This window comes from Mycobacterium sp. GA-1841 (assembly GCF_001954135.1).
Classification (GTDB): domain Bacteria; phylum Actinomycetota; class Actinomycetes; order Mycobacteriales; family Mycobacteriaceae; genus Mycobacterium.
Map to the genome: position 1 here is coordinate 56338 of NZ_MBEQ01000024.1, position 56345 is coordinate 112682.

The following is a 56345-nucleotide window of genomic DNA, read 5'->3' on the forward strand; positions in this document are numbered from 1 at the left end:
GCCGCAGCCGCGACACCTCGGCGCGCACCGTGACGACATCGAGGTCTTTGTCATCGAGCAGCAGCGCCAGATGGTCGGCGCTCAAGCCCTCGGGATGCCGGATCAGCAACACCAGGATGTCGGCGTGACGGCCGGTCAGCACGCTGTCCTGAGGTCGGCCCTCGGCGTCGGGCACCCGCCAGCGGGGGCGGTCGGCGCCCAACACCCGCAGCCGCGCCCCCTCGTCCGTCGCGGGGACGACGGGTGTGGTGAGGCGCAGCAGGGCCAGCTGGTTCTCCACCGCCGCAGCGGTCGCCCGGACCAGCGCCAATGTCTGCGGCGATGCGACCTTGGAACCGCCGGTCAGATCGATGGCACCCAACAGCGCACCGGTGGCCGGGTCGTGCACCGGAACCGCGGTACAACTCCACGGATGCACGATCCGGGAGAAGTGCTCGGAGCCCAGGATCTGCAGTTCGCGGTCCAGCGCCAGCGCGGTGCCGGGCGCGTTCGTCCCGGCCGTGCGCTCGCTCCAGTCCGAGCCCGGCACGAAATTCATGGCCTCGGCCTTACGGCGCACACCATGGTCGCCCTCGACCCAGAGCAGCGTGCCGTCGGCCGCGGTGATCGCCACCAGCACTCCGGCGTCGACGGCGTCCTCGACCAGGAGCCGCCGGATCAACGGCAAGGTGGGTGCCAGGGGATGTCTCTCGCGCAGCTCGGTCAGCGCCGTCGCCGCAGCTGCCGCCCTGGCCCCGAGGTCAGGATCCACGCCGGTGGCCAGGCTGCGCTGCCAACTTTCGGCGATGATGCGGCGTACCGGCGCCGAATCCAGATAGTCGGCATCCACCCGACCCTCGATGAACAGGTCGTGGATGGCACGCACCTTCGCGGGCTGTGCCCGGGTCGACATCCGGCCTCCCGCGTTTCTCGATGCGGCCACCGCTATCACGCTCCCGGCATGGATATGGCATTGACGCGTGTCCGCCAGGATAGTTGACCTGCCGGTTGCGCGTACGCCACCGGCTGGTCACACGCCGGCGAATCGGTGAATCGCCCGACGGCCGGTATAGTGGGGTCACGGCGGCTTGCTCGTTCTGCCTTTGCCGCGATCTCGATCTCACCTTTCAGCGCCGCGGGAGTCACCCGCGCCGAGCAGAACGTCGCCTACTTTCTTCGGAGTTGTTTTTTGTCTGCCCAGACCACCTTTGCCGATCTCGGCCTGCCCGCCGAACTCGTGGCGGCGCTGGCCGCCGACGGCGTGACCACGCCGTTCCCCATCCAGGCCGCCACCCTGCCCGACTCGCTGACCGGCCGCGATGTGCTCGGCCGGGGCCGCACCGGCTCCGGTAAGACCTACGCATTCCTGCTTCCGCTGGTCGCCCGCCTGGCCACCAGCGACACCCGGCGGGCGCCGAAGCGGCCCCGCGCGCTGATCCTGGCGCCCACCCGCGAACTCGTCACCCAGATCGAGGCCTCGCTGGCCCCACTGGCGGCGGCAACCGGGCTGCGCTCGGTCAACATCTTCGGCGGTGTGGGACCCAACCCGCAGATCGCTGCCCTGCAGCGCGGGGTCGACATCGTGATCGCGTGCCCGGGGCGGCTCGAGGACCACATGCGCTCCGGCCACGTCGACCTGTCCGCGGTGGAGATCACCGTGCTCGACGAGGCCGACCACATGGCCGATCTCGGCTTCCTGCCCGGGGTGAAGCGACTGCTGGACCGCACGCCGAAGAACTGTCAGCGGCTGCTGTTCTCGGCCACCCTGGACGCCGGAGTGGATGTCCTGGTGGACCGCTACCTGCATGAGCCGGTGGTGCACAGCGTGGACTCCGCGCAGTCGCCGGTGACCGCGATGGTGCACCACGTGCTGCACGTGGACAATTCGACGCGGATCAACGTGGTCGCCGACCTGGCCGCCGCACCGGGACGCACCATCGTCTTCGCCCGCACCAAATACGGCGCGAAAAACCTCACCCGTCAACTCAATTCACGCGGTATCGCGGCAGTTGAGTTGCACGGCAACCTGTCCCAGAACGCGCGTACCCGCAACCTGACGGCGTTCTCCGACGGATCGGCGGCCGTGCTGGTCGCCACCGACATCGCCGCCCGCGGGATCCACGTCGACGATGTCAGCCTCGTCGTGCACGCCGACCCGCCGGTCGAGCACAAGGCCTATCTGCATCGGTCCGGCCGCACCGCCCGTGCGGGCAACGAGGGCACCGTGGTGACGATCATGCACGACGCCCAGGTCTCCGACGTGCGCAGCCTGACGCGCAAGGCCGGGGTCAAGCCCACCATCACCCGGGTGAAGGGCACCGACCATCCGGTGCTTCGTGAAATTGCGCCCGGGGAACGGGTTTTCGGTGATCCGATCCGCCCAGAACCGGCTGCGCAGCCCGCTCAGGCGCCGCGCCGCCAGGGCAACAAGTCCGGGCAGCCCGGCAAGTCCGGTCAGCAGCAGCGTCGCAACCGGCCCAGCGGCGGCAATCGCACCGGCGCCGCCCCGGCCCGCTCCGGCTCCGGCGGTCACCAGCGCGGCGGGCCACGACGCCCTCGCCGGGCCGGCGACGCCAGCTCAAGCCGCTAGAGCCAGAAAGTGTGCGGTCCCGCTCGCCTCTCCATGTCGAACGGGACCGCACCGGCTTCAGAGTCCCCAGGCGTTGGCCGCGCCGCGATCGGTGGCGGCCACGTCATCCGCACCGTCACGCACCGCATTGCCCAGGGCGAACAGGATCTCGTTGAGGGCGGCCGCGGCCTGGTTCCACCGGTCTTGTTCGACGGCATAGGCCTGTGCGGCCTCGCGCGTCCAGACCTGTTGCAGCGGCGCGATCTGCGCCCGCAGCTCGTCCAGGGCGGCGTTGAACCGGCTGGACGTGGTGTGGATTTCCTGGCGGACCGTGTACTCGATCTCGCCGAAGTCGTACGACAGTACGTTGCTCATCGCCAGATCCCCTCAGATACCGTCGCCGACGGCACCGAGCCACTGCGCGTGGGTGTCGGTGGCCGCGCGCAACGTGCGTTCGTTGGCGCGGATGGTCTCGGCGATCCGGCCCAACGTGGTGTGCAAGGTCAGTGATTCGCTGTTCCACCGATCGACCACATCCCGGAACCGAGTTGCCGCCACCCCACCCCACACTGACGGCGGCACACTGCTCATCCTCCCGATGAACGTCGCAAGCATGGCGCGGACATCGTCGTTGAGTACGTCGATCCGGCCGGCCACGCTCGTCATCACGTCGAAGTCGGTGCCCAACGGCCCGGTCAGTCCTGGTGGCATGTGTCCTGCCCTTCCGGTCTTGTCTTGCGGGATATAACAATTCGACGCAGCACAGCCCGGTTTGGTTCCATCTGATTTCTACCGCACCGCATGTGCCGACCGGGTGGCCGCCTCACACGCGGATCGGACCGCCGCACCGTCACCCGGCGGGCTCTGGCAGCCGACCGCGATCCGCACCGGACCGTCGACGAACACGGCCCATCGGATCTCCCGACCGGACCGAACTTCCCGATACCCCACCACCGGTCGTCCGGCGATGACCACCGTGGGATCGAAGTCGACGAAGACACCCGCGGGCTGGCCTTGCAGTGCCTCACGGAGAGTGTCCGCCACCGCGCCGTCACCGACCGCGGACTGGGTCAGATGGATCATCACCTCCGGATCGGCCGGCGAAATGACCTGCAGCCGAGCTGATCCCGGGCCGTCGACGATCCGCTGCACCGTCCATCCGGTCGGTACCTGGATCCCGACGCCGCCCTCGACCAGAAGCGTCATCGCCGGGCCGTGCCGGTCTTGAGCGGCCAAGGTGAGACCGCCGAGCACCACGGCCACCGCGACGGCCGCCATGATCGCCGGCCCAATTCGGGGCCTGCGCCCACCGACAGGTTCGCTTACCGGGGTGATCGCCGCGGTGAGCGCGCGGTGCCAGGTGCGCGTATCGGCGGACGTGACGACCATCCCTGCGGCACGCAGTGCAGCCGCCACGGCAGGACCCAGAACGTCGGCCGCGGCCACCTCCGGTGGTGCGTCGACGATCACCTGACCTGCGCCGCTTCCGACGGCCATCACCGCCCGCACAATTGCTTCCGGGGCGACGTCGCCACCACCGTCGATGTGGCGCGCCACGGTCAGCGGAACGACGTCGGCCTCGACACCCGAGACCACCACGAGTTCGTCGGCGATCTCCACCACCGGACAGCACGCGTCGGTCAGCGACCGCCGCAGGGCCTGAAACCGCTGTATGACAACCACTTCGGCGCCTGAGGTCTCGGCCACGGCGGCCACCCTCCGGCACTGGTCGACAGTCCACCAGGTCGGACAGACCAGCGTGACGTGCAGCGCTCCGCCGCCCACCGCATCGAGGATCTCGACCCACAACTGCGTCACCGCCACCGGCTCGTCATCGATCAGGACGGTGTCGTCGTCGATACCGGCCACCGCGGTTCTGGCGTGCACAGCCGATACCGGCCGCGGGCCGCGCACCGTCACCGGCCCCGCCTCGACGACCGTCGTCACCATGACTCGGCCCCGACGGGCATCGCAACCTGAACCAGTTGATCGGGTGCTCCACGGGTGATCAAGCAGCCGCGACCGGGGGGAAGGCGAACCGGGCGGGCCGATCCCCACAGCGCGCCCTCGTCGGGGCCGGCGCTCATCATCAGTCCCATCCCGCCGAGGTCTTTGACCGCCGCCAGGACCGGATCGAACATGGCCCGAGCCGCACCGCCCGAGCGACGGGCCACCATCAGGTGCACACCGAGATCGCGGGCGTACGGGAGAACACTCGTCAACGGCGACAGCGGATTCGCGGCGCCGGCGACCACCAGGTCGTAATCGTCGACCACGATGTAGAACTCGGGGCCGGTCCACCAGGATCGGTCGCGAAGCGCCCGCTGGGTCACGTCTGTCCCGGGCATCCGGCTGCGCACAATGTCGAGCACTGCCGGCAGCGCGGCGTCGAGCGCCCCGGCGGAGGCGGCGTATCCGGCCAGATGCCCCGATTCCACTGCACCGAGCAAGGCCCGGCGGAAGTCCACGATGAGCAGCTGCACGTCCGCCGGGTCGTTGGCGGACACCAGATCACTGCACAGGGCACGCAGCACCGTGGATTTGCCACAGCCGGTGTCGCCGAGGATCACCAGATCGGAGTGGGCCGCGAAATCGATCAGCACCGGGGCCAGTTCACGTTCACCCAGTCCCAGTAGCACCTCGGTCGCGGGGCGGCACCGGCGCACCGGCAGCAGTTCATCGGTGCGCACCCGCGGCGGCAGCAGCCGGATTCGCGGGGCGCGGGCATCCTCGTGCTGAGCAGACAGCGTGTCAGCGGCCCGGGTCAGCGCCGCGGTGATCCCGGTCGTGCTCGGGGTACCGTCCAGCCGGGGCAACGCGACGAGCAACTCCCTGCCATCTTGGGTGAGCCCGCGTCCCGGTCGGCTTCGGCCGAGCTCGCGGGCACGCTTGCGGTCCATCTCCGATTCAGCGGGATCACCGAGTCGCAGTTCGATCCGGGTACCCAGCTGATCCTTGAACGCCGGCCGGAAATCGGCCCACCGCGACGCGGTCACCACGATGTGCACCCCGAGCGAAAGGCCCTGTACCGCAAGGGCAGTGATCGCGGGCTCCAGTGAATCGAATTCACCGCGAAAGGTCGCCCAGCCGTCGATGAACAGGAAGACGTCACCGAACGGATCCTCGACATCGCCACTGGCGCGACGCGACCGGTACTCGGCCGGGGAACTGATGCCGAGTGCGGTGAAACGGTCCTCGCGGGCGCGGACCAGCGCCTGCAACTCGGCGACCGTGCGCCGAACCAGATTCGGATCTCCCCGGCCGGCGACCGCCCCGACGTGGGGCAGTGCCTGCAGCGCGGCGAGTGCTCCGCTGCCGAAGTCCAGCCCGTAGATCTGTACATCAGCCGGGGCGTGCGACGCCGCCAGGGCGAGCGCCACGGTCATTGCGGTGGTGGACTTTCCGGACTGGGGTCCTCCGACCACCGCCACATTGCCCTGGCCTGCACTCAATTCCAGAAGAAGCCGATCACGCCGTTGCTCGAAGGGACGGTCGACGAGCCCGATCGCCACGGTGAGCGGCTCCTGGTCAGTGAACAGCACGTCGCTCAGTGGGATGGCCGCCGGCAGCGGTGGCAACCACACCTGGTGTGCCGGTGCCCCGTGCCCGCTCAACCGATCGACGACGCGCTGCAGCACGGTCGTCGTCACCAGCGGCGTCGGCGGCTGGGCGGACACCGCCCAGGACACGCTGAAGCGCCGCGGCGCTGGGATGTCACTTTCTCCGGCCCGCCGGTCCACCCGCTGCCCGACCGAGTGTGCGGCCGAGGCGAATGCGGTCTGGAATCGGATGATCTCGCCTGACGGGGTCTTGAGGTAGGCCGCTCCCGGTGTGTTGGGCAGCTCGTAGGCATCGGAGATGCCGAGCACCGACCGCGACTCGTTGGGTGAGAACGTCTTGAGGCACACCCGGTAGGACAGGTGGCTTTCCAACCCGCGCAATCTGCCCTCGTCGAGCCGCTGACTGGCCAACAACAGATGGATGCCCAGCGATCGTCCGAGCCGGCCGATCGCCACGAACAACTCCGCGAAGTCCGGGTGCTGCTGCAGAAGTTCGGAGAACTCGTCGACCACGATCAACAGGGCCGGCAGGCCGGGTAGATCGGCGCGATTCCGGTACTCGTCGATGTTCGCGAGATTCCCCGCCATCCGTAGCAGTTCCTGCCGACGGGTCATCTCGCCGGCCAGGGCGTCGGCCATCCGCGCCACGAGATGGGCCTCCTCGGCCAGGTTCGTGATCAACGCGCTGACATGGCGGGTTCGATGTAGTCCGAGAAACGTTGCGCCGCCTTTGAAATCGACCAGAACCAGGTTGAGTGCCTCGGGCGGGTGGGTGGCGATCAATCCCAGCACGAGGGTGCGTAAGAATTCCGATTTGCCGGATCCGGTGGCACCGACGCACAGTCCGTGGGGTCCCATCCCGTCGTGCGCGGCCTCTTTCAGGTCGAGGTGTACCGCGGTGCCGTCCTGGTGACGGCCGATGGGTACCCGCAGGAACCGATGGGGAGGTGGCCGGTGGACCGGCGGCACCATCCGGTCCACATCGTCGATACCGATCAGCGTCGGCCAACCGGACGAGTCCGGCGCCGGTGCGGCGTGGTGGCGCGCCAGCCTACGGGCACACGTGAGGGCTTCCTTCAGCGTCAGCTGATCAGGGCGCACCGCCACCTCACCGCATCGCGGAACCTCCGCGTCGAGGTCCAGATGCAGATCGGCGCTGCCGGTTTCGGTGGCACTCCCCACCGTCAACAGGATGAGCGCACCGCCCGGGCCCGGATCGGTGACAACGGTGGAGGCGGAATCGACGATGACGATGGTGTGCACGGCCGGATCAGCGCAGGGCAGCTCGCTGAGCCGGCGGACACGCAGTGGGACAGACTCCCGATCGGCTCCGGAATGCCAATGGTGGGCAAGCCATTTCAACCAGTCCCAATACCCCGTCGCCGACGCGTCGAGAACCGCGGCGATCCGCACGTGTTGCGGGCTGTGGGCCGTCGCCAGCTGACAGATCACCGCACGCAGCAGAGCCCGAGCCGCGTCCACCGGGCCCGCCACGCCGAGATGTCCGAGCTCGCGTAGGTTCACCGTGACGGGTGCGCCTTCCACCGTCGACCGGCGTCGAAGCAGTTGCGCCAGAGCCGATGCCGTCACCGGATCCGCGTCGTGGCCCGACCGGTCATCGGCCACGACCAGACGTGTCCACAGCGGCCGCTGCCCCACCCCGATCCGCACCTCACAGAACTCCGGTGCCTCGGGGTGTCGACCCCATATCTGCTGGGCTGCAGCCAGTGTCCACAATCGGCGCGGATCGGGATGCTCCGCATGAGCTTGGAGCCACTGAACACGAGCCGTCTCGGCTGTCACGGTGTCGATCCCGTCGAGGTATCGGAAATACGCGCAACGATCCCGGTGCAGCTCGGCGGTTCCACCACCGCCCCGGAAGCTGAAGATGACGGTGCCGAGCGCCGACATCACCATCATGACCGGGAACATCATCGCGGTGGGTCCGCGCGTCGCCATGGCCCCCGAGGACACGTACACCGCGATCATGCCGGCCATCGCCACCACCATCACGATCGGGAACACCCTGGTCAACGGGTTGACCGGTGAACGACGAGGTAGCGTCGGCGGGGCATCGACCACCAGCTGAGCCGGCGGTCTGCACGTGGGTTCCATCGACGTTTGGACGCACGCCGGCCGTATTCGGTTCCCTTTTGCGGCCCGAAAAATTCGTGTGCGAGGGCGGGCGCCGGGTCGGATACCGTGACAGGTGTCGGCGTCAACCGGGGGGTGATGCGATGCCGGACTCGTTGTGTCACGTATCGATTCACTGCGGATCGTCGATCGGCTCGTCGGGCGCGGCCGATTCCGGGGACACCGTCGACCTGTCCCTGCCCAGGGGATTGACCGTCGGCGAGTTGCTGCCCTGGATTGTCGATATCGTCAACACAGGCGATCGCACGCCGAGACGATGGAGCCTGATGCTCGTGGGGGGATATCACCTGGATGAGTCGGCGACGCTGACGCAGAACGGGATTCACGATGGCGATCTGCTCGTCTTGGCGGGAGTCGATGAGCACCCGGCGCCGAATCGGACACTGGTCACGGCGCTGAGCACGCGCCCGCCCGAGGACGAAATCCCCACCACCGTTCGTATGATGGGTTGCCTCTGGGCCTGTGCGGTCGGCATCAGCGCGGCGCTGTGGGCCGGTGTCGACAGCCACGGCTGGGGCCGCGTCACCACCGCCGCGGTCATCGCTGTCGCCGTGGGTGCGGTGACCATGGCGGCGCACCGTTTCGGCCTCGATCGATCGCTGGTCACCGTGGTGGACGTCGTCGCCGTGGGTTCTGCCGCGATCCTGGGATTCCTCGTGGTTCCGGGCGGGCCCGCCGCGGCGAACATCTTTCTGGCTGCCATGGCCGCCGGTTCACTCGGCGCCGTCCTGCTCCGGTTGCCGGAGCGTGACAAGGAGATCCTGATCGCGGTGGTGACCGCCGCCGGGTTGATCGCCGTTGCGACTGCGGGCGCGGTGTTGTGGACCTTGACCACAACCGCATCGGGCGCGGTGCTCAGCGCACTCGGCATCGGCTTGTTACCACTGGCGCCGCGGCTGTCCATCGCACTTGCCGGTCTGACACCCGCGGTTCCTGATTCCGGACCAGAAGACCACGCTGTCACCAGTTTTGACGTCGATGCCCGGGCCCATGACGGACACCGCTACCTGGTCGGACTGATCCTCGGTTGTTCGACCACCGCCGCCCTGGGCACGGTCATCCTCGTGGTCGCCGGGTTACGGCAGGTGAGCGCAGTCGAGGTGGCCTTCGCCCTGTCTGTCGGCCTGGTCCTGCTGCTGCGTACGCGCACCTACGCATCCGGACGCTGCCGCACTGGATCCGTCTTCAGTGGATTCTGTTGTCTCAGCGCAGCTTTCACGCTAATGGTGGCCTGGCTGCCGGAGTATGGCGGTTGGGCCGGAGCGTTGGCCGTGGGCGCCGGACTCGCCGGGCTCTGGCCGCTCAGGTTCGGCACGCCGGTAGCCGCCCGGCTGGCCGATGCAGCGGAATACGGTGCGCTGGCCGCGGTCGTACCGCTGGCCTGCTGGCTCGCCGGGGCCTTCGATGCCATCCGTGACATGGGGTTGTGGTGAACAGCGCGGGCCGATTGATCGCCGCTCTGGTGGCCGGGGTTCCGCTGGCGACGATCACCCCGGCCTATGCAGTTGGGCCCACCGCTGTTGGGGCCGCAGCTGTCGGGCCCGCAACCGTCGTCCCACCGGCCGTCGATTCCACCTTGCTCCCCCGGCCCGCACCGCCGGGGCCCGCGCAGCGGACCGAACAACGCCGGCCGTGTTACCGATCCGACGCCGAGAACACCAAGTCCATCGGGACGCCGCTTGATCTGGACTCGGTGTGGCCGCTGTCGAGAGGTGAGGGTCAGACGATCGCCGTGATCGACACCGGCGTCGCCCGGCATCGACTTCTTCCGCACCTGGTCGGCGGTGGCGACTACGTGTCACGCGGCGACGGCACCTCTGATTGCGACGGCCATGGCACCATCGTCGCCGGAATCGCCGGTGCCGCAAAAGACAACGGCTTCAGTGGGGTGGCGCCCGAGGCGGTGATCCTGGCGATCCGCCAGTCGAGCAACAAGTTCACTCCGGCCGGCGGATCGACCGGGGTGGGCGACGTCGAGACCTTGGCGATGGCCGTGCGCACGGCCGCCGACCTCGGCGCCACCGTCATCAACATCTCGTCTCCGGCATGTGTCGCCGCCGATGCCGCACCCGATGACCGGGCACTCGGGGCGGCACTGGAATACGCCGTCGAGGAACGAAATGTCGTGGTGGTCACCGCCGCCGGAAACGTCGGAGCCGGCTGTACCCAGCAGGACACCCCAACCGGACCCAGCAGCCAGCCCGACTGGGACGGTGTGCGTTCGGTGTCGAGTCCAGGCTGGTACGACGATCTGGTGCTGTGCGTCGGATCGGTCGGAAGCGACGGCGCCGCTTCGGATTTCAGCCTGGCCGGCCCATGGGTCGATGTAGCCGCTCCGGGTGAGAACCTGATTTCCCTGCATCCCGACGGTGCGCACCTGATCGACACCATCGGTCGGCACTCGCCGATCTCGGGCACCAATTACGCCGCTCCGGTGGTGGCCGGGATCGTCGCACTGGTGCGCGCCCGCTTCCCTCGACTGAGCGCGCGGGAGGTGATGCGCCGCATCGAAGACACCGCCCGCACCCCGGCCGATGGCTGGAATCCGTTTGTCGGGCATGGTGTGGTCGACGCGTTGGCCGCGGTCAGCGGTGGTGGCGCATCGGGTCCGGCCGCACCACTGGCGCGGGTTTCGGTCGCCCCCGCCATCCCGGCCCCGATCGATTCCCGGGCGCGGCGTATCGCGTTCGGCGGCGGCGCGGTGTGTCTGGGCCTCACCGTCCTGACGGCACTGGCGTTCTCGGCCGGCCGGTTACGCCGGCGCCGCGGGTAGCCCGGACAGCGAATCCCGCACCAACGAGGCCGCTTCGCGGTTCAGTTCGGGCCCCCGCGGCAGCATCGCCACCATCGGCCAGGGCGCCGGTATCGGCGTAGTGCCTACGCCCAACACCTCGGCAGTTGCCCCGTCGCGGACTCCGAACAGCACGCCGAGGTCGTCGAGCAGATACAGCGGGCCAGTGAAGCCGCCCGCGCCGTCGTCTCCCGTGACACCGGTGGCCTGCAGCAGCACGCTGCGCCCGGCCGGGATATGGCTGCGGTCGATGTTCGGGCCGTCGCCGTCGGCCTGCGCCAGTTGAACGCTGCCCTCGGGCAGGGAATCTGCCACGGCCACCGCGGTATTCGTGTCCGGATCGGATCGTCGGGAATTCCAGCGGGCACAGATCACCGCTCGTGCACCCGGCAGCACCCGCTCCGGGAACCGGCCCACCGCCAGGCTGTCGGCGACCGGCACCGCGGCCACCACGTCGGCGGCGACGACCGGTGGTTCGGCATCGGGCTGCGCCACGCTGAATCGGATGACGTCGGCGGCCACCCGGCCGAGACGTTGCAGCCCGTCGGTGAGCACCACGTAGTACTCGGCCGGGCCGGCGCGCATCACGCGGATCACGGTGCCGACGGGCAGACTGCCCAGCGCAGCCGGCCCGGGTGTGCCCGCGCCGGGAATCGACGGTGCCCGCAGGGCCGGGACTTCGGGTGCCGAGTCCAGCAGGGCTTGCGAAATCGGTTGAGCCGTCACCTGTTCGAGGTGAAGTGCGCGCACCACCGCGATATCGCGCAGGTCGACCCGAGCCCGGCGACCATCGGCCAGCAGGTAGGTGGGCGCGCCCGGGGCACGTGCCGACACCAACAGCGCCTGACCCTCGGGCAGCGGTGCGATCTCCTGTCCGGCCAGCAGCACGGTCTCGGCGGACTTTCTGACATCGCAGATGGCCCACACTGATTCGTCGAGGCGCAGTGGCGGGCCGAGATGAGCGGGCGCACCGGGGATCCCGACCAGCGGACCACGGCGAAGCTTCGCCAGGGCGGAGTCGTCGACCACCACCGGGTCCGCCGGTGCGCCGACGACGAGCCGGGCCGAGGACAGGTTCAGCGCGGGATGTACGACGTCGTCGATCCGGACGTAAAGCGCCCCGGTCTCCCGCGCCATCAGGATCGGCGCATCGCGCGGCGCCGCACCCGGACGCACCACGGCAATCACCGCGCACACCGCGACCGCGACGGCCGCCAGCACGCAGCCGGTGCCATAGGCCACGGCCTGTGCGCGCAACGGATCGTCGAGCATCGCGGCGTCACCGCGCACCAGGGCATGCGCCAGGCGCCGCATGAGAAATCGATGCCCGCTGAGCTGTAACCGAGTGGCCGATCGCCGTGCCATATGTCCCCCGTGCGCAACCCTAACCCGGGGCGGGACACCACGATTGCGCCGATTTCGACGCTTGGTCAGTCGGTGCGTTGCCGTTGCCGGTAGGCCGCGACATGCTGCCGGTTACCGCAGTTCCCGGTGTCGCAGAAAATGCGGGACCGGTTGCGCGACAGATCGGTCAACACCGCCTCACAGTCGGGCGCGGCACAGATCTTGAGCCGACGGAGTTCACCACCGCGGATCAGATCGGCCAGCGCCATCGCCATCTCGGCGCCCATGCGCTGCGCCAGCGGGTCATCGGCCGAGGCCAGGTGCAGGTGCCATTCCGGCATCTCCTGGTGTCGGGTCAGCCAGGGCGCGGCCTTGGTGTCACTGAGCAAGGCGTTGACCCGACGGACCGTCTCCTCTTCGTCGTCGGCCACCGCCCAGATCTCCCCGATCCGGATGCGCAGCGCGCGCACGGCCGCCAACTCGGCCTCGTCGCGGTCGCGCCGCCCGGTCCACCCGAATTCATCGAGATAGGCGCTCAGCGCGGCCTGGTCGGTGAGCGTCTCGCCCGCCACCCGGTCGCTGTTGACCAGCACCATCGCCGCCCGGAGCGTGAGCTCGGTGTCATACGTGAAAAGCATTTGACTCGTGACTCTCTGTCGCCGTAGCGTCAACCCTACTGTCACTACCATAGCGACTTTTACTCATGACATGACCCCGGGGAGGTGTACCGATGACCGCCGAGATCCAGCTCGACCGCACGACTGCCGACAACCACTTCCGGCCGGGACTGATGTTCGCCGTCAGTTCCGCACTGGCATTCGCGGCATCGGGCCCGTTCGCCAAAGCCCTGATGGAGTCCGGCTGGAGCCCCACCGCAGCCGTCACGGCCCGGCTCGCCGGCGGCGCGCTGATGATGGCGGCCTTCGCGTGCCTCGTGCGGCCCGGTTGGCTCCGCGAGGTGCGTGTCCATGCCCGTACCGTCGTCGCCTACGGCGCCTTCCCCATCGCCGGCGCCCAACTCTGCTACTACAACGCCGTGGCCCACCTGTCGGTCGGCGTGGCACTGCTACTCGAATACACCGCGCCGGTCCTGGTCGTCGGCTGGATGTGGGCCACCACACGGCGCCGCCCGGGCGCGATGACCTTCGGCGGGGTGGCCCTGGCGATCACCGGAATCATCCTGGTGCTCGACGTGTTCAGCGGCGCCCACATCAACCTGATCGGGGTCGGCTGGGGCCTGGCCGCCGCGGTGTGCGCCGCCTGCTACTTCCTGATGTCCAACCGGGTCAGCACCGACGGCGACGGACTCAATCCGATCAGCCTGGCCGCCGGCGGCCTCATCGTCGGGACCGCGGCAGTGTCGCTGCTCGGCCTCAGCGGTGTGATGCCGCTGACCTTCACCGCCAACGCGGTGACGCTCGCCGGACACGCAACTGCCTGGCTCGTACCGGTGATCGCGCTCGGCCTGATTCCCACGGCGCTGGCCTACACCCTGGGGATTCTCGGTATCGCCCGACTCAAGCCGCGCTTCGCCTCACTGGTCGGGCTCTCGGAGGTACTGTTCGCGGTCCTGATCGCCTGGGTCATGCTCGGCGAGGCCATCTCGGTGCGTCAGGCGATCGGGGGTGCCGTGGTGCTGATCGGCCTCGCACTCGCCCGCCACGGCGACCGTGGTGAGGAAACGATTAGCCGTGGCTAACCATTCTGTGTGACTATGGCGGTCGTGACTTTTCTGTGGAAGCCGTTCCGGCTGGCCGCCATGGTCTCAGCCATCGTCTGCGCAGGTGCCCTGGCCACCGTCTCCTCCCCGAGCATCCCGACCGCCGCCGCTGAGCCCTGCTCCGATGTCGAGTTGATCTTCGGGCGTGGCACCAGCGAGCCGCCCGGGATCGGACGCGTGGGACAGGCCCTCGCCGACGCACTGCAGGCCCAGCTCGGCGGTCGCACCGTGAGCACCTACGGCGTCAACTACCCGGCCACCTACGACTTCATGGCCGCGGCCGACGGCGCCACCGACGCCACCAACCGCGTCGCCACCCTGGCCGAGCAGTGCCCCTCCACCCGCGTGGTGCTGGGCGGCTACTCGCAGGGCGCCGCGATCGTCGACATGCTGATCGGCGTACCGCCGCTGGGCAACAAGGTCGGCGAGGTCGGCTCGGCCCCGCCGCTGCCCGCGAACCTGAACAAGAACGTCGCCGCGGTCGCGGTGTTCGGGAACCCGTCGGCCAAGTTCGGCATCCCGGTGACCTCCAGCCAGTTCGGCGGCCGTGCGATCGACCTGTGCAGCGACGGTGATCCGATCTGTTCGGGCGGCCGGAACCCGTTCGCGCACACGCATTACGAGAGCTCGCCGTTCATTCAGCAGGCTGCCGGGTTCATCGCCGGATTGGTGTGACGGGCCGGCCTGAGCGGCAGACGTTACGATTCGGTGTGGCCATTGACCTTGTTCGTCGCTGCACCGGATTCCTGGCGGCGGCACTGACCGCCGCTGTTGCTGTCGTCGCGCCCGTGGTGATATCCGCGCCCACCGGGACTCTCGCGGTGGCGGCGGCGGACTGCCCCGACATCGAGGTGGTCTTCGCCCGCGGCACCAATGACACCCCCGGGCTCGGCCGGATCGGCAACGCGTTCGTCAGTTCGCTGCGCAACAAGGTCGGCGGTCGTTCGGTGGGCGCCTACGCGGTGAACTATCCGGCCAGCTTCGACTTCCTGGCTGCGGCGGGTGGCGCCAACGACGCCAGCGGCCACATCCAGTGGATGGTCGACAACTGCCCCGACACCCGACTGGTGCTGGGCGGCTACTCGCAGGGCGCCGCGGTCATCGATGTCATCGCGGCCGTCCCGTTCCCGGCCGTCGGCTTCACCGCGCCGTTGCCGCCGAACGTCCCCGAGCACGTCGCGGCCGTCGCGGTCTTCGGGAACCCGTCGGCCAAACTCGGTCTGCCGCTGACCGCCAGCCCGGTGTACGGATCCCGGGCGATCGACCTGTGCAACCCCGGCGACCCGATCTGCGGCGACGGGGACAGCGTTGCGGCGCACCGCGCCTACGAAGGCCCGGCCAACGACGCCGCGAACTTCGTCGCCGGCCTGCTGTAGCCCGCGTCCGCTACGATCGCTTAGGTGGTCAAACTTTCCGGTGGCCGACGACTTCGGCGATGGATCTCTGTAGGCGCCGTCCTGGCGGCGGTCGCGACCGCCCTGCCGGTCACCTCGGCGGTGTTTCCGGGCTCGCTGGCCGTGGCCGGCGCGGCGCCGTGTCCCCCGGTCGAGGTGGTCTTCGCCCGCGGCCGGACCGAGCCGGCCGGCGTCGGCACGCTGGGCAACGCCTTCGTCAATGCCCTGCGCTCGCGGGTCGACAAGAACATCGGCGTCTATGCCGTGAAGTACCCGGCCGACACCGAGGTCGACATCGGCGCGAACGACATGAGCGGCCACATCCAGTACATGATGAACAACTGCCCGGACACCCGCTTGGTGATCGGCGGCTACTCGTTGGGCGCCGCGGTCGCCGATGTGGTGCTGGCCGTTCCGTTCACCGGCTTCGGGTTCAAGACTCCGCTGCCGGCCGGCGCCGACTCACACATCGCCGCGGTCGCGCTGTTCGGCAACGGCGCCGCGTGGGTGGGGCCCATCAGCAACTTCAGCCCGATCTACGCAGACCGGACCATCGAGCTGTGCCATGGCGCCGACCCGATCTGCAACCCGGCCGATCCCAACACCTGGAAGAACAACTGGCCCGATCATCTGGCCGGCGCGTACATCGACGGTGGAATGGTCAACCAGGCCGCGGACTTCGTGGCGGGCAAGCTCTGACCTGAAGTCGTCGGTGGGCCCGGCGACGCTGGGCCCATGAATCAACCGTTCCTGGGTAGCCAGGCGCTGCACGCCGGCGCACCGGCCGAGGTGGTGCGCACCAGTCGTCGAGCCCCGGCGACCGGCGAGCTGAGCCGGCCCGATATCCGCTTCAAAACACTGTGACGAACGTGCCGGATACCGCGCCCCACCGCCGTCGGATTCAACGAGAACATACACAGTCGTCGCAGTGTCTGAAACGGTATACGCAGCGGGGCCAGGCGGTTGCCGTCAGACATCACAGCGTGCGCAGGTCCCTGGTGACAACGTTGCGGGCGGCCATTTCGTCATCGGGCGGATAGTCGACCTGCACCAGCGTGAGCCCACGGGCCGGCGCGGCGGCGAAATCACTGGACCGGCTGGTCTCGCCCAACAGTCCGGCGGTCCAGTCCGGCGAACGCCGGCCCTCCCCCACCGCCAGCATCGCACCGATCAGCGAGCGAACCATGTTCCAGCAGAACGCATCCGCGGTGACGTGGGCGGTGACGTAGTGGCCGTCACGCACCCAGTCCAGCCGCTGCAGGTCGCGAATCGTGGTCGCCCCGGGGCGATGCCGACAGAAGGCCGCAAAGTCGTTGAGGCCCACCAACTCTCTCGACGCAGCAGTCATCGCCTCAAGGTTCAACGGCTTGGACCACGGTGTGACGAACCGCGCTTCGGCCGGCTCGACGCCATAGGGAGCCAGGCTCAGCCGGTAGGTGTAGTGGCGACGCAATGCCGAGAACCGGGCGTCGAAACCGGCTGGCGCCCGGACAATCTCGCGCACTCGGACATCGGTGGGCAGCAGCCGGGCCAGCCGGCGCACCAACGGGGCGAACTCGGCATCGCCGGGACGTGTGGTCCGGGGGTAGGCATGAGCGACGGCGTCGACCGGAATGTCGACGTGGGCAACCTGGCCGGTGGCGTGCACCCCGGTATCGGTGCGGCCCGCGGTCCGGGTCACCACCGGGGTGCGGAACACGGTCGAGAGCCCTTCGTCGATCACCCCGGCCACCGTGCGCTGGCCGGCCTGCACCGCCCAGCCCGCGAAATCGGTGCCGTCGTAGGCAACGTCAAGGCGAAGACGAACAAACCCGCCACCGGATGCGATGGCGGGTTTGTCCACTTCGTTGCTACTTGGCTTCGTCGGCCTTGTCCTCCGTCGGAGCCTCGGCGGCCTCCTCGGCTGCGGTCTCTTCGGCTGCGGTCTCTTCGACCGCGTCCTCAGCCGGAGCCTCGGCCTCTTCAGCCTTGGTCTCTTCAGCCTTGGCCTGTGCGGCGGCGACGCGACGAGCGCGGTCCGCTTCGGAGGTCACGGTCTTCTCCCGCACCAGCTCGATGACCGCCATGGGAGCGTTGTCGCCCTTACGGTTCTCGACCTTGATGATGCGGGTGTAGCCACCGTTGCGGTCGGCGAAGTGCGGGCCGATCTCGGCGAACAGAGCGTGCACGACGTCCTTGTCGCGGATCTTCTTCATCACCTCGCGCCGGTTGTGCAGCTCACCCTTCTTGGCGTGGGTGATCAGCTTCTCGGCGTACGGACGCAACGCCCGGGCCTTCGGCTCGGTCGTCTTGATCCGGCCGTGCTCGAACAGCGACGTGGCCAGGTTGGCCAGGAGCGCCTTCTGGTGTGAGGACGACCCGCCGAGGCGAGGACCCTTGGTGGGTTTGGGCATTGCGACTATCTCCTAAATGGGGCCGGCCCCCGTATCAGGTAGGACCGGGACGGATTTCTTTAGAGCTGTTCGGTCTCGGCGTAGTCCTGGGTGTCATCCAGGTCGTAGCCGCCGGCGTCCGCGGTCCAGGTGCCGGTCGCGGCGTCGTAGCCGGCGACCTCGGACGGATCGAACGTGGCCGGGCTGTCCTTGAGCGAGAGACCGAGCTGGTGCAGCTTGATCTTGACCTCGTCGATGGACTTCTGGCCGAAGTTGCGGATGTCCAGCAGGTCGGACTCCGTGCGGGCGACGAGCTCGCCCACCGTGTGCACACCCTCGCGCTTGAGGCAGTTGTACGAGCGGACGGTCAGGTCCAGGTCATCGATCGGCAGCGCGAAGCTGGCGATGTGGTCGGCCTCGGCCGGGGACGGGCCGATCTCGATGCCCTCGGCTTCGACGTTGAGTTCCCGTGCCAGACCGAACAATTCGACCAGGGTCTTGCCGGCCGACGCCAGGGCGTCACGCGGGCTGATCGAGTTCTTGGTCTCGACGTCCAGGATCAGCTTGTCGAAGTCGGTGCGCTGCTCGACACGGGTGGCCTCCACCTTGTAGGTCACCTTCAGCACGGGGCTGTAGATGGAATCGACCGGGATACGGCCGATTTCGGCGCCCGAGGCCTTGTTCTGCACGGCCGGGACGTAGCCGCGACCGCGCTCGACGACGAGCTCGACCTCCAGCTTGCCCTTGTCGTTCAGGGTGGCGATGTGCATGTCCGGGTTGTGCACCGTCACACCGGCCGGGGGCACGATGTCACCGGCGGTGACCGCACCCGGACCCTGCTTGCGCAGGTACATGGTGACCGGCTCGTCCTCCTCGGAGGACACGACCAGGCCCTTGAGGTTCAGGATGATGTCGGTGACGTCTTCCTTCACCCCGGGGACGGTGGTGAACTCGTGCAGCACACCGTCGATGCGGATGCTGGTCACCGCTGCGCCCGGGATGGACGACAGCAGCGTGCGCCGCAGCGAGTTGCCCAGGGTGTAACCGAAACCGGGCTCCAGGGGCTCGATGACGAACTTGGAGCGGTTGTCGGCGAGGGTTTCCTCCGACAGTGTGGGTCGCTGAGAGATCAGCATTGTTTTCTTCTCCTTCTCGGCACCCGCTATTTGATGCCGTCTGGGTGTTTCCGGTCGGGCGACCGGAAACCTTTACTTCGAGTAGAACTCGACGATGAGCTGTTCGGTGAGCGGAACGTCGATCTGCGCGCGCTCGGGCAGCTGGTGGACCAGCACCCGCTGACGCTCGCCGACGACCTGCAGCCACGACGGGATCGGACGCTCACCCGCGGTCTGCCGAGACACCTCGAACGGCAGGGTGTTGAGCGACTTCTCCTTGATGTCGATGATGTCGTACTGCGACACCCGGTAGCTCGGGATGTTCACCTTGACACCATTGACGGTGAAGTGGCCGTGGCTGACCAGCTGACGGGCCATCCGGCGGGTGCGCGCCAGGCCGGCTCGGTACACCACGTTGTCCAGACGGCTCTCCAGGATCTGGAGCAGGTTCTCACCGGTCTTGCCCGACTGGCGGTTGGCCTCTTCGTAGTAGCGGCGGAACTGCTTTTCCAGCACGCCGTAGGTGAAGCGAGCCTTCTGCTTCTCCTGCAGCTGGGTGCGGTATTCGCTCTCCTTGATCCGCGCGCGGCCGTGCTGGCCGGGCGGGTAGGGGCGCTTCTCGAACGACTGATCGCCGCCGACCAGGTCGACGCCGAGACGACGCGACTTGCGGGTGGCGGGTCCGGTATAACGTGCCATTTTCTTTTATCCTCCCTAGACCCGGCGCCGCTTGGGCGGACGGCAGCCGTTGTGCGGCTGCGGAGTGACGTCGGAAATCGCGCCCACCTCGAGGCCGGCGGCCTGCAGCGAGCGGATGGCGGTCTCACGGCCCGAACCCGGACCCTTGACGAACACGTCGACCTTCTTCACGCCGTGCTCCTGCGCCTTGCGGGCGGCGTTCTCGGCGGCCAGCTGCGCGGCGAACGGGGTCGACTTACGCGAACCCTTGAAGCCGACGTGGCCCGACGATGCCCAGGCGATGACGTTGCCCTGGGGGTCGGTGATCGAGACGATCGTGTTGTTGAACGTGCTCTTGATGTGAGCGGCGCCGTGCGGGACGTTCTTCTTTTCCCGGCGACGGGTGGTCTTGCCGCGCTTGGCGCCGGCAGCCTTCTTCGGTGGTGCCATCGGTGCTTACCTAGCCTTCTTCTTGCCGGCGATGGTGCGCTTGGGGCCCTTGCGGGTACGCGCATTGGTCTTGGTCCGCTGGCCGCGCACGGGCAGGCCACGACGGTGCCTCAGGCCCTGGTAGCAGCCGATCTCGATCTTGCGGCGAATGTCGGCCTGCACCTCGCGGCGCAGGTCACCCTCAACCTTGAGGTTGCCTTCGATGTAATCGCGCAGAACGGTCACCTGATCGTCGGTCAGGTCCTTGGTGCGCATGTTCTTGTCGATGCCCGTCGCGGCGAGAATCTCGTTCGAACGGGTACGGCCGATGCCGTAGATGTAGGTCAGGGCAATCTCCATGCGCTTGTCGCGCGGAAGATCAACGCCCACGAGCCGTGCCATGTGGCGGTTTCCTTTTTCTCTGTCGGAGGTCTGGTCCCAGCCCGTTCCCGTCAGCCCCTAAGGGCTCTCAAGGGGTCCGGCCTCCGTGCCGGACGTGGATGAATGCTCATCTCGGATGAGCGGCGCTGTTACCTCTTTTTGGCGCTGACGCGCCGGGCCGCTCAGTGGTGCTGGGATTTCATCATTCAGTTGTGGTGCGATCCGTCAGTTGACGCGCGACGGTCTGCTCTTCGCGCGTCCGCTCATCGCTAGCCCTGCCGCTGCTTGTGGCGGGGATCGCTGCAGATCACCATGACCCGCCCATGCCGGCGGATCACCCTGCACTTATCGCAGATGGGCTTGACGCTCGGGTTCACCTTCACGGCTGTTTCGATCCTTCTGGCTCAATTGGTGGCGCGCGCATACATGCCACCGGGTCTCGTCGTTACTGGTCGGGCTTCTATCGGGTCACTTGTACCGGTACACGATGCGGCCCCGGGACAGGTCGTAGGGAGAGAGCTCCACCACGACGCGATCCTCGGGCAGGATGCGGATGTAGTGCTGCCGCATCTTGCCGCTGATGTGGGCCAAGACCTTGTGTCCGTTCTCCAGCTCAATGCGGAACATCGCATTGGGCAGAGGTTCGACCACGCGGCCCTCGACCTCGATGGCACCGTCTTTCTTGGCCATACTTTTCGGCGATCCTTGCTTTCGTTTCGTAGCTTCATCAGTCTCAATGCAGCCCGTCGTGATGCTGCACCGACCAACTTCAAAACGTGAGCCGGATCGAGGCGAAGTTGCAGAAATTCAGCAGTTCCAAGACGGGGCACGCAAAAAGTCGGCGCGATAGCCGCACCGTTGGTCCACAATACCCGCTCGGCGGCCGGTACCAAAATCACGGCTGATCAGCCCCGGCAATCCAGATCTGTGCCGAAGATTGGTGCACGGCGAAGCCGCCACTCAGGCGAGAATGGTACGGACTGATCCGCGCCCAGCGAACGGAGACCCCGAGCACGTGTTGGCTGTCTACCTGGCCGCATTCGTCGTCGGCGGCATCGCCGTTTTGGCCGCCCTGCTCCTCGCCGATGTCGGGCACGGCGACGGCATGCCCTTCCTCAGCCTGACCGGCCTGTCGGTCGGCCTGCTCGGCGCGGGCGTCGGCGGGCTGATCGGCACGTGGCTGGGACTGGGCACGCTCTGGGCTGCGGTTCTGGCCGGCGCCTGCGCCGTCGTGCTGGTCTTCACCCTCAACGGTCTGCTGCTGCCCTACATGCGCCGGCAGCAGTCGAATTCCCACCACGGCCGGTCCTCCTACGTCGGCCTGCTCGGCACCGTCACCCTCGAGATCCCGGCCGGCGGCTGGGGCGAGGTGTCGTTCGTCGACGCCGACGGCAACCGGGTGTTCTCCCGCGCCAAGAGCGACGAGGCCGACGCGCTACCCAAGGCGACCCGCGTCTACATCGCCGACATCGATCCCGATTTCGTCCATATCGTCGCCGTTCCAGAAACCTGAGCGGTTCCCGAGCACTGACCCACCGAGAAAGGCACCACCGTGTCCCTGTTGCTCATCGTCGTCCTGGCCGCCGTGGCCGCCATCCTGATCCTGGTCGTGCTGCCGATGGTCTACGTGAAGAACTACATCAAGGTTCCGCCCAACGAGGTGGCCGTGTTCACCGGACGTGGCACTCCCAAGGTGGTCCGGGGCGGCGCCCGGTTCCGCATGCCCGGCATCGAACGCGTCGACATCATGAGCCTGGAGCCGTTCAACGTCAGCATCAACCTGCAGAACGCCCTGTCCAACAACGGTGTCCCGGTCAATGTCGAGGCGGTCGGTCTGGTCCGCATCGGTTCGGCCGACGAGGCCGTGCAGACCGCGGTGCAGCGCTTCCTGACCTCCGACCTCAACGAGTTGCAGCGCCAGATCAACGAGATCCTGGCCGGTTCGCTGCGCGGCATCACCGCGACCATGACCGTCGAGGACCTCAACTCCAACCGTGACAGCCTGGCCCGCAGCGTGGTCGAGGAGGCCGGCGGCGACCTGGCCCGCATCGGTATGGAGGTCGACGTCCTCAAGATCGCCGGTATCTCCGACGCCAACGACTACCTCAAGTCCCTCGGCCAGCGCCGCATCGCCGAGGTCAAGCGCGACGCCACGGTCGGTACCGCCGAGGCCGAGCGCGACGCCCAGATCCAGTCGGCCAAGGCCCGCCAGGAGGGGTCCATCGCGCAGGCCGAGGCCGATACCGCGATCGCCACCGCCAACCAGAAGCGCGACGTCGAACTGGCCCGGCTGCGCGCGCAGACCGAGGCCGAGAACGCCCAGGCCGACCAGGCCGGACCGCTGGCCAACGCCCGCGCCCAGAAGGACGTCGGCATCGCCACCGAGCAGGCCGAGGCGGCCCGGGTGCAGGCCCGCATCGAGGTGGAGCAACGTCGCGCCGAGCAGGCGCAGGCCGCACTGCAGGCTGACGTGATCGCGCCCGCCGAAGCAAAACGACAGGCCGACATCGCGATCGCCGAAGGCCAGCGTCAGTCCACGATCCTGGCCGCCGAGGCCGCCGCCGAAACCGAACGCCGCAAGGGGCAGGCCGAGGCCGACGCCCGCAAGGCGGCCGCCGACGCGCTGCGCGTCGAGAAGCAGGCCGAGGCGGACAGCCTGCAGGCCAAGTTGGTCGCCGAGGCCGCCGGTAAGAAGGAACTGGCCGACGCGCTGCGGGTGGAGCAGCAGGCCGAAGCCGCCGGTATCGAGGCCAAGCTGCTGGCCGAGGCCAACGGTAAGAAGGAGATCGCCGCAGCTCTCAACGGCTACACGGCCGAGGCGGCACGCCTGCTGATGTTGCCCGACGTGCTGGCCTCGGTGGTCAAGGCGACCGAGGCGGCGGCCGCACCACTGGCCGAGATCGACCGGCTGTCGATCATCGGTGGTTCGAGCGACACCCAGGGCGCGGTCGGGAGCCTGCTCGGCATCAGCCCGCTGGCCGTGGCCAACATCCTCGAGTCGCTCAAGTCGTCGGGCATCGACGTCGCCGCCATGCTCAAGGGATCAGCCGACCCCGACCCCACCACCAACGGCAAGCCGGTCTCGGCCGGGCCGGCCCCCGCCGAGGAGTGAGTTACGACTTCACGGCGCTGGTTCCGGAGTTCGTGACCGATCGCGCACAGATCGCGGCGCTCGACCGGGCGATGTGCGAGGAGATCCTCGGACCTGCCCCGGCGGTCATCGTCGATTTCACCGAGGAGCTCACCTCGAAGTACTTCAAGGACGACGACGAGCGCTTTTTGATGGCCGATCCCAGCTGCGACGTCAGAGGCAGCACGATCGCCACGTCATGGCAGACCGTCGCCCAGAACGCCAGCACGTTGTTGCAAATGACCTACGAGCGCGGGTTGCTGCTCTATGACCCGCAGTACGAGCGGCTCTACGATCCGCGCGACAGTGTCGAGATCGACGTGCGGATCGGCGGCGGCGTGCAGGTGCCCTACCTCAGCGAGAGCCTGCTGCAGGAGGTCTTCGCACACCCGTCGCCGCAAGAGCCGTGGCTGGTGATCTCACGCCGAGACCAGGTGTTCATCCAGTCCTTCTTCCCCAAGGGACGCGCCGTCACGATCGAACACCGGGCGGGCGCCCCGGACCAGCACTATGTCGCCCACATCGACGACGCCGAACTGGCCCGACGGGTGCTGTGGCAGTGGGCGACGGCACACCCCGGTTGGCAAGCCGCTGTGAACTGGGAACCGATGGCGTTCTGAGCGCCGACCGAAGTGAGAAAACCGCTGGCGGCAGGGCGCATAATTGGCAGCGATGACTGGCCCCGCCTCCCAGCCCCGTAAACCCGTAATCCTCACCGTCGACGACGACCCCGCGGTGTCCCGGGCTGTTGCCCGCGACCTGCGTCGCCATTACGGCGAGCGATACCGGATCGTGCGGGCCGAATCCGGCCCCGACGCGTTGGAGACCCTCAACGAACTGAAGCTGCGCGGCGACACCGTGGCGGTGTTCGTCGCCGACTACCGAATGCCGCAGATGAGCGGCATCGAGTTCCTGGAATCGGCCATGGACCTCTACCCGATGGCCCGGCGGGTGTTGCTGACCGCCTATGCCGACACCACCGCGGCCATCGACGCCATCAACGTCGTCGACCTCGATCACTACCTCCTCAAGCCATGGGACCCGCCGCAGGAGAAGCTCTACCCGGTGATCGACGGCCTGTTGGAGGCCTGGCACGCCGTCGGCGACCGGGCCATCCCGCACACCAAGGTGATCGGGCACCAGTGGAGTTCGCGGTCCTGGGAGGTGCGCCAGTTCCTGGCCCGCAACCAGCACACGTTCCGCGCCTTCACCACGGACGAGCCCACGGGTCGCCAACTCCTGGACGCGGCCGGTCTGGACGGTCTGCAGTTGCCGGTGGTGATCACCGAGGGCGGTGAGACTCTCGTCGAACCCACCGACGGCGAACTGGCCGACATGCTGGGACTGTCGACCGCCCCGTCGCTGACGATGTACGACCTCGCGGTGATCGGCGGCGGCCCGGCCGGCCTGGCCGCCGCGGTGTACGGCGCGTCCGAAGGTCTCAAGACGGTGCTGATCGAAGGCACCACCACCGGCGGGCAAGCCGGTCGCAGTTCACGGATCGAGAATTACCTGGGCTTCCCGACCGGGGTGTCCGGTGCCGAGCTGGCCACCTCGGCGCGGCGGCAGGCCGAGCGGTTCGGGGCCGAGGTGATCACCACCCGCGAAGCCGTCGCCCTCGACGTGGCCGGCGCTGCGCGCACCATCACGTTCGCCGACGGCGAGACCATCGGCGCCCGCGCGGTCATCCTGGCCACCGGAGTGGAATACCGCGAACTCCCCGTTGCCGGCTGCTGGGCCGATCCCGACAATCCGAGCCACCTCGTCGGGCGCGGGGTGTACTACGGCGCCTCGGTGTCGGACGCCTCCGAATGCCGAGGTGAAGACGTCTACATCGTCGGCGGCGCCAACTCGGCCGGGCAGGCCGCGATGTTCATGTCGCGCGAGGCCAAGTCGGTGACACTGCTGGTGCGCGGCCCGTCGCTGGAAGCGTCGATGTCGTACTACCTCATTCAACAGATCGAGCAGACGCCCAACATCCATGTGCGCACCTGTACCGAGGTGGTCGGCGCCACGGGCGAGGACGACCATCTCGCCCGCCTGGAGCTGGTGAACCGGCAGACCGGCGAGCACGAGGAGGTCCCGGCGACGCGGCTGTGCTGCTTCATCGGGGCAACTCCGCGCACCGACTGGCTCGACGGCGTGGTGGCCCGCGACGACCACGGGTTCATCCTGGCCGGGCCCGATCTGCGGGACGTGTGCGGCTGGACCCTGGACCGTCCGCCGCATCACCTGGAAACAAGTGTGCCCGGGGTGTTTGTTGCAGGGGACGTGCGTGCCGAGTCCGCCAAGCGGGTGGCGGCCGCCGTCGGCGAAGGGTCGATGGCGGTCATGTTGGTGCACCGATACCTGGCGGAAGCATGATTGCCGGCCGCCGGCGGGCCTGAGGAGTTGAGGACGGAAATGGGCGAGACCTGCGTTCGCGACGAACTGCGGACACTGTTCCTGTTCGAGCACTTGTCCGACGAGCAACTCGACACGCTGTGCCGGGCCGGCAGCATCGAGATGTTCCCGGCTGGCCCGATCGTCACCGAGGGTGATCCCGCCACGTGCTTCTACGTGATGCTCGACGGTGAACTCGTGATGTCGAAACGTTCGGGCGGCGTCGACATCCAGACCAACCGCACTTCTCAACGCGGCGTCTATTTCGGCGCCTGGTCGGCGTACATCCCCGGCGAGGAGCACATTTACGAGGCGTCGGTGCGCCTGACCAAGCCGTCGCGGGTGTTCGTCCTGGACGCCAATGCCTTCGCGGGTTTCATGCAGTCCCAGTTCCCGATGGCGGTCCATCTTCTGGAGGGACACAAGGTCGGTGGACGCCGCACCAGCCAGATCATCGACCAGCGCGAGAAGCTGCTGGCGCTGGGCAACATCACCGCGGGCCTGACTCACCAGCTCAACAACCCGGCCGCGGCCACCGCCCGTGCCGTGGCGGACCTTCGCGAAGGCGTCGGCAAGATGCGCCACAAGCTGGCGATGCTGGCCGACGGCAAGTTCACCCCGCAGGCCCTGCGCATGCTGGTGACGATCCAGGATGAGGTGGCCGAGCAGGTCGCCAAGAACAAGGGCGTCGAACTCACCGCGCTGGAGACCTCCGACCGCGAAGACGAGATGGGCGACTGGCTCGAGGACCACGAAATCGTCGGCGCCTGGGACTACGCGCCGACCTTCGTCGAAGCCGGCCTCGACATCGACTGGCTGGAGCGCATCTCCGCCTCGGTCGACGATGCGCTCCGAGACGGTGACCCCTCGGCGACGCTGCAGGCCGCACTCGGCTGGCTGAAGTACACGATCGACAACGAGCTGCGGATGAACGAGATCGCCGAGGCCAGCAAGCGGATCTCGGCGCTGCTGGCCGGCGCCAAGCAGTACTCACAGATGGACCGCGGCTCCTACCAGAGCGCCGACGTCCACGAACTGCTGCGCAGCACACTGATGATGTTCGGTGACAAGATCGGCAAGGACAAACCGGTCGCCCTGGTCAAGGATCTCGACAAGACGTTGCCGGAATTGCAGTGCTATCCAGGCGATCTCAATCAGGTGTGGACCAACATCATCGAGAACGCGATCCAGGCCATGGCGGGTCACGGCACCTTGACCCTGCGGACGTCGCGGGAGAACGACGACATGGTCCGGGTGGAGATCTGCGACGACGGGCCCGGGATATCCGAGGATGACCTCGGCCACATCTTCACCCCGTTCTTCACGACCAAGCCGTTCGGTGAGGGCACCGGGTTGGGCCTCGATCTGGCGTGGCGCATCGTGGTGAAAAAGCACCACGGGGATCTGCGGGTGCAGTCCCAACCGGGCAACACCCGCTTCATCGTGCTGTTGCCGTTGCAGGCGCCCGAGCCGGATGCGTTGTACTCGGCCGACTTTTCGGAGCCGACGCCAGGATCGAAGTGATTTCTTCGGAATAGCGCTCGCGCGCGGCCTGGTTGACTGAGTTATGACCCAGACCACCGCGGGCGCCAAGCCCGACCTCGGCACGTTCGGCGCATTCGGCCATTACTCCCAGTTTCAGCAGTTGTCGCCGCAGCAGTTGAGGGAGATCGAAAGCCTGGGCTACGGGGCGATCTGGGCCGGTGGCTCCCCGCCCGCCGAGCTGGACTGGATCGACCCGATCCTGGCGGCCACCACCACCTTGCAGTTGGCCACCGGCATCGTGAACATCTGGTCAGCCGACGCCGAGGCAGTGGCAGGATCTTTCCACCGCATCGAGGCGGCCTACCCGGGCCGGTTCCTGCTGGGGATCGGCGTCGGGCACCGGGAGGCGATCGGGGAATATCGCAAGCCGCTCGACGCGCTGAACGACTACCTCGACAAGCTCGACGAATACGGCGTCCCCCGCCACCGCCGGGTGGTGGCCGCGCTCGGCCCGAAGGTGCTGCAACTGTCCGCGGCACGTTCGGCCGGTGCCCACCCCTACCTGACCACCCCCGAACACACCGCCGGCGCGCGTGAACTGATCGGCCCCGAGGCGTTCCTGGCCCCGGAACACAAGGCTGTCCTGACCACCGATGCCGAAAAGGCCCGGACCGTGGGCCGTAAGGCGCTCGACGTCTACCTCGGTCTGTCCAACTACGTCAACAATTTCAAGCGGCTCGGGTTCACCGATGCGGACCTGGCCAAGCCGGGCAGTGACCGGTTCATCGACGCCGTCGTCGCGCATGGCACGGTGGACACCGTGGCGGCCCGGCTGCGGCAGCATCTGGACGCCGGCGCCGACCACGTGCCTGTACAAGTGTTGGCCTCACCGGCGAAACTGGTACCGGCACTGGCTGAACTCGCCGGGCCGCTCGGCTTGACCTAGACAATCGAAAGACAAGGATTCTCATCGATGACCGAATCGCTCTCGCTCAAGCCGGAATTGGGTCGTTATGGGGTGTGGACTTTCGGGGCGGTGCAGCCTGAGCAGGCCGTCGAGATCGAGCAGCTCGGCTACGGCGCGCTGTGGGTGGGCGGCTCCCCCGCCGCCGACCTCTCTTTCGCCGAGCCGATCCTGGAACGCACCGAGACGCTTCAGCTGGCCACCGGCATCGTCAACATCTGGACCGCCGACGCCAATGAGGTCGCCGAGTCGTTTCACCGCATCGAGGCGGCGTACCCGGGCCGGTTTCTGCTGGGCGTCGGCGTAGGACATCCCGAGCACACCGACGAATACCGCAAACCCTATGACGCGCTGGTGGAGTATCTCGACGTGCTCGATGCGGCCACCGTGCCGACCAGCCGGCGGGTGATCGCCGCGCTGGGCGACAAGGTGCTCAAGCTGTCGGCGCAGCGCAGCGCCGGGGCGCACCCGTACCTCACGACACCCGAGCACACCGCGCACGCCCGCGACGTGCTCGGCGAGTCCGTGTATCTGGCGCCGGAGCACAAGGTGGTGCTGACGACCGACGGTGCCGAGGCCCGCGCGATCGGTCGCGACACGGTCGACTTCTATCTGAATCTGAGCAATTACCTGAACAACTGGCGTCGGCTCGGTTTCACCGAAGATGACATCGCCAAGCCCGGTAGCGACAAGTTGATCGACGCCGTCGTGGCCCATGGCAGCGCCGACGCCATCGCCGCGCGCCTGCAGCAACATCTCGCCAACGGCGCCGACCATGTCTCGATCCAGGTACTCGGCGGGTCGGACAAGCTCATTCCGACGCTGACGGACTTGGCCGGGCCGCTGGGTCTCAAGGACTGAGCCCTCGGCCGTTAGGGTTGACCCCATGCGGCTACTGGTCACCGGCGGCGCCGGGTTCATCGGTGCGAACTTCGTGCATCTGGCCCTTCGTGAGGCTCTCACCACCTCGGTTACCGTGCTCGACGCGATGACCTATGCCGGCAGCCAGGAATCGCTGGCACCGGTGGCCGACCGGATCCGGTTGGTGCAGGGCGACGTCGCCGACGCCGGTCTGGTGAACCAGTTGGTCGGCGAGGCCGACGCCGTCGTGCACTTCGCCGCCGAGACGCACGTCGACAACTCCGTGGCAAACCCGCAGCCGTTCCTGCACAGCAACATCATCGGCACGTACGCGGTGCTGGAGGCGGTGCGCGCGCACAGCGTTCGGCTGCACCACATCTCCACCGACGAGGTGTACGGCGATCTCGAGCTCGATGATCCGGCCCGGTTCACCCCGGGCACGCCGTACAACCCGTCGAGTCCGTATTCGTCGACCAAGGCCGCCGCGGATCTGCTGGTGCGGGCCTGGGTGCGGTCGTACGGCGTGCAGGCGACGATCTCGAACTGCTCCAACAACTACGGCCCCTATCAGCATGTGGAGAAGTTCATCCCGCGCCAGATCACCAATGTCCTCACCGGTCGGCGCCCCAAGCTCTACGGCGCCGGCGCCAATGTCCGAGACTGGATCCACGTCGATGACCACAACGCCGCGGTGTGGCAGATCCTGACCGACGGCACCATCGGGCGGACGTATTTGATCGGCGCCGAATGCGAGCGCAACAACCTCACCGTGATGCGCACCGTGCTACGCCTCATGGGCCGCGACCCCGATGACTTCGACCACGTGACCGATCGGGCCGGCCATGACCTGCGCTACGCGATCGACCCGTCGGCGCTGCACGACGAATTGGGCTGGGCACCCAAGCACACCGATTTCGACGAGGGCCTGCAGGCCACGATCGACTGGTACCGCGACAACGAATCGTGGTGGCGCCCACTCAAAGACGCCGTGGAGGCGAACTACGCGGAGCGTGGCCAGTGAGCGCGCGCGAGTTGAGCATCCCCGGCGCCTGGGAGATCACGCCCAAGTTGCACGGCGACGCGCGCGGCATGTTCTTCGAGTGGTTCACCGAGACCGGATTCGCCGAGATGACGGGGCACCGCCTCGACGTACGGCAGGCCAACTGCTCGGTGTCGGCGGCCGGGGTGCTGCGCGGCGTGCATTTCGCGCAGCTGCCGCCCAGCCAGGCCAAGTACGTCACCTGCGTGCGTGGCGCCGTCCTCGACGTGGTGGTCGACATTCGACTGGGCTCCCCGACGTTCGGGCAGTGGGATTCGGTGTTGCTCGACGAACATGCCCGGCGTTCGATCTACCTGTCCGAGGGGCTGGGGCACGCGTTCCTGTCGCTGGAGGACAACTCGACCGTGATGTACCTGTGTTCGGCGCCTTACAGTCCGGACCGCGAGCACACCATCTTGGCCACCGATCTGGGGATCGACTGGCCGATCGACGGCGACCCGGTGCTCTCGGAGCGAGATGCCGCCGCCCCCACCCTGGAGCAGGTGCGCGCGGCCGGGTTGCTGCCGACGTGGGAGGAGACCCGGGCGTTCGTCGAGGAGCTACGCGGCCGAGCCCAGGCTCACGCTTGAGGTGAGCCCGGCCTGCGCGCCAGCGCACCCACCAGAAGGCCGGCGAACGGAACCGCAGCCAGAACGGCGCTGAGCGTCACACTGCCTCCGGTCACCAGGGTGAAGTTGGTGAGCACCAACCACAGGCTGCCCAGCAGTCCGGCGCAGGCCAACAGCGGGGCGATGCGGGTCTGCCAGAGGCGTCCGCTCGCGTGCTCGGGGTGGCGCAGGAAGTACACCAGCACCGCCACCGACGTGGTGAGCATCAACAGCACCATCCCGACGGTGGCCACCCCGGCCATCGAGCCGAACACGCCGACCAACGGGTCGACTCCGAGCACCGCCAGGATGCTCACGATCACCGCGGCGGTGATGGTTTGCACCACCGACGACATCGAAGGCGAACCGTGCCGATCGTGCACGGCGGCAAGCGGCTTGGGCAGCAAGCCTTTTCGGGCCAGCGCGAACTGATAGCGGGCGATGACGTTGTGGAAGGACAAGACGCAGGCGAAGAGACTGGTCAGCAACAGCACGTTGACGATGTCGCGCCCCACCCGGCCCAGGTTGTCGTTGGTGGTGTCCAGCAGCATGTTGGCCTCCCCGTCGAGGGTGCGCTGGGCCACCTCGGCGACCTGATCCGGACCGATCGCCACCACGAAGGCCCAGCAGGTCAGCGCGTAGAAGCCGCCGATCAGCAGCACCGCGGCGTAGGTGGCCCGCGGAATGGTGCGCTCGGGGTCGCGGGCCTCGTCGCGGAACACGGCGGTGGCCTCGAAGCCGATGAACCCGGTGAGCGCGAAAAGCACCGCGATGCCGAGCACACCGTTGGTGAACACCCCCGGTGTGAACGACGACAGGCTGAGCCCGGCCGGACCGGGATCGGCCACGATCACCAGATCGAGCAGTACCACGATGCCGATCTCGCACACCAGGGCCACTCCGAGCACTTTGGCACTGAGGTCGATGTGCCGGTAACCCAACAGCGCCACGATGGCCAATGTGGCCAACGAATAGACCGGCCAAGGGATTTGCGGACCACCGTAGAACCGCACGGTGTCGTCGATCGCCCAGCCGATATAGCCGTAGATGCCCACTTGGATTGCGGTGTAGGCGATCAGGGCGACCGCGGCGATGCCGCTGCCCAGTCGCTGACCGAGTCCCAGCGTCACATAGGAGAAGAATGCTCCCGCTTCGGGCACATAGGGCGTCATCGCGACGAATCCCACGCTGAACACCAGCAGCACCAGGGCGGCGATCAGGAATCCGACCGGGGCTCCGGCGCCGTTGCCCAGGCCCATGCCCAGGGGCATGTTGCCGCCGATCACGGTCAGCGGTGCGGCGGCGGCAACCACCATGAACACCACCCCGACCGGGCCGAGTTTTCCGTGCAGGCGCTGTTGTTCGCCGGTGGTGACGGTCTGTTGGCTGCTCAATGTCCCTCCAGCAGTAGTGCGGTGCGCAGTAGCTTGTGGTCGAGGGCGTGCGCGGTGAGTCCGCCTCGGCCGGACAGGGTTTGGGCCGCCACCATCGCGTTGACGATGGCCTCCTCGGTGGCCTCGATCACCAGGTCGAACAGCCGGGTCATCAGTTGCGGAGCCATCATGCGTACCGGGATTTCGGGACGTTCGACGTCGACGTTCTCGTCCCAGGCGTAGGGCGGGATGCCGCGGTTGCCCGTGGAGAAGGCCAGCATCAGATCGCCGCTGTACTGTTCACCGGTTCCGCCCAGGCGCCCTACGGCCAGGGCCGAGCGCTGCGCCAGGCGGGTGCACTGGTGCGGCAGCAACGGCGCGTCGGTGGCGATCACGACGATGATCGAGCCGGAGCCGGGCGCGTAGGCCGTCGGCAGCTCCGGCGTGGGGACCAGGTCCGGGCCGATCATCTCCCCGACGTGCGCGCCGTTGATCCGGAGGCGTTCCCGGCGGCCATGGTTGGCCTGGACCAGAGCGCCGACGGTGTAGCGGCCGCCGGCGGTGTCGGTGATCCGTGAAGCGGTGCCGATTCCGCCCTTGAAGCCGTGGCAGATCATGCCGGTGCCACCGCCGACGTTGCCCTCGGCGACCGGTCCGTCCGAAGCCCCGGCCAGGGCGGCATGGACGTGTTCGGCCCGCACGTGGTGGCCGTTGATGTCGTTGAGCAGCCCGTCGTAGGTCTCCCCGACCACCGGCAGCGACCAGTACAAACCTTCGCCGCGGGCCTGCACCTGGGCATCCACCAACGCATCGCGCACGACGCCGACGCTGTGGGTGTTGGTCAGGCCGATGGCGGTGGTGAGCTCGCCGGATTCCCGAATCCACTCCACCCCGGTGAGTTCACCGCTGCCGTTGAGGCGGTGGGTACCGGCGAACACCGGCTCGCAGAAGATGCCGGGATGTGGGACGACGACCGTCACCCCGGTGTTCACCGGGTTCGGGCCCGGCTGCTGGATCGTGGTGTGCCCGACGCGCACCCCGGCCACGTCGGTGATGGCGTTGTGCTCGCCGGTGGGGTGCTCACCTATGACGACACCGATATCGCGGGCCCGGGCCCGCGCTGGTTGGAAACCATTGGTCATGCGGCCTCCGCTGCTCTAGTTTTTTTCACGATCGGAAAATAATGACCCTGGGTGCCCTCCGGCGCAACCGAAACGGGGAAATCGGTAAGGATGGAGCTGTGGCACGGCCAAACAGACAGGCACAACGACGCGAGGAGATCCTCGACGCGGCGATCGCGTTGATCGAGCGTCACGACCTGGCCACGCTGCGCATTGCCGATGTCGCCGCCGAGCTCGGGCTCACCCCTAATGCCGTGCGGTACTACTTCCGAGAGATGGACCAACTGCTCTCAGAGTTGGCGCAACGTTCCGACAGCCGGTTCTATGACGACCGACTCGCCGCGGTGGACCGGATCGACAACGCCCGCGATCAGCTCGCGCTGACCATCGCCGCCGGGCTGCCCACCGGGGCAGACGATGCCGAGTGGCGGGCCATCTGGCGGGCGGTGCTGGCGGCCGGGTTCGAACTCGACCAACGCCGCGATGTTCAGCACATCTATCACCGGCAGGTGGGCCTCTACGCGAGGATACTCGAAACCGGTTCTGCCGCAGGCACGTTCACCCTGGCCGCACCGGCACGCGACATCGCTATGACGCTGATGGCCATGGAGGATTACCTCGGCTACCGCATCGTGGCGCGGGATCCCGACCTCGACCGCGCCACCGCGCTGCGGTTGATGCGCGGGTACGCCGAACTGGCAACCGGGGCCGCGCTTCCGGTGACGGAGTGACGGGCCGCGCGGTGCTCGGTCAGCAGATCGGCATCCTCGGCTACCTCGGCGTCGCCCTGGTCACCGCCGCCAGTATCGGCGCCGTTCGTTCGGCACCTCCGCGGTCGAACGAACCGCTCGGCTGAACCCTTGCCAAACATTCCCGACGATTACTAGGATATCCAAGTATCTCGGGTGTTTCCGGGCTGTACCACTCTGCTACCGCTGCGCATATTCATTTCTTTGGACGGATGTCATGACCACACAAATTCAGCACTACATCGACGGCCAGCGCACCAACGCCGGGTCGACCCGCACCGCCGATGTGCTCAACCCCAGCACCGGCACGGTTCAGGCCCAGGTACTGCTGGCCTCGGCCGCCGATGTGGACGCCGCAGTCGCCTCGGCCGTCAAGGCCCAGAAGGAATGGGCGGCCTACAACCCGCAGCGCCGCGCCCGCGTGTTGATGAAGTTCATCGAGCTGGTCAACGCCAATGCCGACGAGCTGGCCGAACTGCTCTCCAAGGAACACGGCAAGACCGTCGCCGACAGCCACGGTGACATCCAGCGCGGCATCGAGGTCATCGAGTTCGCCGTCGGCATCCCGCATCTGATGAAGGGCGAGTTCACCGAGGGTGCCGGCACCGGCATCGACGTCTACTCGATCCGCCAGCCCCTGGGCGTCGTCGCCGGCATCACGCCGTTCAACTTTCCGGCGATGATCCCGCTGTGGAAGGCCGGGCCGGCCCTGGCCTGCGGCAACGCCCTGATCCTCAAGCCGTCGGAGCGGGACCCCTCGGTGCCGCTGCGGCTGGCCGAGCTGTTCACCGAGGCCGGCCTGCCCGCGGGCGTGCTGCAGGTCGTCCAGGGCGACAAGGAAGCCGTCGACGCGATCTTGGAGCATCCCGACATCAAGGCCGTCGGCTTCGTCGGCTCGTCGGACATCGCCCAGTACATCTACTCCGGCGCGGCCGCGCACGGTAAGCGCGCCCAGTGCTTCGGCGGCGCGAAGAACCACATGGTCGTGCTGCCCGACGCCGACCTGGACCAGGCCGTCGACGCCCTGATCGGCGCCGGCTACGGCAGTGCCGGCGAGCGCTGCATGGCGATCAGCGTCGCGGTGCCGGTCGGCGAGGAAACGGCGAACCGGCTGCGCAACCGGCTGGTCGAGCGGATCAACCAGCTCCGCGTCGGACACAGCCTGGACCCGAAGGCCGATTACGGCCCACTGGTCACCGGCGCCGCCCTGGAGCGCGTCAAGGACTACATCAACCAGGGCGTCGAGGCCGGCGCCGAGCTGGTGGTCGACGGTCGTGAACGGGCCAGCGACGACCTCACCTTCGGTGACGAGGATCTGTCGAAGGGCTACTTCATCGGGCCCACCCTGTTCGACAACGTCACCGCCGACATGTCGATCTACACCGACGAGATCTTCGGGCCGGTGCTGTGCATCGTGCGCGCGCACGACTACGAAGAGGCCCTGCGGCTGCCGTCGGAGCACGAGTACGGCAACGGCGTGGCGGTGTTCACCCGCGACGGCGACGCCGCCCGCGATTTCGTCTCGCGCGTGCAGGTCGGCATGGTCGGTGTCAACGTGCCGATCCCGGTGCCGGTGTCCTACCACAGCTTCGGCGGTTGGAAGCGGTCCGGATTCGGCGACCTGAACCAGTACGGGACCGCGTCGATCCAGTTCTACACCAAGGTCAAGACCGTGACCGAGCGCTGGCCGTCGGGCATCAAGGATGGCGCCGAGTTCGTCATCCCCACCTTCAAGTAGACCGGGCCCGCACATGTTCGAGATGGATGACGACGAACGCGTGATCGCCGATACGGCGGCCGCGTTCGCCGAGAAGCGCATCGCGCCATATGCGTTGGAGTGGGACGAGACCCACCACTTCCCCACCGACGTATTGCGTGCGGCGGCCGAACTCGGCATGGGCGCCATCTACTGCAGTGAGGACACCGGCGGTAGCGGGCTGCGCCGACTGGATGCGGTGCGCATCTTCGAGGCTCTCGCCGCCGCCGACCCGACCCTGTCGGCCTTCCTGTCCATCCACAACATGTGCGCGTGGATGGTGGACAGCTTCGGCACCGAGGAGCAGCGCAAGAACTGGGTGCCGAAGCTGGCCTCGATGGAGGCGATCGCGAGCTACTGCCTGACCGAGCCGGGAGCCGGGTCCGACGCGGCCGCACTGCGCACCCGCGCCGTGCGTGACGGTGACGATTACGTGCTCGACGGTGTCAAACAGTTCATCTCCGGTGCCGGCACGTCTGATGTCTATATCGTCATGGCCAGAACCGGGGACCCCCAAGCCCAGCCGGGCCCGAAGGGCATCTCGACCTTTGTCGTCGAAAAGGACACCCCTGGGCTGAGTTTCGGCCCCGACGAACAGAAGATGGGCTGGAACGCCCAACCCACCGCGCAGGTGATCTTCGAAGGCGCCCGCGTTCCGGCCGAGGCGCTGCTCGGCGGCACCGAGGGCACCGGCTTCGGCATCGCGATGAACGGGCTCAACGGCGGGCGGATCAACATCGCCGCCTGCTCGCTGGGTGGCGCGCAGGCCGCCTACGACAAGACGCTCGGTTACCTGGCCGACCGTCAGGCGTTCGGCGGCGCCCTGCTCGACGAGCCGACCATCCGATTCACCTTGGCCGACATGGCCACCGGCCTGGAGACGTCACGAAACATGTTGTGGCGGGCGGCGTCTGCGCTCGATTCCGATCACCCCGACAAGGTGACGCTGTGCGCGATGGCCAAGCTGTATGTCACCGACACGTGCTTCGAGGTGGCCGACAAGGCCCTGCAGTTGCACGGCGGCTACGGCTATCTGCGGGAGTACGGTCTGGAGAAAATCGTCCGGGATCTGCGGGTGCACCGCATCCTTGAGGGAACCAACGAAATCATGCGTGTGGTGATCGGGCGCTCCGAGTCAGCCCGCGTCCGCAACTCTGGATAGGGAGAGACATACGTGACCACGATCGCGTTCCTCGGTTTGGGACACATGGGCGGCCCGATGGCGGCCAACCTGGTCGCAGCAGGCCATACCGTGCACGGCTTCGATCCGATGCCGGCATCGAAGTCAGCCGCTGAAGCCAACGGTGTCAAGGTCTTCGACGCCGGTGCCGAGGCCGTAGCCGGCGCCGAGGTGGTGATCACGTCGCTGCCCAACGGCAACATCGTCAAAGCGTGTTACGCCGAGGTGCTGCCCGCTGCGGCGAAAGGCACGTTGTTCATCGACACCTCCACCATCTCGGTCGACGATGCCCGCGAGATCCACGCAAAGGCCGACGAACACGGCCACGCCCAGCTCGACGCCCCGGTGTCCGGCGGCGTGAAGGGCGCGACCGCGGGCACGCTGGCGTTCATGGTCGGCGGTAGCGACGAGGCAGTCGAGCGCGCCCGCCCGGTGCTCGATCCCATGGCAGGCAAGATCATCCATTGCGGCGGGTCGGGCACCGGTCAGGCCGCCAAGCTCTGCAACAACATGGTGCTCGCCGTGCAGCAGATCGCCGTCGGCGAGGCTTTCGTGCTGGCCGAGAAGTTGGGCCTGTCGGCGCAGTCACTGTTCGATGTGGTCACCGGCGCCACCGGCAACTGCTGGGCGGTACACACGAATTGCCCCGTGCCCGGCCCGGTTCCGACATCGCCGGCCAACAACGACTTCACGCCGGGGTTCGCCACTGCCCTGATGAACAAGGATCTCGGCCTGGCGATGGCGGCGGTGATGTCGACCCAGTCGTCGGCGCCGTTGGGAACCCACGCGGCGCAGATCTACGCCGATTTCGCGCAAGACCACGCGGACAAGGACTTCAGCGCGGTCATCGAGACGCTGCGCGGCTAACCGCGTTCGCGTTCGTAACGTGGTGGCGCCAGAACTCGCGTTTCGCCGCCACCCGGTTACAAACGTGAAGCGCAGGCCTTGGCCAGCCTGCCGAGGACGGAGGCCTCACCATCGCGGCAGGTCACTCGGATGACGATCCAGCCCATTTCGCGTATCTCATCGATGCGCGCGATGTCCTTGCGGAGCACGTCGGGATCGGTGTGGTGCTGGCCCTCATATTCCATGGCGATTTTCAGCTCGGGCCAGCCCAGGTCGACCTCTCCGATCAACGCGCCGTACTCGTTGTAGATCGGGTGCTGTGTCCGCGGTGGCGGATAGCCCGCACGAACAACCAGCAGCGGCAACCAGGTTTCTTGCGGTGATTCGGCGCCCGGGTCAACCAGGGCGATGGTCGTCCGCGCCTGTTTGATGCCCTTGCGCCCGGCGTGCCGCTGCGCAGCCAGGTAGATGTCTGCGTCTTTCAGGCGGGCGGCTCGCGCCAGGGCATCGATCGCGGGCACAGCAGTGTCTTCGGGCAATCGACAGGCCAGATCCAGCGCGGTCCGTGCCGGTGTGGTGAGCCGGAGGTCGCCGACCCGACAAATTTCGTCATCCTCGATCGTGTCGGCCCATGCGACGACGCCCCGAGTCGACCGCCGGTTGGTGTCGAGAATGTTGGCCGGAAGCGCAGGATCGATCCAACGGGCACCGTGCAGCGCCGACGCAGAGTATCCGGCCAGCACACCCCGCCGTCGTGAGCGCAACCAGGCGGCTTTGGCTCGTAGCACGGCCGTGGGCACGGCGCCCCTCGGGACATAAACGTCGTGGTGTACGGCCACGAACCGGGCGCGCAATTGGTGGCGGGTCAGCTTTCCGGCCGCAATCGCCTCACTGCCGATGAACGGTTCCACCATGCGGGAGAAGTGTGCCCGCGCCCACCGACAACCTCACATTCGTAACGTGGTGGCGCCAGAACTCGCGTTTGGCCGCCGTGGGGTTACAAACGTGGCTGATCGTCGAGACGCTATGCCGCCGTCGGACTGCGCTGGCCCCACCACTGGGTGTGCAGCCGCTGGCAGTCCGCCAGGCGTAGCGGGTCCACCCCGGCGAAATCGGGCCGGACCGCGATCGCCCCGGGGCACATCGCGCCGGCGTCGGGATCGGGATCGATGAGTACGCCGGCCATCCCGGCGTCGTTGGCGGCCCGCAGACCCGTTGCCGATCCGGTCATCGCGAGCGCGTCGGGTCCTGGCACTCCGAGCTCGACGAGGACGTGCCGGTACAGCTCTGCCCCGGGGTCGCTCACGTCGTCGGTGGTCACCACGGTTTCGACCAGACCGTCACCGACCAGTTGCCGGATCAGGGGCTCGGCCCAGCGCCGGCGGCCGGCGGCAACCACCCCGACCGGCAGACCGGCCAGGAAGGCGTCGTTCATCAGATCCACCAGACCGGATCGAGGCGTCAGCCCGGCGTCGAGGATCATCTCGTCGAACATCATGTCCTTGGTCATGCAGATCTCGTCGGCGAGCACTTCGGTGAGCACATCGCATTCCGGTCCCACGCAGCGCTTGCGCAGCTCAGCGGTGACCCGTTGACGCTCGTCGCGTAGGGCCAGCAGCTGCCGGTATCGGGCGACTCCCCATTGGATGGGTAGATCGTGCGCGGCGAACGCGGCGTTGAACACGACGCGATGCCCGTCGACGTCAAGGTCCGTCAGCGCGTCGAGATCGAGGATCAGCGCGCGCAGCGGATGAGGCCGGGTGTCGGCCTGCGGACAGTCCCACCAGAACCGCCCGGCGCGCCATGACTTCTCCTGTGGCGTGGTCACGCATCGAGAGTGTCCTACGTCACAACCACGGCGCGTCCCCCCTACGGGGGATTGGGCAGTGGAAGTTCGGCCACCGACGCTGCCGCCCCCTTTAGGGTGATGCCATGGCGCCCTCCACACCGGTGCGCCTTGTGCTGGTCGACGACCATGAAATGGTCATCGAGGGTCTCAAGGCCATGCTTGCCACATTCAGCGACCGGGTCGAGGTCGTCGGTCAGGCGGTCGGCGCCGAACGCGCTGTGAGTGTCATCGAGACGCTGAATCCCGACATCGTGCTGTGCGACGTGCGGATGGAGGGCTGCAGCGGGTTGGACCTGTGCCGGACGCTGCGCGACCGCGATCCGGACCGCAAGGTGGTCATGCTGTCGGTCTACGACGACGAGCAGTACCTGTTCCAGGCGCTGCGAGTCGGGGCGGCCGGGTATCTGTTGAAGAGCATCAGCAGTGACGAGCTCGTCCGCCAGCTGGAGTTCGCCCACAGCGGCCAGACCGCGATCGATCCCGGCATGGCGGCGCGCGCCGCAGGCACCGCGGCCCGGCTGCAACGCGACGAGTTCTGGCCCGGCGTGCGTCAGGGTCTGACCCAACGGGAGAGCGAAATCCTGTCGTTCGTGGTCACGGGCCTGTCCAACCGCGGGATCGCCAACAAGCTGGTGATCGGCGAGGAAACCGTGAAGACCCATCTGCGTTCGATCTACCGCAAGCTCGGGGTCAGTGACCGGGCGGGTGCGGTGGCCACAGCGCTGCGGGAAGGCATCTACCAGTGACCGACCAGCCCCAGACCGACGAGCCTGCCCGAGGCCTCGGTCCGATCCACCTGACCGCCGACCGCGAGTTGGCTCTGCTGCGCGAGCTCATCCAGGCCGCGTCGAGCGGACCGGGCGTGGAGCCGCTGGCCGCCGCGGCCGCCCGGATGATCACCGCGGCCACCGCCACCGATGTGTGCTTCGTGCACGTGCTCGACGACTCCGATCGTTCTCTGACGCTGGCCGGGGCCACCCCGCCGTTCGACGCCGAGATCGGCAAGATCCGGTTGCCGCTCGGGCAGGGCATCTCCGGTTGGGTGGCCAGCCACCGCCAACCCGTGGTGATCGGTCACGACAAGGAGTCCGATCCGCGGTACAGACCGTTCGAGTCGCTGCGCGGGCGCGACTTCACCTCGATGGTGTCGGTGCCGATGGAGACCGGCCCGGGCGGGTTGGTCGGTGTGCTCAATGTGCACACGGTCGACCGCCGCGAGTTCACCCCGCGCGACGTGGAGTTGCTGCTGGTGATCGGTCGGCTGATCGCCGGCGCGTTGCATCAGGCCCGGCTGCACCGCCAGCTGGTGGCCCGCGAGCGCGCGCACGAGAATTTCGTCGAGCAGGTGATCGAGGCGCAGGAGCTCGAGCGGCGCCGGCTGGCCGGCGACATTCACGACGGGATCTCCCAGCGGCTGGTGACGTTGTCCTACCGGCTCGACGCCGCCGCCCGGGCCGCCGAGCCGCATGTGGTGGCCGAACAGTTGGCGGCCGCGCGGGAATTGGTCGCGTTGACGTTGCAGGAGGCCCGCGCGGCGATCAGCGGGTTGCGCCCGCCGGTACTCGACGACCTGGGTCTGTCCGGCGGACTGGCCAGCCTGGCCCGCTCGATCCCCCGCCCGGCGATCGAGGTCGATCTGGCCGAGACCCGGGTGCCCGATCACATCGAGCTGGCGCTGTACCGGATCGCCCAGGAGTGTCTGCAGAACGTGGTCAAACACGCCGAGGCGAACCGGGCACGGTTGACCTTCGCCGTCGAGGACAGTGTGGCCCGGCTCGAAATCGTCGACGACGGAAAAGGTTTCGACACCTTCGAGCACCCGCTGGGCAGTGACGAGATGGGTGGCTACGGCCTGTTGTCGATGGCCGAGCGGGCCGAGATCGTCGGCGGCCGGTTGCACATCCGGTCCCGGCCGGGCGCGGGCACCACCGTCACCGCGGCCATCCCGTTGCCCGCGACGATCCAGTAGTCAGCCGCCGAGTTTCCCGGCGAGTTCGGGGCACTCGTACTTGATCGCCACGTTCACGATCGTCATCAACGCATCGGGCGGAAGGTTGCTGCCCATCTGGGTCAGTACGTCGACGACATCCTGCTTGGTCTTGTTGAAGCTGCCGTTGCCCATGATGCAGGCCATCATCAGCTGATCGCGGATGGCGCTGTCGGATCCCTTGATTCCGGCGGCACGGACCTCGGCATACGCGGCCGGCGGTAACGCCGCGGGGCCACCACCCGGGGCTGCGCGCGTGGTCGGGGCCTCCGTCCGGGTGGGCGCCTTCGACGACGTGGTGAACGGGGTGACGTCGTCGGGCGCGGTGGCCACCCCGGTGGTGGTGTTGCTGCAGGCCGCGAGCACGATGACCGCGACGGCACCGAGACCCGCACCGAGCTTGGCGTTCATCTGCACTCCCCTCGCCTGGTTTCGAGAGTAGGCGGGTTCGGCCCGACGGCCCAGGCTTCAGAAATCGCCGGAGTGTCGACGCAACGTCTCGATGGAGGCCACCAGCGCCTGCGACTGTTCTTCGGACATCCCGACGTCGGCGAACACCTGCTCATTGAGGGTGACGGTGGCGTCCTCCACGGTCGAGCGGCCGAGGTCGGTGATGCGCACCAACGTAGTGCGGCCGTCGGTGGGATGGGGGATCCGCTCCACCAGACCGTTGGCCTCCAGCCGCCGGATCGCGTGCGTGACGCTGGTGACGTGCACCTGCAGCCGATCGGACGCCTTGGTGATCGGCAGCGCGCCAGACCGGCTGAAGGCCAGCAAGCGCAGGAGCTCGAACCGGGAGAAGCTCAGATCGTAGGGCCGCAATGCGGTCTCCACCCGGGCCAGCAGGATCTGGTGGGCCCGCATCACCGAGGTCACCGCGACCATGCCGCCGGCCACCTCGCCCCACCCGGCGGCCTCCCAGTTCGCACGGGCCTGCGCGATGGGGTCACGCTTGTCCGGTGGTGAGGTCACGCCTCTTCTTACCGCATCACCGCGCGGGCTCCGCGCATTCCGCGTGTTACGCCGCGATCGGTCCGCTCAGCGGGCGGCCGTCACCGCGTCGAGCACCGCGCGGGTCGACTGCCGTGACCCGACGGTGATCCGCACGCCGCCGTCGGGGTAATGGCGTAGTTGAAGCCCGCTGCCCTCGAACACCGTCGACCACGGTGTGGCCCGGCCGGGCAGGAACACGAAGTTGGCCCGCGCATCGGTGTTGTACACCCCTGCCGCACGCAGCCGCATCTGGAGATGACGCCGCTCCGCCGTGATCATCCGGATCCGTTGGCGCAGCTGTTCTTCCGCAGCGTACGAGGCTGCGACGGCGACCTGGGCGTTGAGTCCGACGCCGAACGGCAGCTGCATCCGCCACAACAGCCGGCCGAGATCGGCAGCGCAGAAGCCGTAGCCGATCCGCAGGCCGGCCAGCCCGTAGGCCTTCGAAAACGTCCGCACCACCACGACATTGCCGAACCGGCCGACCAGGTTGGGGCCGTCGAGGCGGTCGGCGGCAGACAGGAATTCCACATACGCCTCGTCCAGCACGACGACGGTGTCGGCGGGCAGCCGCGTCAGGAAGCGCTCGATGGCGCCGGCCGGGTCGATGGTGCCGGTCGGGTTGTGCGGGCGGCAGACCACCACGACGCGGGCCTGTCGCGCGGCCTCGGCCATCGCGTCCAGATCGTGCCGGCCGTGCGGATCGAGCGGCACGGTCACCGTCTGTAAGCGCGCCATCTGGGCGAAGATCGGATATCCGTCGAAGGTCGGTGCCGACATCACCATCGTGTCACCGGGACTGGTCACCGCATGCAGCACCTGCATGATGACGCCCGTCGCGCCGGCGCCCACGATCACCTGTTCTTCGGATATCCCGTCGTGCTCGGCGATCAACGAGCGCAACCGCTGCGGCAGGAACTCCGGATACCGGTTGGCCGCCCCGTCGCAGGCGTGTAGCGCCGAGCGCACCGCGGGCAGCGGTGGGAAGGGGCATTCGTTGAGCGACAACGCCAATGGGTTGACCGCCTGCGGCAGTGCGCCCACCGCGTCGAGGAGCGCGGTGCGCGGCGCCGCCATCAGGCGGTCCTCACGCCGGCCCCGACGGCGGTCCGGCCGCCCCACCGCACCGCCGCGGCGCCGGCGAAATCACCGGCGTGGGCGAACGCCGCCATCAGTACGGTGTCGCCGGCGCTCACCCGGCCCTCGGTCACCGCCCGATCCAGATTGACGGGAATACCTGCGGCGAAAAGGTTTCCACACTCGTCGAACGTATCGACGTGTCTGCGCTCGGGTAGTTCCAACGCCTCGCGCCAGTTCCGCAGGAAGACGCGGTTGGGCTGGTTGGTGACCAGCAGGTCGACGTCTCGGGGGGCTATCCCGAGCCGGTCGCAGACCGCGTAGGACACCTCGGGAACCTGCCGGTTACCCCGTGCCAGCACCTTGGTGATCTTGCTCTCGGTGAAGCCGATGCAGCCCTCCCCGGGACCCGGTTGCCACCACTTGCGCGGCGGGTCGACGGCGATGGTCATCTCACCCGCGTACTCGCCGTAGGTACGGCATTCCACGTCGAGGATGGGCGAGAGATCAGAGCGAGTCACCAGGCCCACCGCCGCACCGTCCCCGGGCACCGCGGCCTGAGCTCTGCGCCGGATCGTGGGCTGGTCGAAGATCTGTCCCGCCGCATTCTGCGCGATCGCGATCACCGCGGTGTGCCCCTCACCCGAACACAACAGCGTGCGAGCGACTTTCAGCGCGAGGACGAAGGCCGCACAGCCGCCGTTGTGCAGGTCGATCACCCAGTTCGGCTTCATCCCGAGCCGGTGCGCGATACCGCCGCCGCTCCCGTAGAACGGGGTATCGGGCAACTGCGTGTGGGTGATCAGCACGTCGGCTCCCGCGACGACGTCGGCGCCGTGCCGTTCGATCACCCCGGTGGCCGCCCGTTGGACCATGTCGATCGCGGTTTCGTCGGGTCCGACGTGATGGCGGAACCGCGGCGCCCGGAACATCATGTTCTCGGCCAGCTCATCGGTTTCGGCGAATCCGCCGTAGTAGCCGGCGCCGATCGGTTCACCGGGCAGGTAGGTGGAGACGTCGACGAGGCTGACGGGGGTGTTCGTGTCGGACATGGGGGCGCCTCATCGCATCCAGGCCGGGGTGATCGGCAAGCCATGGCGGTACCGGTACTCGGCGATCGCCTTGAGGTTGCGCAACTCCAGCAGGTGACCGGGACCGAACATGTCCCAGAAGTCGCCGACCCAGACCGGTCGTCCTGGCGGCGCGGTCTCGGGGTAGGGGTTCTCGTCATAGAACGGATGGTGGCAATTGGTCCACAGCACAACCGATCCCGGCTTGTCGAAGACCACCTGGGCGTCGACGATACGCATCAGATAGACCATCCACAGGTGCCTACCCTGATCCCAGGCACAGTGGTAGTCGACGGTCAGCGCGTCGCGGTGGGCCACGGTGCGGGTGTAGATCTCACTACCCGGACCGTCCGGCCCGGCGCCGAGCCGGTCGTGGGCGAGCCACAACTCGGGCTGCTCCGTCTGGGTGAATCCCCGCAAGCTGTAGGTCCACTCCTCCAGGCAGCGGGTGTCGGACAGGTAGTCGAACAACTCATCGGGTGGACATTCGATGTAGTCGTTGACCGTGCAGTATTGACCGAACACCTGGTCGTGCGGATAGACCGACCGCATCATCTCCATGATGACCGGGGTGGCCTTGTCCTTGGGTGAGGTCTCGATCCGGATGAGCCCGGCCAATGGTTCGGTGATGTCGTCAAGTGCGGGCAGGGACATGATTTTCGGCCTCCTGGGCGGTCAGAAACGGTGCGAATGGTGGAATTTCGTCGGCCGAGCATTCGATGCCGAGCACCGAGGGACCGTCGGCGTACAGCGCCGCCTGCACCGCGTTCGGCAAGTCGTGGATCTCGGTGACGTCGGCGGCGGGCAGTCCGGGGAACATCGCGGCCAGCCCGGCGCCCAGCCGGCTCGGCCCGAACCGGTTGTAGCAGTGGCGGTTGCCGTAGAACAGCTGTTCACGGGTGACGCACATGGCGTGCGCGTGGTTGTCGAACAGCACGAAGGTGATGGGCAGCCGGTACTGGATAGCGGTGTGGATCTCCATGCCGTGCATGAAGAATGCGCCGTCGCCGGCGATCACCACGGTGCGTCTGCGGCCACCGGTCCCCCGGTGAAACGTCATCCCGATGCCGGCTCCGAAGCTGTAGCCCATCCCGCCCATACCGAGTGCCACGATGAAGCGGCCATCGCGCCGCACCGGTAGATGGTGGATCGCCGAGGCTCCGATGTTGCCCGCATCGACCACGATGTCGGTGCCGTCCGGTAGCGCCGCGTCGAGCACGGTCATCGCATCGCGGTACCGGATACCCGGTCCGTGATGGTCCGGCGGTCGCAACCCACCGGGCGCCACGGTCTTTGGTTTCCGCTGCCCAGCGCCGCCCAACGCCCGCGTCAGGTGGGCCAGCGACACTCGTAGATCGTCGGAGTAGACGTGGCCACACGACAGGTAGGGCTCCTGCGCACCGATCGAGTAGGTCGGCACCGTGGACCACACCTCGTCGAGTCCGGCCCGCGCGGTCACCGGCATCCGGGAACCGACCAGCAGGCACAGCGCACTGCGGGCCGCGGTGGCGATTACCCCGGGATGGCCCATCACCCCGGCCACGCCCACTCCGAAGGACGAACCGAGTTCCGGAATGCCCGCGACGTCCTTGGCATCGGGTGTGGTGGCCACGGCTGCCCGCAGTACGGCCCGCAGTGATTCCAGTGCGGTGCGGGCGTCGTCCCGGGCCACCTGTTCACCGGCGATGATCGTGATCGGTCCGTCGACGTCGCGCAGTGCCCGCTCGAGTGTCCCGAGATCGGAATCGCACTGTGCCGACGGGGTTCGGTTGTTCCGACCGTCGATCGACCCGTCCAGCGGTGATTGCTGAATGTCTTTGGGCAGCAACAACACCGCTGGGCCTCCGGCACGTGCGGCGGCGAGCGCATCCGGTAAGGCGGTGCGGATGTCGTCGGGATCTACCACCCGGCGGCAGTACACCGACACCGCGGAGAACAAGGACTGCGCGTCGAGGCTTCCGTTGTCCCCGCTGGTGTCCTGGAACGCGCCGCGGCCGTCGAGTACCGTCGGCGCCTGGCCGATCAACGCCAGTACCGGCACCCGGCCGGCCAGTGACTCCCCCAGCCCCGGCACGGTGTTCAGGCAACCGCCGCCCGAGGTCGCCGCCACCACACCGATTCCGGCACCGCTGCGGCTGTAGCCGTCGGCCATTGCCGCAGCGGAGAATTCGTGCTTGGCCAGCACCGCGGTGATGCCGTCACAGGAGTATGCCGCGTCGAAGAGGTCTTCGATGTTGGCGCCGTCGACCCCGAAGACATGCGTGATACCCGTCGCCGCCAGGTAGTCGACGATGTGGTCGACCACCCTGTGCTGATCGGCCATTGGTCACCTGCTTCCGCTTTCTGCCGTGTGACACGACCGGCAACCGGAATAGGTTCAACCATCGCCGAAACCGAGGGAAACGGTTTTCAGAGTTTCTTTTCCAGCAGCACCGTGCCGTCGGGAGAGGTAACCAGTTGCACCGCAGCGATATCCGCCATCGGCATCTGGGTGTTGCCGCTGGGCAGGGCGGTGGCCCCGGACAATCCCAGCCAGGTCGCCACTTCATGGCGGCTGCCGTCGCGGCCGATCACCACCATGCCTAAATTCTGCGGGGGCGCATCTTGTTTGCCCCAGTTGCCGTAACTGCACGACATGTCGATGCGGGTGCCCCAGGAGTACCCCGTCATGGCGATGCTCGCGTTGATCGGCGTATCCGACATCTTGGACATCGTCATCATCTGCGCGTTCTGCTGCTGCTCGCCACCACTGCTCAGCCCGAACACCTCGGGTCGAAGACCGATCACGACGCCGACGGCCAGCAGGGCGGCAGCCAGACCGACGGCCGCCGTGGTCACCCAGCGCGACCGGCGTCGCCGCCAACTGACCTTGGCCAGCACGGAGTCCAGCACCTCGGGACGCAACGGCGGATCCGGTTCACCGGCTTCGAGCGCGCGCACGTCGTCGAGGTCGAGCATCGCCAGCAGCGCCGGCATACCGCTCAATTCCGCCACTGCGGAACGGCATTGCGCGCATCCCTGCAGATGCTCCTCGTACTCGCGGCGTTCGCCGCCCTCCAGCGATCCCAGCACGTAGGCCGCATCCCAGGTCCGGTACCGATCGGTTTCCACCGGATCAGGAATGTGGGGCACACCGAACTGCGTCATCGTGTCACCCCCATCTCTTGCAGGTTGAGTCGTAGTGCGCGTACCGCGTAGTGCAGCCGGGATTTCACGGTGCCCTCGGGTATGTGCAGATCCGCGGCGATCTGGCCGGTCGTCCAGCCCTGGTAGTAGGCGCGGCGCACGACCGCCCGGTGCTCGTCGGACAGTTGGCTCAGGGCTGTGGTCAACAGGATTCGGTCCAACGCGGTATCCACCTGGTCGGGGGCGCCGGCGGCGCCGGAATGTTCGGCCACCTGTTCGGGGTCGGATACCCCGGTTTCGTTGCGAAACCGGGCGCTCCGGCGTTCGTCGATGATCATGTTGCGGGCGACGGTGAACAGCCAGGCCCGCGCCGACCGGGCCTCGTCCGAGGTGACCTCAGGGTGCCGCCAGGCCCGCAGCAGCGTTTCCTGCACCACGTCCTCGGCCCGGGCCCGGTCACCCGTGAGCCGCAGGGCGTAGCGCCACAGCGCCCCGGCATGTTCTTCGTAGAGCACCCGCATCATGGCGGCCTCCGGATCGTCCATTCCCAACCTCCGTCTGTGATACGACGTTGGCGGTGATCCGGTTCAATTAGAACCTTTGCCAGGAGGTGGGCGCCAGAGCAGACGCGCGAATTGCCGGCAAACGCTACTTGGTGAGGATGCGCGGGCCGTCTTCGGTCACGGCGACCGTGTGCTCCCAGTGCGCGGCACGGGTGCCGTCGGCAGTGACGACGGTCCACTCGTCGTCGAGGATCACGGTCTCGCGGGTGCCCAGGGTGAGCATCGGTTCGATCGCCAGCACCGAGCCCGGGGCCAGGTACGGGCCCCGCCCGGGTGCGCCTTCATTGGGCAGAAACGGATCCATGTGCATCTGCCGGCCGATACCGTGGCCGCCGTAGCCCTCGACGATGCCGTACTTGCGGTCGTGGCGCGCCTCGGCCGCGTGGGTCTCGACCTCGATGGCGTGCGAGACGTCGGTGAGCCGGTTTCCGGGCAGCATCGCGGCGATACCGGCTTCCATCGCCGCCTTCGTGGCGGCCGAGAGGGCTTCGTCGGCCGGGATGAGCGCGCCGACACCGAATGTCACGGCCGAGTCCCCGTGCCAGCCGTCGACGATCGCACCGCAGTCGATGGACACCAGGTCACCGGCAGCCAAGATCTCGTCTGATGACGGAATGCCATGCACCACACGGTCATTGACGGAGGCACAGATGCTGGCCGGGAACCCGTGATAACCGAGGAACGATGGGGTGCCGCGACCGTCGCGGATGACGGCTTCGGCGATCTGATCCAGTTCGAGCGTCGACACCCCGGGTTTGGCGGCCGCCTGCACGGCGCGCAGCGCCGAGGCGACCAGCGCCCCGGCCACCGCCATCGCGTCGAGCTCTCCGGCGCTGCGCTGAGCGACAACCTTGCGCTTGCGTAACCCCGGCAACCCGATCACTTGCCCAGTGCGTGCAATGCGCGGGCGAACACCTCATCGAGGCCGCCCACTGCATCCACGGTCTTCAGGTCGTCGCGGTAGTACTCCAGCAGCGGCTCGGTCTCCTCGCGGTAGACCTTCATCCGGTTGCGGATCACCTCGTCGGTGTCGTCGGCGCGGCCACGCCCCTTCAGGCGGGTCAGCAACTCATCTTCGGACACCTGGAACTCCACCACCGCGTCCAGCTTGGTGTTGCGGGCGGCCAGCATTTCCTTGAGTGCGCCGGCCTGCGCCACCGAGCGCGGGTAGCCGTCGAGGATGAACCCGTCCGCCGCGTCCTCCTGGTCGATCCGATCCTCGACGAGGCGGTTGGTCAGCTCCGCGGGCACGAGATCGCCGGCATCGAGGTAGCGCTTGGCCTCCAGGCCCAGCGGGGTGCCGTCGCCGATGTTCTTCCGGAACAGGTCCCCGGTGGAGATCTGCGGGATGCCGAGCTTCTCGGACAGCTTCTCTGCCTGCGTGCCTTTGCCCGCACCGGGCGGTCCGAGTAGAACGACTCTCACTTCAGGAACCCTTCGTAGTTACGTTGCATGAGCTGGCTCTCGATTTGTTTGACGGTATCCAAGCCGACACCGATCATGATCAGAACCGCCACACCGCCAAATGGCAGATTCTGTAGCGTCGCCCCGCTGCCCATCTGCAGGAAGACGTTCGGCAGGACCGCGATCACGCCGAGGTAGATCGAACCCGGCAGGGTGATCCGGCTCAACACGAACCGCAGGTAGTCGGCGGTCGGCTTTCCGGGGCGGATGCCCGGGATGAACCCGCCGAACTTCTTCATCTCGTCGGCACGCTCGTCGGGGTTGAAGGTGATCGACACATAGAAGTACGTGAAGAAGATGATCAGGCCGAAGTAGACGGCGATGTAGACCCCGTCGGCCGGGTTGGTCAGGTGGTCGGCCACGAACGTGTCCCACCAGCCGGTGCCCGGGTTGGAGCTGCCGCTGCGGATCAGCTGGGTGACCAGCATCGGGATGTAGATCAGCGACGACGCGAAGATCACCGGGATGACGCCGGCCTGGTTGACCTTCAGCGGCAGATAGGTCGACGTGCCGCCGTACATCTTGCGGCCCACCATGCGCTTGGCGTACTGCACCGGGATACGGCGCTGGCCCTGCTCGACGAACGTGACGCCGGCGAGGATCAGCAGTGCGGCACCGCAGACCAGGGCGAACACCAGCCCGCCACGGGAGTCGAGGATCATCTGGCCCTCGGCCGGGATGCGTGCGGCGATACCGGCGAAGATCAGCAGCGACATGCCGTTGCCGATGCCGCGCTCGGTGACCAGCTCACCCATCCACATCACCAGCGCCGCGCCCGCGGTCATCACCAGCACGATGACGATGAGACCGAAGATCGAGCTGTCCTGGATGACGTCGAGGCTGCAGCCCTGCATCAGTCCGCCGTTGGCTGCCAGCGCCACGATGCTGGTGCCCTGCAGGACCGCCAGCGCGATGGCGAGGTAACGGGTGTACTGCGTCATCTTGGCCTGGCCGGCCTGTCCCTCTTTACGCAGCTGTTCGAAGCGTGGGATGACCACCGTCAGCAGCTGCACGATGATGCTGGCGGTGATGTAGGGCATGACGCCCACCGCGAACACGCTCAACTGCAGCAGGGCGCCACCGGAGAACAGGTTGATCAGGGAGTAGACCTGCGCCGAATCGCCACCGCTGACCTGCTCGATGCATTTCTGGACGTTCGGGTAGTTGACCCCGGGGGACGGGAGGGTGGCCCCGACCCGGTAGAGGATCACCATTGCGAGCGTGAACAGAATCTTGCGCCTGAGATCGGCCGTTCGCAGCGACGAGATGAAAGCCGAAAGCACTCTTCCTCCTGCGCAGCCGACCTCTCAGCGCGGCGTGCCAAATGGGGCTGGTTGGTGCCAGCGTCTTGGTCAAAGTCATGTACGGCCGCCCTGCAGGCGCGCAGCCTGCGGACTCAGCCGCCAAATCAGTCTACGAGAGTAACAGTCGCATCGGGGTGGACCCTGCATGCACCCGCATCGATCAGCCGGATCTGGGACTAAGGCTCTCTTCAGATTCGCGGCGTACAGTCGGCGCCAGCTGATTAAGCCAGCTAACTAACACCTCATCTGCACTGCGCGTTCGACTGAACTAAGGGGAATCATGGCCCGTACGGCTGACGACACATGGGATCTGGCCTCCAGCGTGGGCGCCACGGCGACGATGGTCGCGGCGGCCCGCGCGATGGCCACCAACGCCGATGATCCGGTGATCGACGACCCGTTCGCCGCTCCCCTGGTCCGCGCCGTCGGCATGGAGTTCTTCACCAAGCTCGTCGACGAGAACTTCACCACCGAGGGCCTCGACGAGGAGGCGGCGACCGGTCTGATCCGGTTCGCCAACGGCATGGCTGCGCGCACGCGCTTCTTCGACGACTTCTTCCTGACCGCAAGTCGCTCCGGCATCCGGCAGGCGGTCATCCTGGCGGCCGGCCTGGACTCGCGGGCATATCGGCTGCCCTGGCCGGACGGCACCGTCGTCTATGAGATCGATCAGCCTGAGGTGACCCGGTTCAAAACCGAGACGATGGCCGCTCTCGGCGCCGTTCCGACGACCGACCGCCGCACCGTCGCCGTCGATCTGCGATTCGACTGGCCGACCGCGCTGGCCGAGGCCGGCTTCGACGCGTCGGTGCCGACCGCCTGGATCGCCGAGGGGTTGCTGGGTTACCTGCCTGCCGACGCCCAGGATCGGCTGCTCGACCAGATCACCGCGCTCAGTGCACCCGGCAGCCGCCTCGGCGTCGAGGGGGTGCCCGCCACCGAGACCAACGACGAAGAGACGATCCGGGCCCGCATGCAGGAGTTCACCGACCGCTGGCGCTCCCACGGCCTCGACATCGACCTCAACGAGCTGATCTTTCTGGGCGACCGCGCTGACGTACTGACCTACCTGCAAGGGCATGCCTGGAAAGCCACCGGCATCTCCTCGAACGATCTGCTGGTCCGCACCGGCCTGCCGCCCGTCAAAGATGAGGCCCACGCCGCGTCGGTGCTCTACATCAGCGCCGAGAAGTAGGGGTAATCCGAACAATGGCACGGTCTGATGCCGACACCTGGGATCTGGCCTCCAGCGTGGGCGCGACGGCGACGATGGTCGCCGCGGCCCGCGCCATCGCCAGTGCCGAACCGGATCCGCTGATCCGCGACCCCTACGCCGCGGCACTGGTACGCGCGGTGGGAGTCGAGTTCTTCACCAAGCTGGTCGACGGTGAGATCGAACTCGACGGCGAGCTGGCCGAGGGCGCGCACCTGATGATCGGGGTGATGGCGGTCCGGACCAGGTTCTTCGACGACTTCTTCATCTCGTCGGGTGAGGCCGGTATCCGGCAGGCGGTGATTCTGGCCTCCGGACTGGACGCGCGCGCGTACCGGCTGCCCTGGCCCGAGGGCACCGTCGTCTACGAGATCGACCAACCCGAGGTCATCGGCGCGAAGACGGCCACCATGGCCCAGATCGGGGCGGCCCCCACCGCCGAACGCCGCACCGTCGCCGTCGATCTCCGTGACGACTGGCCGGCGGCGCTGCGTGCCGCCGGGTTCGACCCGACAGTGCCCAGCGCATGGAGCGCCGAAGGTCTGCTGGCCTATCTGCCGCCGGACGCCCAAGACCGGCTGTTCGACAACATCACCGGTCTCAGCGCACCGGGCAGCAGGTTGGCCACGGAGTTCCATCCGGATATCTCGGCTGCGCTACGTGACCGGGGGCGGGTGATGACCGACCAGTGGCGTGATCACGGTCTGGACCTCGATCTGGCCAACCTCTGGTACGACGGGGAACGCAATTCGGTGGTCGAGTACCTCACCGCCGGCGGATGGTCGGTGACGGCGCGGCCCCGCCCCGAGGTGTTCGCCGAATACGGACGCACCTTCCCCACCGGGGACGCCGTTGCGCAACAGCGCAATTCATTAGCGGTCACCGCTATTCGAGATTAGGAGCAAGCATGGCACGCACCGAGGGTGACACCTGGGATCTGGCCACCAGCGTCGGCGCCACCGCGACCGGTGTCGCGGCCTCCCGGGCACTGGCCACCAAGCAGTCCGATCCGCTCATCAACGACCCGTATGCCGACGCGTTGGTGCGGGCGGTCGGCCTCGAACACAGCATCCGGCTCGCCGACGGTGAGGTGTGCGTCGAGGGCGATCTGATGTTGGACCGGCAGCGGATGTGTGAGCAGATCGCTGTGCGCACCCGGTTCTTCGACGATTTCTTCACCGCTGCAACAGCATCCGGCATTCGGCAGGCGGTGATTCTGGCCTCCGGTCTGGACACCCGCGCCTACCGGTTGGCCTGGCCCACCGACAGTGCGGTGTTCGAGGTGGACCAACCGGCGGTGCTGGACTTCAAGACGCGCACCCTGGCCGGCCTGGGGGCCGAGCCGGGCGCCACCCACCACAGCGTGCCGATCGATCTGCGGGAGGACTGGCCGCAGGAATTGCGCGCCAAGGGATTCGACCCGTCGATCCCGACCGCCTGGATCGCCGAGGGGTTGCTGATCTACCTGCCGGCCGAGGCACAGGATCGGCTCTTCGACAACATCACCGCGCTCAGCGCACCGGGCAGTCGGCTGGCCACCGAGCACATGGACGCCGAGATGCTCACCGGGGACTGGACCCAACGGGTCAGCGAGTGGTCGAAGAAAACCGGGTCCGATGTGGATCTGATGGATCTGTTCTACTCGGGCGAGCGGGCCACTGCTCGTGACTATCTCACCCAGTCGGGCTGGGAGGTCACGGTGCAGACGACGCGAGCCGCCTACGAGTCACATGGGTTCGAATTCCCCGATGAACTGGCCGACATGGGCGGTGATTCGGGTTATCTTTCAGCAGTCCTGAAACCGGCGAACTAAACGACCAGGAGGCCCGCGATGGCACGCAGTGACGGGGACAGCTGGGATCTCGCCTCCAGCGTCGGAGCAACCGCGACGCTGGTGGCGACCGGCCGGGCGATCGCCAGCCGCGACGACCACGGGCTGATCGACGATCCGTTTGCCGCGCCACTGGTGCGCGCGGTGGGTATCGAGGCGTTCACCAAGATGGTCGACGGTGAACTGGATTTCGACACGTTGGCCCAGATGTCGCCGGAGGCGGCCGAACGAGCCCGCGCCAACATCGACGAAATGGCCGTGCGTACCCGGTTTTTCGACGACTTCTTCCTGACTTCGGGCGAGACCGGCATCCGGCAGGCCGTGATCCTGGCATCCGGCCTGGACTCACGCGCGTACCGCCTGCCGTGGCCGGCGGAAACCGTGGTCTACGAAATTGACCAGCCGGAGGTGATCGAGTTCAAGACCCGCACGCTGGCGGATCTGGGCGCCGAGCCGACCGCGCACCGCCGCACCGTGCCGATCGACCTGCGTGACGACTGGCCGGCCGCATTGCGGGCGGCGGGTTTCGATCCGGGCGCACCGACCGCGTGGTGCGCCGAGGGACTGCTGATCTATCTGCCGCCCGAGGCGCAGGACCGGCTCTTCGACAACATCGACGCACTCAGCGCCCCCGGCAGTGCGGTGGCAACCGAATTCGTGCCGGGAATCAAGGATTTCGATCCCGACAAGGCGCGGGCCGCCACCGCCACGTTCAGCCAGATCGGGCTGAACATGGACATGCCCTCGCTGGTCTACCATGGCGAACGGCATTCGGCCGCCGACTATCTCGGCGCCAAGGGTTGGCAGATGACCGGTGTGCCGCGCTCGGAACTGTTCACCCGCCACGGCCTTGCCGCGCCGGACCGAGACGACAACGATCCGATGGGCGAGATCGTCTACGTCAGTGGCACTCTGCCTTCAGGCTCAGGCAGCTCGGCCTGAGTTGTCGGCTTCCGCGTCGTAGTCCAGAGCCGGTGGCGCCTCCGGCGTCCCCGGGATCTCGGTGCCACTGATCGGACACCTCGCCGTCTCCGGACATTTCACCAGCGCCACACCGCCGATCACGCACGCCACCATCATGTAATACGCGGGCACCAGGTTGTCGCCGGTCAGATTGACCAGCCAGTCGTTGACTGCCGGTGCGGTACCGCCGAATATCGACGTGGACACGTTGTAGGCGATCGCGAAACCGGCGTATCGGACCTGGGTCGGGAACATGGCCGGGAAGGTGGCCGAGATGGTGGCCAGCTGCGGGACATACAGCAGCCCCAGCACCGCGTAGCCGATCACCGCGCCCAATGGGCTGGCGCCCATCAGCAGGAACATCGGCACACCCGCAATGAAGAGACCGATCAGCGAGAACCACCACATCGGTTTGCGCCCAACCCGATCCGAGATACGCCCGGCGAACGGCACGAACACCATCATCGCCAACATCCCGATGATCGGCACCACCAACGACATGTCGGTGGACAGGCCGATGGTGCTCTTCAGATACGTGGGCATGTAGGTCAGCAGGGTGTAGTTCACCACGTTGAGCGCCACCACCAGGCCGCCCAACCTCAGCACCGGACCCCAGTACTGCAGCAGGAGTTCCTTGAGTTCGGTGGACGGCTGCGATTCCTCCTCCCCCGACTCGGCGAGTTCCTGGAACACCGGTGTCTCGGACAACCGGGTGCGGAGGTAGACACCGATGAGCCCCAACGGAGCTGCCACCAGGAACGGCAAACGCCAACCCCACGAACCCATCTGGTCCTCGGTGAGGATCAGCGAGAAGCCCAACATCATCAGCGCGCCAAGGGAGAACCCGGCCAGCGTGCCGAATTCCAGGAAGCTGCCGAGGAATCCGCGCCGACGCGATGGCGCGTATTCGGCCATGAAGGTCGCG

General features: G+C 67.5%; 59 protein-coding genes (2 of these 59 only partly in view). 28 read left to right on the forward strand and 31 right to left on the reverse strand.

What is annotated here, in order from left to right:
• Positions 1-892, reverse strand: the 5' portion of a protein-coding gene (locus tag A5740_RS06535; RefSeq protein WP_076192473.1) for a GAF domain-containing protein. Its footprint begins 374 nt before the window's first position; the window shows 892 of its 1266 coding nt (coding positions 1-892); the start codon lies at positions 890-892; its stop codon lies beyond the left edge, outside the window.
• A gap of 276 nt (positions 893-1168) precedes the next feature.
• Between A5740_RS06535 and A5740_RS06540 the strand changes: the two genes are divergently transcribed.
• The gene (locus tag A5740_RS06540; RefSeq protein WP_076192475.1) at positions 1169-2569 is read left to right on the forward strand and encodes a DEAD/DEAH box helicase; all 1401 of its coding nucleotides are present in this window, start codon (positions 1169-1171) and stop codon (positions 2567-2569) included.
• A 57-nt stretch (positions 2570-2626) separates the two neighbouring features.
• Here A5740_RS06540 and A5740_RS06545 read toward each other — a convergent pair whose 3' ends face one another.
• The 4 genes from A5740_RS06545 to eccCb all read right to left on the reverse strand — a co-directional run bounded on the left by A5740_RS06545 (position 2627) and on the right by eccCb (position 8223).
• Positions 2627-2923: a WXG100 family type VII secretion target gene (locus tag A5740_RS06545; RefSeq protein WP_076192477.1), complete on the reverse strand. Its 297-nt coding sequence runs from the start codon at positions 2921-2923 to the stop codon at positions 2627-2629.
• Between the two features lie 12 nt (positions 2924-2935).
• A complete protein-coding gene (locus tag A5740_RS06550) occupies positions 2936-3259 on the reverse strand; it encodes a WXG100 family type VII secretion target (RefSeq protein WP_076192479.1) in 324 nt (107 codons plus the stop codon).
• 78 nt (positions 3260-3337) lie between these two features.
• Complete coding sequence (locus A5740_RS06555; protein WP_076192480.1) at positions 3338-4498, reverse strand: type VII secretion-associated protein; 1161 nt, start codon at positions 4496-4498, stop codon at positions 3338-3340.
• Complete coding sequence (gene eccCb / locus A5740_RS06560; RefSeq protein WP_076192482.1) at positions 4492-8223, reverse strand: type VII secretion protein EccCb; 3732 nt, start codon at positions 8221-8223, stop codon at positions 4492-4494. The genes A5740_RS06555 and eccCb overlap by 7 nt, the downstream gene beginning before the upstream one ends.
• A gap of 122 nt (positions 8224-8345) precedes the next feature.
• Here eccCb and eccD point away from each other — a divergent pair, with 122 nt between their 5' ends.
• Positions 8346-9695, forward strand: a complete 1350-nt coding sequence (gene eccD, locus A5740_RS06565; protein WP_076192484.1) for a type VII secretion integral membrane protein EccD — start codon at positions 8346-8348, stop codon at positions 9693-9695.
• A gap of 26 nt (positions 9696-9721) precedes the next feature.
• Entirely contained in the window at positions 9722-11035 is a 1314-nt protein-coding gene (gene mycP / locus A5740_RS06570) for a type VII secretion-associated serine protease mycosin (RefSeq protein ID WP_371454730.1), read from the forward strand.
• Here the strand turns inward: mycP and eccB are convergent.
• On the reverse strand, positions 11015-12418 hold the full coding sequence (gene eccB, locus A5740_RS06575) for a type VII secretion protein EccB (protein ID WP_076192486.1): 1404 nt from the start codon (positions 12416-12418) through the stop codon (positions 11015-11017). The genes mycP and eccB overlap by 21 nt on opposite strands.
• A 65-nt stretch (positions 12419-12483) precedes the next feature.
• Entirely contained in the window at positions 12484-13035 is a 552-nt protein-coding gene (locus A5740_RS06580; RefSeq protein WP_076192488.1) for a CGNR zinc finger domain-containing protein, read from the reverse strand.
• A 92-nt stretch (positions 13036-13127) separates the two neighbouring features.
• Between A5740_RS06580 and A5740_RS06585 the strand changes: the two genes are divergently transcribed.
• Genes A5740_RS06585 through A5740_RS29290 form a run of 5 tightly spaced genes read left to right on the forward strand, consistent with a single transcriptional unit; the run spans position 13128 to position 16375 of the window.
• Positions 13128-14096: a DMT family transporter gene (locus tag A5740_RS06585; protein WP_076192489.1), complete on the forward strand. Its 969-nt coding sequence runs from the start codon at positions 13128-13130 to the stop codon at positions 14094-14096.
• A 15-nt stretch (positions 14097-14111) separates the two neighbouring features.
• The gene (locus tag A5740_RS06590; RefSeq protein WP_076192491.1) at positions 14112-14792 is read left to right on the forward strand and encodes a cutinase family protein; all 681 of its coding nucleotides are present in this window, start codon (positions 14112-14114) and stop codon (positions 14790-14792) included.
• A gap of 35 nt (positions 14793-14827) precedes the next feature.
• The gene (locus A5740_RS06595; RefSeq protein ID WP_076192871.1) at positions 14828-15493 is read left to right on the forward strand and encodes a cutinase family protein; all 666 of its coding nucleotides are present in this window, start codon (positions 14828-14830) and stop codon (positions 15491-15493) included.
• Positions 15494-15517: 24 nt separating this feature from the next.
• A complete protein-coding gene (locus A5740_RS06600) occupies positions 15518-16210 on the forward strand; it encodes a cutinase family protein (protein WP_076192493.1) in 693 nt (230 codons plus the stop codon).
• A 36-nt stretch (positions 16211-16246) separates the two neighbouring features.
• Positions 16247-16375, forward strand: a complete 129-nt coding sequence (locus A5740_RS29290; RefSeq protein ID WP_256386349.1) for a hypothetical protein — start codon at positions 16247-16249, stop codon at positions 16373-16375.
• Between the two features lie 112 nt (positions 16376-16487).
• Here the strand turns inward: A5740_RS29290 and truA are convergent, their stop codons facing one another.
• The 8 genes from truA to infA form a co-directional block, all read right to left on the reverse strand.
• Positions 16488-17354, reverse strand: a complete 867-nt coding sequence (truA, locus tag A5740_RS06605) for a tRNA pseudouridine(38-40) synthase TruA (RefSeq protein ID WP_076192495.1) — start codon at positions 17352-17354, stop codon at positions 16488-16490.
• 7 nt (positions 17355-17361) lie between these two features.
• Entirely contained in the window at positions 17362-17904 is a 543-nt protein-coding gene (gene rplQ / locus A5740_RS06610; RefSeq protein WP_076192496.1) for a 50S ribosomal protein L17, read from the reverse strand.
• 59 nt (positions 17905-17963) lie between these two features.
• Positions 17964-19019, reverse strand: a complete 1056-nt coding sequence (locus A5740_RS06615; protein ID WP_019347690.1) for a DNA-directed RNA polymerase subunit alpha — start codon at positions 19017-19019, stop codon at positions 17964-17966.
• Between the two features lie 72 nt (positions 19020-19091).
• Complete coding sequence (gene rpsD / locus A5740_RS06620; protein WP_076192498.1) at positions 19092-19697, reverse strand: 30S ribosomal protein S4; 606 nt, start codon at positions 19695-19697, stop codon at positions 19092-19094.
• 15 nt (positions 19698-19712) lie between these two features.
• Positions 19713-20126 (reverse strand): 30S ribosomal protein S11, encoded by a 414-nt coding sequence (rpsK, locus tag A5740_RS06625; protein WP_004571524.1) that lies wholly within the window; start codon positions 20124-20126, stop codon positions 19713-19715.
• A 6-nt stretch (positions 20127-20132) separates the two neighbouring features.
• Positions 20133-20507, reverse strand: coding sequence for a 30S ribosomal protein S13 (gene rpsM, locus A5740_RS06630; RefSeq protein ID WP_004571523.1), 375 nt, complete (start codon positions 20505-20507; stop codon positions 20133-20135).
• A gap of 248 nt (positions 20508-20755) precedes the next feature.
• Entirely contained in the window at positions 20756-20869 is a 114-nt protein-coding gene (gene rpmJ, locus A5740_RS06635; protein WP_003879483.1) for a 50S ribosomal protein L36, read from the reverse strand.
• 85 nt (positions 20870-20954) lie between these two features.
• A complete protein-coding gene (gene infA, locus A5740_RS06640) occupies positions 20955-21176 on the reverse strand; it encodes a translation initiation factor IF-1 (protein ID WP_003418601.1) in 222 nt (73 codons plus the stop codon).
• 280 nt (positions 21177-21456) lie between these two features.
• On the opposite strand from infA, the gene A5740_RS06645 reads away from it, so the two are divergent.
• From A5740_RS06645 to rfbC, 9 genes are read left to right on the forward strand one after another with little or no spacing between them, the layout of a single operon-like run.
• On the forward strand, positions 21457-21999 hold the full coding sequence (locus A5740_RS06645; RefSeq protein ID WP_175616182.1) for a hypothetical protein: 543 nt from the start codon (positions 21457-21459) through the stop codon (positions 21997-21999).
• A 39-nt stretch (positions 22000-22038) separates the two neighbouring features.
• Positions 22039-23598: a flotillin family protein gene (locus A5740_RS06650; protein ID WP_076192502.1), complete on the forward strand. Its 1560-nt coding sequence runs from the start codon at positions 22039-22041 to the stop codon at positions 23596-23598.
• A complete protein-coding gene (locus tag A5740_RS06655) occupies positions 23595-24236 on the forward strand; it encodes a hypothetical protein (RefSeq protein WP_076192504.1) in 642 nt (213 codons plus the stop codon). The genes A5740_RS06650 and A5740_RS06655 overlap by 4 nt, the downstream gene beginning before the upstream one ends.
• Before the next feature lie 52 nt (positions 24237-24288).
• Positions 24289-25980 (forward strand): FAD-dependent oxidoreductase, encoded by a 1692-nt coding sequence (locus A5740_RS06660; protein ID WP_076192505.1) that lies wholly within the window; start codon positions 24289-24291, stop codon positions 25978-25980.
• Between the two features lie 39 nt (positions 25981-26019).
• Complete coding sequence (locus tag A5740_RS06665; RefSeq protein ID WP_076192507.1) at positions 26020-27522, forward strand: ATP-binding protein; 1503 nt, start codon at positions 26020-26022, stop codon at positions 27520-27522.
• 43 nt (positions 27523-27565) lie between these two features.
• Positions 27566-28429: an LLM class F420-dependent oxidoreductase gene (locus tag A5740_RS06670; protein WP_076192509.1), complete on the forward strand. Its 864-nt coding sequence runs from the start codon at positions 27566-27568 to the stop codon at positions 28427-28429.
• 27 nt (positions 28430-28456) lie between these two features.
• On the forward strand, positions 28457-29308 hold the full coding sequence (locus A5740_RS06675) for an LLM class F420-dependent oxidoreductase (protein WP_076192511.1): 852 nt from the start codon (positions 28457-28459) through the stop codon (positions 29306-29308).
• A 25-nt stretch (positions 29309-29333) separates the two neighbouring features.
• Positions 29334-30329: a dTDP-glucose 4,6-dehydratase gene (gene rfbB / locus A5740_RS06680; RefSeq protein WP_076192513.1), complete on the forward strand. Its 996-nt coding sequence runs from the start codon at positions 29334-29336 to the stop codon at positions 30327-30329.
• Positions 30326-30937, forward strand: coding sequence for a dTDP-4-dehydrorhamnose 3,5-epimerase (rfbC, locus tag A5740_RS06685; protein ID WP_076192514.1), 612 nt, complete (start codon positions 30326-30328; stop codon positions 30935-30937). The genes rfbB and rfbC overlap by 4 nt, the downstream gene beginning before the upstream one ends.
• Here the strand turns inward: rfbC and A5740_RS06690 are convergent.
• Both A5740_RS06690 and A5740_RS06695 read right to left on the reverse strand, forming a co-directional pair.
• Positions 30928-32349 (reverse strand): APC family permease, encoded by a 1422-nt coding sequence (locus A5740_RS06690; RefSeq protein ID WP_076192515.1) that lies wholly within the window; start codon positions 32347-32349, stop codon positions 30928-30930. The two genes, rfbC and A5740_RS06690, sit on opposite strands and share 10 nt — an antisense overlap.
• Positions 32346-33470, reverse strand: a complete 1125-nt coding sequence (locus A5740_RS06695; RefSeq protein WP_076192517.1) for a P1 family peptidase — start codon at positions 33468-33470, stop codon at positions 32346-32348. The genes A5740_RS06690 and A5740_RS06695 overlap by 4 nt, the downstream gene beginning before the upstream one ends.
• 98 nt (positions 33471-33568) lie before the next feature.
• Here A5740_RS06695 and A5740_RS06700 point away from each other — a divergent pair, with 98 nt between their 5' ends.
• From A5740_RS06700 to mmsB, 5 genes are all read left to right on the forward strand, one after another.
• Positions 33569-34180, forward strand: a complete 612-nt coding sequence (locus A5740_RS06700; protein ID WP_254849097.1) for a TetR/AcrR family transcriptional regulator — start codon at positions 33569-33571, stop codon at positions 34178-34180.
• The gene (locus A5740_RS29295; protein ID WP_256386350.1) at positions 34177-34305 is read left to right on the forward strand and encodes a hypothetical protein; all 129 of its coding nucleotides are present in this window, start codon (positions 34177-34179) and stop codon (positions 34303-34305) included. Before A5740_RS06700 ends, A5740_RS29295 begins: the two co-directional genes overlap by 4 nt.
• Before the next feature lie 110 nt (positions 34306-34415).
• Positions 34416-35936: a CoA-acylating methylmalonate-semialdehyde dehydrogenase gene (locus A5740_RS06705; RefSeq protein ID WP_076192521.1), complete on the forward strand. Its 1521-nt coding sequence runs from the start codon at positions 34416-34418 to the stop codon at positions 35934-35936.
• A gap of 13 nt (positions 35937-35949) precedes the next feature.
• Positions 35950-37116: an acyl-CoA dehydrogenase family protein gene (locus A5740_RS06710; protein ID WP_076192523.1), complete on the forward strand. Its 1167-nt coding sequence runs from the start codon at positions 35950-35952 to the stop codon at positions 37114-37116.
• Positions 37117-37128: 12 nt separating this feature from the next.
• Positions 37129-38001, forward strand: coding sequence for a 3-hydroxyisobutyrate dehydrogenase (gene mmsB / locus A5740_RS06715; RefSeq protein WP_076192525.1), 873 nt, complete (start codon positions 37129-37131; stop codon positions 37999-38001).
• Between the two features lie 56 nt (positions 38002-38057).
• Here mmsB and A5740_RS06720 read toward each other — a convergent pair whose 3' ends face one another.
• Positions 38058-38894 (reverse strand): hypothetical protein, encoded by an 837-nt coding sequence (locus A5740_RS06720; RefSeq protein WP_076192527.1) that lies wholly within the window; start codon positions 38892-38894, stop codon positions 38058-38060.
• Positions 38895-39004: 110 nt separating this feature from the next.
• Positions 39005-39808 (reverse strand): HAD family hydrolase, encoded by an 804-nt coding sequence (locus A5740_RS06725; RefSeq protein ID WP_139334975.1) that lies wholly within the window; start codon positions 39806-39808, stop codon positions 39005-39007.
• A 104-nt stretch (positions 39809-39912) separates the two neighbouring features.
• On the opposite strand from A5740_RS06725, the gene A5740_RS06730 reads away from it, so the two are divergent.
• Both A5740_RS06730 and A5740_RS06735 read left to right on the forward strand, forming a co-directional pair.
• Positions 39913-40575: a response regulator transcription factor gene (locus A5740_RS06730; RefSeq protein WP_076192529.1), complete on the forward strand. Its 663-nt coding sequence runs from the start codon at positions 39913-39915 to the stop codon at positions 40573-40575.
• A 44-nt stretch (positions 40576-40619) separates the two neighbouring features.
• The gene (locus A5740_RS06735) at positions 40620-41798 is read left to right on the forward strand and encodes a GAF domain-containing sensor histidine kinase (RefSeq protein WP_076192874.1); all 1179 of its coding nucleotides are present in this window, start codon (positions 40620-40622) and stop codon (positions 41796-41798) included.
• Here the strand turns inward: A5740_RS06735 and A5740_RS06740 are convergent, their stop codons facing one another.
• The 11 genes from A5740_RS06740 to secY all read right to left on the reverse strand — a co-directional run bounded on the left by A5740_RS06740 (position 41799) and on the right by secY (position 51392).
• Complete coding sequence (locus A5740_RS06740; protein WP_076192876.1) at positions 41799-42227, reverse strand: hypothetical protein; 429 nt, start codon at positions 42225-42227, stop codon at positions 41799-41801.
• Between the two features lie 57 nt (positions 42228-42284).
• Positions 42285-42788 (reverse strand): MarR family winged helix-turn-helix transcriptional regulator, encoded by a 504-nt coding sequence (locus tag A5740_RS06745; RefSeq protein WP_076192531.1) that lies wholly within the window; start codon positions 42786-42788, stop codon positions 42285-42287.
• A 66-nt stretch (positions 42789-42854) separates the two neighbouring features.
• A complete protein-coding gene (locus A5740_RS06750) occupies positions 42855-43886 on the reverse strand; it encodes a histidinol-phosphate transaminase (protein WP_076192877.1) in 1032 nt (343 codons plus the stop codon).
• A complete protein-coding gene (locus A5740_RS06755; RefSeq protein ID WP_076192533.1) occupies positions 43886-44938 on the reverse strand; it encodes a 3-oxoacyl-ACP synthase III family protein in 1053 nt (350 codons plus the stop codon). The genes A5740_RS06750 and A5740_RS06755 overlap by 1 nt, the downstream gene beginning before the upstream one ends.
• A 9-nt stretch (positions 44939-44947) precedes the next feature.
• Entirely contained in the window at positions 44948-45610 is a 663-nt protein-coding gene (locus A5740_RS06760) for an SRPBCC family protein (RefSeq protein ID WP_076192535.1), read from the reverse strand.
• A complete protein-coding gene (locus tag A5740_RS06765; protein WP_076192537.1) occupies positions 45591-47279 on the reverse strand; it encodes a thiamine pyrophosphate-binding protein in 1689 nt (562 codons plus the stop codon). The genes A5740_RS06760 and A5740_RS06765 overlap by 20 nt, the downstream gene beginning before the upstream one ends.
• A gap of 86 nt (positions 47280-47365) precedes the next feature.
• Complete coding sequence (locus tag A5740_RS06770) at positions 47366-48103, reverse strand: zf-HC2 domain-containing protein (protein ID WP_076192538.1); 738 nt, start codon at positions 48101-48103, stop codon at positions 47366-47368.
• On the reverse strand, positions 48100-48627 hold the full coding sequence (locus A5740_RS06775; RefSeq protein ID WP_076192540.1) for a sigma-70 family RNA polymerase sigma factor: 528 nt from the start codon (positions 48625-48627) through the stop codon (positions 48100-48102). Before A5740_RS06775 ends, A5740_RS06770 begins: the two co-directional genes overlap by 4 nt.
• A gap of 103 nt (positions 48628-48730) precedes the next feature.
• The gene (gene map, locus A5740_RS06780; protein WP_076192542.1) at positions 48731-49528 is read right to left on the reverse strand and encodes a type I methionyl aminopeptidase; all 798 of its coding nucleotides are present in this window, start codon (positions 49526-49528) and stop codon (positions 48731-48733) included.
• Positions 49525-50070 carry an adenylate kinase gene (locus A5740_RS06785; RefSeq protein ID WP_076192544.1) on the reverse strand — a complete coding sequence of 182 codons (546 nt, stop codon included), beginning with the start codon at positions 50068-50070 and terminating at the stop codon, positions 49525-49527. Before A5740_RS06785 ends, map begins: the two co-directional genes overlap by 4 nt.
• Positions 50067-51392 (reverse strand): preprotein translocase subunit SecY, encoded by a 1326-nt coding sequence (gene secY, locus A5740_RS06790; RefSeq protein WP_076192546.1) that lies wholly within the window; start codon positions 51390-51392, stop codon positions 50067-50069. Before secY ends, A5740_RS06785 begins: the two co-directional genes overlap by 4 nt.
• A 301-nt stretch (positions 51393-51693) precedes the next feature.
• On the opposite strand from secY, the gene A5740_RS06795 reads away from it, so the two are divergent.
• The 4 genes from A5740_RS06795 to A5740_RS06810 are packed head-to-tail and all read left to right on the forward strand — an operon-like array spanning position 51694 to position 55399.
• Positions 51694-52608, forward strand: coding sequence for a class I SAM-dependent methyltransferase (locus A5740_RS06795; RefSeq protein ID WP_076192548.1), 915 nt, complete (start codon positions 51694-51696; stop codon positions 52606-52608).
• 14 nt (positions 52609-52622) lie between these two features.
• Entirely contained in the window at positions 52623-53525 is a 903-nt protein-coding gene (locus A5740_RS06800; RefSeq protein WP_076192550.1) for a class I SAM-dependent methyltransferase, read from the forward strand.
• Positions 53526-53533: 8 nt separating this feature from the next.
• Positions 53534-54439, forward strand: coding sequence for a class I SAM-dependent methyltransferase (locus A5740_RS06805; RefSeq protein WP_076192552.1), 906 nt, complete (start codon positions 53534-53536; stop codon positions 54437-54439).
• 18 nt (positions 54440-54457) lie between these two features.
• Positions 54458-55399, forward strand: a complete 942-nt coding sequence (locus tag A5740_RS06810; RefSeq protein ID WP_076192554.1) for a class I SAM-dependent methyltransferase — start codon at positions 54458-54460, stop codon at positions 55397-55399.
• Here A5740_RS06810 and A5740_RS06815 read toward each other — a convergent pair.
• Positions 55382-56345 carry the 3' portion of an MFS transporter gene (locus A5740_RS06815; protein ID WP_254849109.1) on the reverse strand. 398 nt of this gene lie beyond the right edge of the window, so only the last 964 of its 1362 coding nucleotides appear in the window; its start codon lies beyond the right edge, outside the window; it ends in the stop codon at positions 55382-55384. The two genes, A5740_RS06810 and A5740_RS06815, sit on opposite strands and share 18 nt — an antisense overlap.

Excerpts from the sequence above, each read along its gene's own strand:
- A5740_RS06545 (WP_076192477.1), bottom strand. The coding sequence starts at position 2,923 with ATGAGCAACGTACTGTCGTACGACTTCGGCGAGATCGAGTACACGGTC.
- A5740_RS06550 (WP_076192479.1), bottom strand. The coding sequence starts at position 3,259 with ATGCCACCAGGACTGACCGGGCCGTTGGGCACCGACTTCGACGTGATG.
- A5740_RS06555 (WP_076192480.1), bottom strand. The coding sequence starts at position 4,498 with ATGGTGACGACGGTCGTCGAGGCGGGGCCGGTGACGGTGCGCGGCCCG.
- eccCb (WP_076192482.1), bottom strand. The coding sequence starts at position 8,223 with ATGGAACCCACGTGCAGACCGCCGGCTCAGCTGGTGGTCGATGCCCCG.
- eccD (WP_076192484.1), top strand. The coding sequence starts at position 8,346 with ATGCCGGACTCGTTGTGTCACGTATCGATTCACTGCGGATCGTCGATC.
- eccB (WP_076192486.1), bottom strand. The coding sequence starts at position 12,418 with ATGGCACGGCGATCGGCCACTCGGTTACAGCTCAGCGGGCATCGATTT.
- A5740_RS06580 (WP_076192488.1), bottom strand. The coding sequence starts at position 13,035 with ATGCTTTTCACGTATGACACCGAGCTCACGCTCCGGGCGGCGATGGTG.
- A5740_RS06585 (WP_076192489.1), top strand. The coding sequence starts at position 13,128 with ATGACCGCCGAGATCCAGCTCGACCGCACGACTGCCGACAACCACTTC.
- A5740_RS06590 (WP_076192491.1), top strand. The coding sequence starts at position 14,112 with ATGGCGGTCGTGACTTTTCTGTGGAAGCCGTTCCGGCTGGCCGCCATG.
- A5740_RS29290 (WP_256386349.1), top strand. The coding sequence starts at position 16,247 with ATGAATCAACCGTTCCTGGGTAGCCAGGCGCTGCACGCCGGCGCACCG.
- rplQ (WP_076192496.1), bottom strand. The coding sequence starts at position 17,904 with ATGCCCAAACCCACCAAGGGTCCTCGCCTCGGCGGGTCGTCCTCACAC.
- A5740_RS06615 (WP_019347690.1), bottom strand. The coding sequence starts at position 19,019 with ATGCTGATCTCTCAGCGACCCACACTGTCGGAGGAAACCCTCGCCGAC.
- rpsD (WP_076192498.1), bottom strand. The coding sequence starts at position 19,697 with ATGGCACGTTATACCGGACCCGCCACCCGCAAGTCGCGTCGTCTCGGC.
- rpsK (WP_004571524.1), bottom strand. The coding sequence starts at position 20,126 with ATGGCACCACCGAAGAAGGCTGCCGGCGCCAAGCGCGGCAAGACCACC.
- rpsM (WP_004571523.1), bottom strand. The coding sequence starts at position 20,507 with ATGGCACGGCTCGTGGGCGTTGATCTTCCGCGCGACAAGCGCATGGAG.
- infA (WP_003418601.1), bottom strand. The coding sequence starts at position 21,176 with ATGGCCAAGAAAGACGGTGCCATCGAGGTCGAGGGCCGCGTGGTCGAA.
- A5740_RS06645 (WP_175616182.1), top strand. The coding sequence starts at position 21,457 with ATGGTACGGACTGATCCGCGCCCAGCGAACGGAGACCCCGAGCACGTG.
- A5740_RS06660 (WP_076192505.1), top strand. The coding sequence starts at position 24,289 with ATGACTGGCCCCGCCTCCCAGCCCCGTAAACCCGTAATCCTCACCGTC.
- A5740_RS06665 (WP_076192507.1), top strand. The coding sequence starts at position 26,020 with ATGGGCGAGACCTGCGTTCGCGACGAACTGCGGACACTGTTCCTGTTC.
- A5740_RS06670 (WP_076192509.1), top strand. The coding sequence starts at position 27,566 with ATGACCCAGACCACCGCGGGCGCCAAGCCCGACCTCGGCACGTTCGGC.
- A5740_RS06675 (WP_076192511.1), top strand. The coding sequence starts at position 28,457 with ATGACCGAATCGCTCTCGCTCAAGCCGGAATTGGGTCGTTATGGGGTG.
- rfbB (WP_076192513.1), top strand. The coding sequence starts at position 29,334 with ATGCGGCTACTGGTCACCGGCGGCGCCGGGTTCATCGGTGCGAACTTC.
- A5740_RS06695 (WP_076192517.1), bottom strand. The coding sequence starts at position 33,470 with ATGACCAATGGTTTCCAACCAGCGCGGGCCCGGGCCCGCGATATCGGT.
- A5740_RS06705 (WP_076192521.1), top strand. The coding sequence starts at position 34,416 with ATGACCACACAAATTCAGCACTACATCGACGGCCAGCGCACCAACGCC.
- A5740_RS06710 (WP_076192523.1), top strand. The coding sequence starts at position 35,950 with ATGTTCGAGATGGATGACGACGAACGCGTGATCGCCGATACGGCGGCC.
- A5740_RS06720 (WP_076192527.1), bottom strand. The coding sequence starts at position 38,894 with ATGGTGGAACCGTTCATCGGCAGTGAGGCGATTGCGGCCGGAAAGCTG.
- A5740_RS06730 (WP_076192529.1), top strand. The coding sequence starts at position 39,913 with ATGGCGCCCTCCACACCGGTGCGCCTTGTGCTGGTCGACGACCATGAA.
- A5740_RS06740 (WP_076192876.1), bottom strand. The coding sequence starts at position 42,227 with ATGAACGCCAAGCTCGGTGCGGGTCTCGGTGCCGTCGCGGTCATCGTG.
- A5740_RS06750 (WP_076192877.1), bottom strand. The coding sequence starts at position 43,886 with ATGGCGGCGCCGCGCACCGCGCTCCTCGACGCGGTGGGCGCACTGCCG.
- A5740_RS06755 (WP_076192533.1), bottom strand. The coding sequence starts at position 44,938 with ATGTCCGACACGAACACCCCCGTCAGCCTCGTCGACGTCTCCACCTAC.
- A5740_RS06760 (WP_076192535.1), bottom strand. The coding sequence starts at position 45,610 with ATGTCCCTGCCCGCACTTGACGACATCACCGAACCATTGGCCGGGCTC.
- A5740_RS06765 (WP_076192537.1), bottom strand. The coding sequence starts at position 47,279 with ATGGCCGATCAGCACAGGGTGGTCGACCACATCGTCGACTACCTGGCG.
- A5740_RS06770 (WP_076192538.1), bottom strand. The coding sequence starts at position 48,103 with ATGACGCAGTTCGGTGTGCCCCACATTCCTGATCCGGTGGAAACCGAT.
- A5740_RS06775 (WP_076192540.1), bottom strand. The coding sequence starts at position 48,627 with ATGGACGATCCGGAGGCCGCCATGATGCGGGTGCTCTACGAAGAACAT.
- A5740_RS06795 (WP_076192548.1), top strand. The coding sequence starts at position 51,694 with ATGGCCCGTACGGCTGACGACACATGGGATCTGGCCTCCAGCGTGGGC.
- A5740_RS06800 (WP_076192550.1), top strand. The coding sequence starts at position 52,623 with ATGGCACGGTCTGATGCCGACACCTGGGATCTGGCCTCCAGCGTGGGC.
- A5740_RS06805 (WP_076192552.1), top strand. The coding sequence starts at position 53,534 with ATGGCACGCACCGAGGGTGACACCTGGGATCTGGCCACCAGCGTCGGC.
- A5740_RS06810 (WP_076192554.1), top strand. The coding sequence starts at position 54,458 with ATGGCACGCAGTGACGGGGACAGCTGGGATCTCGCCTCCAGCGTCGGA.